Source organism: Devosia sp. YIM 151766, from assembly GCF_030285925.1.
Lineage (GTDB): Bacteria > Pseudomonadota > Alphaproteobacteria > Rhizobiales > Devosiaceae > Devosia.
This window is the reverse complement of sequence record NZ_CP127251.1, coordinates 1,529,421-1,585,528: the sequence shown is the minus strand read 5'-3', so window position 1 is coordinate 1,585,528 and position 56,108 is coordinate 1,529,421. Positions and strand designations below refer to the sequence as shown.

Sequence of the window (56,108 nt, the reverse complement as noted above, 5' to 3'; positions counted from 1 at the left end):
TGCCCGTTTCATAAAGCACATTGGCAAGCTGTGTCGGCATCATCAGGTGTCGGGCCCGGCTACGCAACCGAAATCCGGCGGTCTTGAGTTTCAGGGTCACTGTGTCGCCGACGACATTCCTGGATTTGAGGCGCTCGGACAGCCGCTCGCTGCATTTGAGCAATTCGGTGGACAGCTCGTCCAGCGTCGCCAGATCGCGGTTGAAGGTGGTTTCGGAGGAAATGGTCTTCATCTCGCCGTCGATGGAGACGCGACGGCTGTCATCGCCCTGGGCGAGGCGGGCCAGGCGGGCGCCCGATTCGCCATAAAGGCGCATAAGGCGGGACGGGTCCTCCCGCTGGAGCTGGCCGATGGTGTAATAGCCGTCCTTCTTGAGGGTCTCGTAGAAGACCTTGCCGACGCCGAAAATGAGGCTGATCGGCTGCGGCGCCAGGAAATCCAGGGTTTCCGCCTTGCCGATGACGGCGAAGCCGCGCGGTTTGTCGAGATCGGAGCCGACCTTGGCGAGAAACTTGTTGTGGCTGAGCCCCACCGAGATGGTGACGCCGATCTCCTGCTCGATGGTGCGGGCGAAGCGCGCCAGGGTCAGGGCAGGGGGCGCCTTGTGGACGCGCTCGGTGCCGGTGAGGTCGAGAAAGGCCTCGTCGATGGAAATGGGCTCCACCAGCGGGGTCAGCGCTTCCATGTGCTGCCTTATCCGGCGGCTGACCTCGACATATTTGGCCATGTCCGGCTTGATGATCACCGCATCGGGGCAGAGGTCGCGGGCCTTGAACATCGGCATGGCCGAGCGCACCCCGGACTGACGGGCAATGTAGCAGCAGGTGGAGACGACGCCGCGCACCCCGCCGCCGATGATCAGCGGCTTGTCGCGCAGGCTGGGATCGTCGCGCTTTTCCACCGAGGCGTAGAAGGCGTCGCAATCGACATGGGCGATGGAGAGGGCGAAAAGCTCGTCATGGCTCCGCAGGCGCGGCGAACCGCAAGCCGGGCAGCGGTCAGGCACCATGGCGCCGGCCCCGCTTTCAAGGCAATCGCGGCAGAGCCAGTCCTGGGCCATTCACTCTCCTCCGTTGAGCCTGTGCCAGACGCGCATGAAGGATTCGGGCGAAAAGCCCGCATTGGCGCAGAGGGCGAGCAGAATCGCTTCATTTGCGGCAAAATAGTCGATGAGGCCATGTTGCAACCGCAATGTGCCGACCGAAGCGCGCAGGTTCTGGGGATCGAAACCGGCATGCTGCATGAAGGCCAGAAGCTCCTCGGGATTGTCCGCGAGATAGCCAAGGCAGGCATCGGCAAGGGCGGAAACGTCCGGCGCGGCGCGGTCGGAAACGGGCAAGGCAGGCCTCATTGGATGTTTTGTAACGGTTTCAATGCTAGCTGAATTGGCGGACGATGCGAAGGATCGCAGTGGTGCCAACATAGCACCGAGTCGTTGCCGCGAAAGCGGCAAGTCCGTTGCGGAGAATGAAGGAAACGGAGGTTCCCGCTGTCGCGGGAACGGTCCGTGGCGGGCTGGATGCCCAGGGCGCATGCAGCGTCCAAGCGAGGAAAAATGCCCAAGACTGTGATGATCGTCGAAGACAACGAGCTCAATATGAAGCTCTTCAACGACCTGCTGGAATCACGCGGCTATGACATCATCCAGACCCGCAACGGCATGGAAGCGCTCGATCTGGCGCGCGCCCATATGCCGGACCTGATCCTGATGGATATCCAATTGCCCGAAGTCTCCGGCCTGGTGGTGACCAAATGGCTCAAGGATGACGAGCAACTGGCCCATATCCCGGTCATCGCCGTCACCGCCTTTGCCATGAAGGGCGACGAGGAGCGGATTTTGCAGGGCGGCTGCGAGGGCTATATATCCAAGCCCATCTCGGTGTCTCACTTTCTGGAAACCATTGCCCATTACATTGGTCCGGCCTGAATGACGCCATCGCGGAGCGCGATGGCTTTCGGGCGGGCTCGACGCCGGCAAGAGCGTGCCGGCGGGCCGGTGTTTTTCCCGGGGTAGCGGTGTGACTGCGCGCGTTCTGATCGTCGATGATATTCCAACGAATGTTCGTCTGCTGGAGGCGCGCCTTACCGCCGAATATTACGAGGTTGTGAGCGCCTGCTCCGGTGCGGAGGCGCTGGCCATCTGCCAGGAGCGGGAGATCGACATCGTCCTGCTCGACGTGATGATGCCGGAAATGGACGGCTTCGAGGTATGCCGCCGCCTGAAGGCCGATCCCAGGACCCACCATGTTCCGGTCTTGATGATCACCGCGCTCGACCAGCCTTCGGACCGGGTGCAGGGGCTGGATGCCGGCGCCGACGATTTCCTGACCAAGCCGGTGGACGACACCCAGCTGATGGCGCGGGTGAAAAGCCTGGTGCGGCTGAAATCGCTGACCGACGAATTGCGCGCCCGGGCCCTGACCGGCCAGCAGATCGCCGTCGAGGACGCCTTGCGGGCGATGGATTCGATTTCCGCCAGCGACGGTTCGATCCTGATCATCGACAGCGACGCGCGCCATGCCGAGCGCATCAAGAATTATCTGACGCCGGAACATCGGGTCGATATCCTGACCCAGCCGGCCGATGCGGTGTTCCAGGTGACGGGGGCGCAATACGACCTGGCGCTGGTCAGCATGAGCCTGGACGATTTCGACCCGCTGCGCGTCTGCTCGCAGGTGCGCACCGTCGAGCATACCCGCAACCTGCCGATCATCCTGATGGCCGATCCGGCCGACAAGCCGCTTGTGGTCAGGGCGCTCGACCTGGGAATCAATGATTTCATCCACCGCCCGGTGGAGCGCAACGAATTGCTGGCGCGGGTGCGCACGCAAATCCGCCGCCATCGCTACGCATTGGAACTGCGCCAAAGTGTCAGCAACACCATGGCCCTGGCGGTCACGGACGAACTGACCGGGCTCTACAACCGGCGCTATTTCGACCGCCATCTCAATGTGATGCTGGGCAAGGCGCTGGAGCAGGAGCGCGACCTGGCGCTGATGATCCTCGATATCGATTACTTCAAGGCGGTCAACGACGCGCATGGCCACGATGTCGGCGATCGCGTCTTGCGCGAATTTTCGGCGCGGCTGCGGCGCAATATCAGGGGCGTCGACCTGGCCTGCCGCTTCGGCGGCGAGGAATTCGTGGTGCTGATGCCCGATACTGACACGGTACAGGCCGAGGCCGTCGCCGAGCGGGTGCGCCAGTCCATCGCCGAAAAGCCCTTCGCGGTCGGTACGGCGCGGCCGCTGGTGGTGACGGTATCGGTGGGGGTGTCGCTGAACGAACATCTGGCCGATACGCCCGAAGGCATGATCAAGCGCGCCGATGTGGCGCTATATCGGGCCAAGCGCGAGGGGCGGAACCGCGTCATCTTCGACGCGGCCTGATCCGGCGCTCGGGCGGCGGGCATGGGGCAAGAATCCGGCGGGCGGGCTTGCACCGCCCAATAGGTCAAATGCCGCCCATTAGGGTTATCTGTTATAATTAACAAACACTTGTCGCGGCGAAGCGACTGGAAACGCTTGGTTTTTAGCCGGCCTGGGCATAGGTTTCCGAATGACGGCCTAAGGGTATTCCCCGATAGGCCCCCCGATCCCTACGGCCATTTCTCAGGTCCGCCGCAACTCCTGAGTCCCCGTAGGGCGGCTGGTCCGGCAGCGGACAGAGTGGCCTCTTCGACATGCCGCGCCGGACCAGCCCACCTTTTTCTTATCCCTTCGCCTATTCCTCACCCTCGCGCTTGACGCCAGGGGTTGCCGGCGCCGCAAGTGCCCTCGCGTCAAGCGCGAGGGTGACGAGCGGTGGGATGGCGGCAGGGTGACGAGCGGTGGGTTGGTGGGCAGCGTGATGAGCGTGGGAGGGGGGCGGCAGGGTGATGAGCGTGGGGTGGCGGGGCAGGGTGATGAGTAGTGGGGTAATCCACCGGGTCATTCCCGCGAAAGCGGGAATCTCTGTTTTGTTTGCGGCACCGTAACGGAGGTCCCCGCCTTCGCGGGGATGACAGATCGAACGCGGGAAGGACCGATCGGAAAAACAAAACCCCGCAATCGCTTGCGGGGTTTTGTTCATTCGACATTGGAAGGCAAGATTACTTGATCTTGGCTTCCTTGAACTCGACATGCTTGCGCACGACCGGGTCGTATTTGCGGAAGGCCAGCTTATCGGTCTGGGTACGGGCGTTTTTCTTCGTCACGTAGTAGAAGCCGGTATCGGCCGTCGAGACGAGCTTGATCTTGATGGTGGCGGCCTTGGCCATGATAGTGGTCCTTCAAAGAGCGAAAGGCGCCGCAGACGGGGCGGCGCTGAATTTGCGCGCAACCTACGGATTTGCGGCCCGTTGTCAAGTCGATAGCAGGGCGAGATGGAGACCGGAATGAGCGCGCCGACCGAATTGTTGCACAAATTGCAAATCCGCTCCGGCAGCAAGCTGTGGCTGATCAATGTGCCGCAGCGTATCGCCGAGGAATTGACCGCCGGCGCCGAGGTCGAGCCGGTCCATGAAAAAGACCCATATGAGGGAGCGCTGGCCTTTTTCGACTCGCCGGCCGAGGTGGCGGCGCTGGTGCCGCGCATCCTGGCGGAAATGCCGCCCGACGGGCTGTTCTGGGTCGGCTATCGCAAAGGCGAAGCGGGTCGGGTGGCGGGACTGAGCCGCGATAGCGGATGGGAGGCGCTGGCGGCAGCGGGATGGCGGCCGGTGCGCCAGGTCGCCATCGACGCTGAATGGTCGGGATTGCGGTTCCGGCCCAGGGAGATGGTCAAGGCCAGGGAGGGAAGCCGCTTCGGGTGAGGTTCACCGGCTGCCCTCGAATCGAGCATAGCTCTCGTAGTCTTGGACCTCGGATCAATCCGCCACCCGGGACGGTCCGAATCCATACATGCGATTGGCCCATTGCAGGCCGACAATGGAGCCCTTGATGGGCGGCAGCATGATCAGCGGGAGGATGATGGCCAGCGGGATCATGGTGATCAGATAGGTAAGCGGCTCGACCCGATAGGTCATGTCCATATGCAGCATCAGGAAGATGATGATGTGGCCGACGATGGTGATGGCGATATAGGGCGGGAAGTCGTCGGCGCGATGATGGTTGAGTTCTTCGCCGCAGACGCCGCACTGGTCGGCGACCTTGAGATAGGAGCGGAACATCTTGCCCTGGCCGCAATGGGGGCAGCGGCAGAGCGTGCCGCGCCACATGCCGCGTCCGAGACTGCGCTCGTCGTGCGTATTCGTCTGTTCGATCATCATTTATCGCTTTCCCCGGCCCTTGGAGCCAAGGCTCCTGAATGATGGCTTTCGCGGACGGCGACCAGATGGCGGATTGCCGCGCCTGCCTTCGGACAGGAGCTCGAACAGCAAGGCGCCGGCGATTGGCGCGGCCTCCAGCAGGCGCACCTCGACGCGGTCGCCCAGGGTGAAGGTTTCCCCGCTGCGTTCGCCGATCATGGCCTGGCGTTCCTCGACATAGCGGTAATAGTCCTGGCCGAGCGTCGAGGCGGGAATGAAGCCATCGGCTCCGGTTTCGCTGAGGCGGATGAAGAGGCCGGAGCGGGTGACCCCAGAAATGCGCCCGTCGAAGCGGGCCCCGATGCGGTCGGCGAGATATTGGGCCAGCAGCCGATCCGAGGTTTCGCGTTCGGCCAGCATGGCGCGGCGCTCGGTGGCCGAAATATGCTGGGCGATGCCGGGCAGCTTGGCCGCTTCCTCATCGGTGAGCCCATCCTTGCCCAGATCGAGGGCCCTGATCAGGGCGCGATGGGCGATGAGGTCGGCATAGCGGCGGATGGGCGAGGTGAAATGGGCGTAGCGGTCGAGATTGAGGCCGAAATGGCCGTAATTCTCGGCGGCATATTCGGCCTGCGCCTGGCTGCGCAGCACCATTTCGCTGACCTGCTCGATATTGCCGGCCTTGCGGGCCTGGCCGAGAATGCCGTTGAAATCGGCGGCACGGACGGAATCGGACTTTTTCACCGCGATATCTAGACTGCCGAGAAAGTCGCGCAGCGCCTGGAGCTTTTCCGCCGAAGGCTCGTCGTGAACGCGGTAGAGCAATTCGCTTTGCTTCCGCTCCAAAGTCTCCGCGGCCGCGACATTGGCGGCGATCATCATTTCCTCGATCAGGCGATGGGCGTCGAGCCGTTCGGGAATGCGGATGTCGCGCACCATGCCCTGATCGTCGAGCAGGATTTTCCGTTCGGGCAGATCGAGATCGAGCGGGGCGCGCTGGTCGCGGGCCTTGCCCATGGCCCGATAGGCGGCCCAGAGCGGCTTGAGGATCGGTTCGAGCAGCGGACCGGCCTGGTCGTCGGGATGGCCGTCAATGGCGGCCTGGGCCTGCTGATAGGACAATTTGGCCGCCGAGCGCATGAGGATGCGGTGGAAGGAATGGCTGCGCTTGCGGCCATCGGCGCCGAATACCATGCGGGCGGCCAAAGCCGGGCGGGCCTCGCCCTGTTTCAGCGAGCAGAGATCGTTAGAGATGCGTTCGGGCAGCATGGGCACGACGCGATCGGGGAAATAGACCGAATTGCCGCGCAGATAGGCTTCGCGGTCGAGCGCCGTGCCGGGGCGCACATAGGCGGCGACGTCGGCAATGGCGACGGTGACGACATGGCCGCCGGGATTGTTCTCGTCCTCGTCCTCTGCCGCATGCACGGCGTCGTCGTGGTCCTTGGCGTCGGCGGGGTCGATGGTGATCAGCGGCAGGTCGCGCCAGTCCTCGCGGCCCTTGAGACTGGCTTCCGGCGCCGCGTCGGCTTCGCGGATGACGCTGGCCGGGAAAATATGCGGGATTTCGAGATTGTGGATGGCGATGAGGGAAACCGCGCCTTCCGATTTCGGATTGCCGATGACGGCGGTGACGCGGGCGCGGGGAATCATCAGCCGGCCGGAAAGCCTGACCTCGACCTCGACCAGGTCGCCATCCTCTGCGGCGCCGAGATCGCCCAGCGGAATGCGCATTTCCTTCTGCTTGCGGTCGACCGGAAGCAGGCGCGCGCCTTCATTATCCATGCGGACGATGCCGATATGGGCGCGGCGCGGCTTGTCCAGCACCTTCATCGGCCGGGCGGAATAGTCCGGCACAATATCGTCGCCGGCATCGATGCGCGCCAGGATGCGGTCGCCGGGCGCGGGCACGACGCGGGATTTCGCATCGACCAGCACACGGATGCGCGGCATTTCGCCTTCTTCCGGATTCCATTGCGCCGGGAAGGCGTGCAGATCGTCCGGATCGGCATCGGCGGGAATGTCGAGCACGGTGACGGCGGGCAGGGCGGCGGTGCGGCGCAGCGTCTTGCGGGTACGGGTGATGACGCCTTCGGCTTCGAGTTCGGCCAGCATGGCCTTGAACGGCCGGCGCAGGTCGCCGCGAATGCCGAAGACTTTCGCCAGGTCGCGCTTGCCCTTGATGTCGTCCTGCTGCGCCAGGGCTTCGAGCAGCTGTTCGCGGCTCGGCAGGTCACCGGCAGCGGGCAGGCGCGGGCGTCTGGGGCCGGATGATTTTTTTGTTTTTGGTGTTTTGGCCATGAGCGGGGGCTTAGGGGAATTGACCTTTATGTAGGTGATCGTCGGCGCTTTGCCAAATTTCGTTTTCGCGGGAATTGACACGGCCCCGGGGGCAAAAGCGCCTGCCCCCTTGTGAGCGGACCGCCCAAGAGGCTAAATCTGCTGCAAAAGGGAGACGCCGTTTTCATGGCCGCCGACATTCTACCGCTGATCTATGCCGCCGCGCTGGGCTATCTGGCCGGGTCGATCCCCTTCGGATTGCTGCTGACCCGGGCGGCCGGGCTGGGCGATATCCGCACTATCGGCTCGGGCAATATCGGCGCCACCAATGTGCTGCGCACCGGCGATAGGCGGCTGGCGGCGGCGACCCTGGTGCTCGACGCGCTCAAGGCCGTGGTGCCTATCCTGATCGCGCGGCATTTCTGGGGCGAGGACGCGGCGCGGGTGGCGGCTTTGGGAGCTTTCCTCGGGCATTGCTTTCCGGCCTGGCTCGGCTTCAAGGGCGGCAAGGGCGTGGCGGTGATGATCGGTTCGCTGCTGGCGCTGAACTGGCCGGTGGGACTGATCTTCTGCGCCGTGTGGCTGCTGATCGCCCTGGCCCGCAAGATCTCGTCGCTGGCGGCGCTGACGGCGGCGGCCACGGCCCCGATCTTCGCCTATGTGCTGGGCAGCGAGCGGCTGGCCCTCGTGGTGCTGGCGCTGGCCCTGCTGCTGTTCTTCCAGCACCGGGACAATATCGGCCGGTTGCTCAGGGGAACCGAGTCCAGGATCGACGGCGGCAAGAAGGCCGGCTGATCTTGGCGGGGCGGGGGCATACGACACTCACGCCCGCCCAACGCATCGCCTGGCTGCGGCTGGTCCGCACCGACAATATTGGCCCGGTCACCTTCCGCCAATTGCTCAATCGCTTCGGCTCGGCCGAGGCGGCCATTGCCGCTCTGCCGGACCTGAGCAAGCGGGCAGGGCGACGGCTGGAGGTCATCGGCCAGAGCCGGGCCGAAGACGAGATCGCCGGGCTGTCGCGTTATGGCGCCCGGCTGGTGGCGCAGGGAGAGCCGGATTATCCGCGCCATCTCAATTACATTGCCGGGGCGCCGCCACTGCTGACCATGGCGGGCGGCGACAAGCTCGACTGGCAGCGCAGCGTGGGCATTGTCGGCGCCCGCAATGCCTCGGCCGCCGGGTTGAAGATGACGCGGCTGCTGGCGGGAGAATTGGGCGGGCAGGGCTATTGCGTGGTCTCGGGGCTGGCGCGCGGCATCGACAGCGCCGCCCATCGCGCCGCGCTCGACACCGGCACGATGGCGGTTCTGGCCGGCGGCTTCGACTGCATCTATCCGCAGGAAAACATTCCGCTGGCTCATGACATTCTCGATCATGGCGGAGCATTGCTGACCGAAATGCCGCTGGGCTGGGAGCCGCGGGCCCGCGACTTTCCGAGGCGTAACCGGCTGGTTTCCGGTCTGTCGTTGGGCGTGGTAGTGGTCGAGGCGGCGAAACGCTCCGGCTCGCTGATCACGGCGCGGCTGGCGCTTGAGCAGAATCGCGAGGTCTTCGCCGTGCCGGGCTCGCCGCTGGACCCGCGCGCCGAGGGCGGCAATGCGCTGATCCAGCAGGGGGCGCGGCTGGTGACCAATGCGCAGGATATCATCGAAGGGCTCGGCAATGCCGATCCAGCGCGGACGGCGCTGTTCGATCCCGAATGGCAGCCCGAGGGTGAATGCGTCGGCATGGCGCCGCCGGCGGAAAGCGAGCGGCTGCGATTGCTGGAGGCGCTGTCCACCACGCCGGTCGAGGTCGATGAACTGATCACCCAAACCGGGATTGCGCCCCACGCCATGCAGGTGCTGCTGCTGGAACTGGACCTGGCGGGACAGGTGGAATGGTCGAGCGGGCAATTGGTGGGGTTAAGGCATAGATAGAGGTGGTCTCCCCCTCACCTGTCTCGGCCTGCGGCCGATCCACCCTCTCCCCGAGGGGGAGGAATAAGGCGCGGCGCTGCCTATTCTTCTCGCTCTCGGGGAGAAGGTGTCGCGTAGCGCCGGATGGGGGGCTTAGAGGAAAATCGGCTCTTCGTGCAATTGCACGCCGAACCGCTGCTGCACCGTGGCTTTCACATGCGCGGACAAAGCGGCGACATCGCCCTGTTCGGCGCCGCCGTGATTGACCACGACCAGGGCGTGGCGATCCGACATGCCGACCGGGCCCAGGCGAAAACCCTTGAGGCCGGATTTTTCGATGAGCCAGCCGGCGGAGAGTTTCAGGCGGCCATCGGCCTGGGGGAAATTGGGGGCGCTGGGGAATTCGGCGAGGATCGGGGCGGCCTGGGCGGGCGGGACGATGGGGTTCTGGAAGAAGGAGCCGGCATTGGGATTGACCCGCCAATCGGGCAATTTGGCGCCGCGCAGCGCCAGAACCCGCGCCATGACCTGTTCGGGCGTCAGCGCGCCGCTATCGGCCAGATCGGCAAGGCCGGCGAAATTGAGATTGGGCGTCCAGTGCGCCGGCAGGAGCAGGCGGATGGAGAGGACGATATAGCGGTCCGGCTGGCGCTTGAAGATGCTGTCGCGATAGGCGAAGGCGCAATCGGCGCGGGAGAAGTCGCGCCGCTGCCCGGTATGGCGGTCATAGGCGCGGAGCGAGACGAAGTGATCGGCCAGTTCGGCGCCATAGGCCCCGATATTCTGCACCGGCGCCGCGCCCACCGTGCCGGGAATGCCGGCCAGGTTCTCGATGCCGCCCAGGCCCTGCCCGACGGTCCAGGCGACGAAATCGTGCCAGGTTTCGCCGGCCTGGGCTTCGACCAGGATGCCGGCGGCGTTTTGCTCGATGATATTGCGGCCGGCGAGCGCCATGATCGCGGTGATGCCGTCATAGGCCGGCGCGAGCACGACATTGCTGCCGCCGCCAAGAATGCGTACCGGCAGGGACAGGTCGGCGGCGCTGGCAAAAAGCTCCGGCAGCCATGCCGCATCGGTAATGCCGAGGCCGAAGCGCGAGCGGGCCTTGAGGGCAAGACTATTGCGGGCCGAAAGATCGAAATCGGGGGTCAGTCTGGCTTGGAAATCGGTCATATCGCTTTATTCGTCATCCCCGGATAGTCCGTTCAGGCGCGGCCGGTTCGCCTTAGCATGGATTGCCCGGATAAACCGGGCAATGACGATAGGCGAGGAATTTCTGGCTGCCACCGTAAAAACCCGCCCCGTTGACACCGGCAATCGCCTTCACCATGTTGCGCGCTCTTCGAATGCAGTTGCGGAACGGATCCCCTAATGAAGGTCGTCGTCGTTGAAAGTCCGGCCAAGGCCAAGACAATCAACAAGTATCTGGGCAAGGATTATGAAGTTCTCGCCAGCTTCGGCCATGTCCGCGATTTGCCGGCCAAGGACGGATCGGTGCGTCCCGATGAAGACTTCGCCATGTCCTGGGAAGTCGACACCGCCTCCAAAAAGCGCATTGCCGACATTGCCGGCGCGCTCAAGGGCGCCGATGGCCTGATCCTCGCCACCGACCCGGATCGCGAAGGCGAGGCGATTTCCTGGCATATCCTGGACGTGCTGCGGGCCAGGAAGGCGCTGAAGAAGGACGTGCCGGTGCAGCGGGTGGTGTTCAACGCCATCACCAAGGACGCGGTGCTGGCGGCCATGGCCAAGCCGCGCGATATCGACATGCCGCTGGTCGACGCCTATCTGGCGCGCCGGGCGCTCGATTATCTGGTGGGCTTCACCCTGTCGCCGATCCTGTGGCGCAAGCTGCCGGGCTCGCGCTCGGCGGGGCGGGTGCAATCGGTGGCCTTGCGGCTGGTTTCCGACCGTGAATCGGAGATCGAGAAATTCAAGGCGGACGAATATTGGTCGGTCGAGGCCAAGCTGGAGCAGGGCGGCAAGAGCTTCCTGGCACGGCTCTTTGCCGTCGACGGCAAGAAGACCGACAAGCTCGACATCAAGAATGGCGAGGATGCCGGCGCGCTCAAGGCGCTGATCGAAAGCGGCCAGTTCAATGTGGCCAATGTCGAAAAGAAGCCGACCAAGCGCCACCCCTATGCGCCGTTCACCACCTCGTCGCTGCAACAGGATGCCTCGTCGCGCCTGGGCCTGTCGCCCAGCCGGACCATGCAGATCGCCCAGCGGCTCTATGAGGACGGGCTGATCACTTATATGCGAACCGATGCCGTGCAGATGGCGCCGGAGGGCATCGCCATGGCGCGCTCGGTGATCGGAAAATATTTCGGCGAGCAATATCTGCCGGAAAAAGCCCGCATCTACCAGTCCAAGGCCAAAAATGCGCAGGAAGCGCACGAGGCCATCCGCCCCACCGACATGTTCAAGCGGCCCGAAAGCCTCAATCTCGATGCCGATCAGGCCAAGCTCTATGGGCTGATCTGGAAGCGTACGCTGGCCAGCCAGATGGCTTCCGCCGCCATCGACCGCACCAGCGTCGATGTCGCGGTCAATGTGCCGGGCCGCGCGGTCTCGCTGCGGGCCACCGGCTCGGTGGTGACCTTTCCCGGCTTCCTGACGCTATATGGCGTCGAGGCCAAGGGCGATGGCGACGAGGACGACGTGGACGGCCGCGAATTGCCGCCGCTGCAGGTGGGCGACAAGCCGAATCTCGAACAGGTCGAGATCGCCCAGCATTTCACCCAGCCGCCGGCGCGCTATACGGAAGCCAGCCTGATCAAGAAGATGGAAGAGCTGGGCATTGGCCGGCCGTCCACCTATGCGGCGACGTTGACCACGCTCAAGGACCGCGACTATGTCCGGCTCGAGGGCAAGGCGCTGCATCCGGAGGATCGCGGCCGCATCGTCACCGCCTTTCTCGAAAGTTTCTTCTCGCGCTATGTCGAATATGGCTTCACGGCGGGGCTGGAAGAGCAGCTCGACGAGATTTCCGCCGGCCAGCTCGATTACAAGCAGGTGCTGCGCGATTTCTGGCGCGATTTCACCGCCGCCACCGAGGAAATCAAGGATTTGCGCGTCTCCGAAGTGCTCGACGCGCTCAACGACCTGCTCGCGGATCACATCTTCCCGCCCCGGGAAGACGGGTCCGATCCGCGCCGCTGCCCCACCTGCGGCACCGGCACGCTGTCGCTGAAGCTGGGCAAGTTCGGCGCCTTTATCGGCTGCTCGAACTATCCCGAATGCAAGCATACGATGCAGCTTTCCGATGCGGCCAGCGGCCAGTCCTCGGAAGCCGCCGCCGGCGACGGCGTGCTCGGCACCGACCCGGAATCGGGTGAGGACGTGTTCCTCAAGACGGGCCGTTTCGGGCCCTATGTGCAGCTCGGCGAGGGCAAGGAGCCCAAGCGAAGCTCGCTGCCCAAAGGCTGGGAACCGGCCAGCCTGACGCTGGACAAGGCGCTGCAATTGCTGTCGCTGCCGCGCGAAGTGGGGCTGCATCCGGAAAGCGGGCTGCCGATTTCGGCGGGCCTCGGGCGCTATGGGCCCTTCCTGCTGCATGACGGCAAATATGCCAATCTGCCGGATGTTGAAGAAGTGTTCACGGTCGGGCTCAACCGCGCCGTTGATCTGATCGCGCAAAAGGCCGCCAGCGGCGGACGCGGCGGGCGCGGGGCGGCTGTCGCCGCGATCCAGACCTTCGAGCACGATGACGGCCCGATCACGGTGCGCGCCGGCCGCTACGGACCCTATGTCAATCAGGGCAAGATCAACGCCACCCTGCCCAAGGACCTCAAGCCCGAAGAGGTGACGCTGGACCAGGCCGTGGCCCTGATCGCCGCAAAGGCCGAAGCCGGCGGCGGCAAGAAGAAAGCACCGGCGCGAAAGGCCGCCGCCAAGAAACCGGCCGCGAAAAAGGCTCCGGCGAAGAAGGCTCCGGCGAAGAAGGCCAAGGCGGAATAGGCCGAAAAAACCGACGCGCCTTATTCCCACCGCTCGTCACCCTCGCGCTCGACGCGAGGGCTCTTGCGATGTCGGTAACGCCCTCGCGTCAAGCGCGAGGGTGACGATTTGGGGAAAGGGGACGAATTGGAGAAGGGCCGGCGGCGGTGCCGCGCCTTACCCGATCACCCGTTCCACCAGGTCCAGCCAGTTATCCAGCGCGATCTTGCGGACCAGCTTGTCGCCATAGCCCTTGTCGAGCAGGGCCTGGAGCAGTTTGGGAACGCCGGTGACGTCGGCGATGGCGTTGGGGATCATGGCGCCGTCGAAGTCGCTGCCCAGGGCCACGCCGTCCTCGCCGAGGGCTTCGACCAGGGCGTCGACATGGCGCACCATCAGTTCGATGGAGGTATTGGGGTCGAATTTTCCGTCTTCGCGCAGGAAGCCGGTGGCGAAGTTGAGGCCGACGACGCCGCCGCTTTCGCGGATGGCGGCCAATTGCCAGTCGACGAGGTTGCGGGTGCCGGGGCTGATGGCGTGGACATTGGAATGGGTGGCCACCAGCGGCTTGCTCGATATGGCGGCGACGTCGCGGAAGCCGGCGGCGTTGAGATGCGACAGGTCGATCATCACCCCGCGCTGGTCGCAGAGGCGAACCAGGGCCTTGCCGGCCTCGGTGAGGCCCGGACCGATATCGGGATCGGCATTATGGCGGAAGGGGACGCCGGTGCCGAAGGCATTGGCGCGGCTCCAGGTGATGCCGATGGAGCGCAGGCCCGCCGCGTAAAGCACTTCGAAGGCGTGGAAATCTTCGTCGAGGGCTTCGGCGCCTTCGATGTGGAAGATCGCCGCCAAGCGGTTCGCCGCGATGGCGGCGCGGATTTCGGCGGCTGAGCGGCAGATATCGAGGGCGCCGGCGCGCTGCAATTGCAGCAGCAGCGCGGCCATAGCGTTGGTGGAGTTCTGCGCATCGGTAAGCGCCAGCAGCGGCGGCAATTCGCCTTTGCCAGTGCCGGGACTGGCGGCGACGCTGGCCAGATCGCTCTTCACCGGTGGCGGGAACATGGCGAAGAAGCCGCCCACCATGCCGGCGCTCCTGGCGCGCGGCAGGTCGAGATGGCCTTCCCTCGTGCCTTCGACAAAGGCGTCGATCCGGGTATCGCGCGGCTTTTCCAGCAGGCGCAGCAGGGTGTCGTTATGGCCGTCGAAAAACGGAATGGTCATGAAAAGCCCTTGAGTCGAAAGCGACAGCCTAGCCGGAAGCGGGGCGGGGTTCGAGGGTGAGGTGACGGAGGGGCGCCATCGTCCGCTAAACCTCTTCGTGCCCGAACATTGTCTTGCCGCCGACAATGGTGCGCATGACCTTGCCTTGCAGGCGGGCATTTTCAAAACTGGTATTGCGCGACTTGGAGCGCAGTTCGCGCTCTCGCACCTGCCAGGGATGATCGAGGTCGAAGACGATGAGATCGGCCGGCGCGCCGCGGGCGATGCGGCCGGCTTCGAGGCCGAGGATTTCCGCCGGCCGGATGGTCATGGCCCGGAGCACGGTCAGCAGGTCCACTTCGCCGGAATGGACCAGGCGCAGGGCGGCGGCGAGCAGGGTTTCGAGGCCGATGGCGCCATCGGAGGCCTCGGCGAAGGGCTGGCGCTTGACCTCGCTGTCCTGCGGATCGTGGTCGGAATGGATGGTGTCGATGGCGCCGGAGCGCAGGCCCTCGATCATCGCCTGGCGGTCGTCCTCGCTGCGCAGTGGCGGGTTGAGCTTGAAATAGGTGCGATAGCGGCCGATGTCGTTTTCGTTGAGGCAGAGATTGTTGATCGACACGCCTGCGGTAACCCTGGAATTACCGGTTTTGGCGGCCTGCACCAGCGCCACCGATGCTGCCGTGGAAATCTGGGCGGCGTGGTAGCGGACCTGGGTGAGGGCGGCCAATTGCAGGTCGCGCGCCAGGGGAATGGTCTCGGCCTCGCGCGGAATGCCGCGCAAGCCGAGGATCGTGGCGAAAAAGCCTTCATTCATCACCCCGTCGCCCACCAGTTCCGCATCGGCGAGGTGGTGAACGAAAGCCATGTCGAAATTGGCGGCATAGGACATGGCGCTGCGCAGCAGGGCGCTCGACTGGATGGAGGAAGCGCCATCGGTCAGGCAGACGGCGCCGGCTTCCTTGAGCAGGCCGAATTCGGTGATTTCCTGACCGCCGAGCCCCTTGGTGATGGCGGCGGCGGGCAGAATGCGGGCCGGAGACTGGGCTTCGGCGCGGCGAATGAGGAAATCCACCAGCGCGCCATCGTCCACTACCGGCATGGTATCGGGCATCATCACGAAGGAGGTGACGCCGCCGGCCACCGCCGCCGCGCCGGCCGAGGCCAGGGTCTCGCGATATTCCTTGCCCGGCTCGCCGACAAAGACGCGCATGTCGATAAGGCCGGGCGCCAGCACCAGGCCTTGGGCGTCGATGACTTCGGCGCCATCGGGCACGCCGACCGGCCCGCCCAGGGCCAGGTCGATGATGCGGCCGTCCTCGACCAGCACCGCGCCTCCGTGATCGGTGTTGGAAGCCGGATCGACGATGCGGGCATTTTCAATGAGCAGGGGCCGGGTCATGCTTCGTTCCTCGGCGGCAGCAGGGCATCGAGCACCGCCATGCGCACCGCCACGCCCATCTCGACCTGATCGTTGATGACGCTGCGCTCGCTGTCGGCAATGGCGGGATCGATCTCGACGCCGCGATTCATCGGGCCGGGATGCATGACGATGGCGTCGGGTTTGGCCAGGGCGAGCTTGGCGGCGTCGAGCCCGTAAAAGCGGTAATATTCGCGCACGGAAGGGATCATCTTGCCATTGGCGCGCTCGTGCTGGAGGCGCAGCATCATCACCACGTCGACGCCCTTGAGGCCCTCCTCCATGTCGGTGAAGACCTCGGTGGCGAAGTTCTCGATGCCGGCGGGGAGCAGGGTGCGCGGAGCGATGACGCGGGTGCGCACATTGAGCGCGCCGAGCAGCAGCAGGTTCGAGCGGGCGACGCGGGAATTGGCGATATCGCCGCAAATGGCGATCGTGAGCCCGGCAAGCGTACCCTTGTGGTTACGGATGGTCAGCGCGTCGAGCAGCGCCTGAGTGGGGTGTTCATGGGCGCCGTCGCCGGCATTGATGACGGAACAGCCGACCTTTTGCGCCAGCAGCTCGACCGCGCCGGCCGCCGAATGGCGCACCACCAGCACGTCGGGGCGCATGGCGTTGAGCGTGGCGGCGGTGTCGACCAGCGTTTCGCCCTTGGAGACGGAGGAGGTCTTCACCGACATATTGACCACCAGCGCCCCGAGCCGCTTGCCGGCGATCTCGAAGGACGACTGGGTGCGGGTGGAAGGCTCGAAGAACAGATTGATCTGCGTCTTGCCCGACAGCGTGGCGAGGGATTTGCGCTCCTGGCGCGACACATCGATCATCCGCTCGGCGCGATCCAGCAGATCGACGATTTCGTGCTGCTGCAGATCGGCAATGGAAATGAGGTGGCGTTGTCGGAACGGGGGGAAGTCGCCGGCTTGCCCGGCGCGTGAACTCTGCTGCGGCATGTCGCATCCCTTGCGATTTGCTGCGGTCTATCCGAGCGGGGACGGCATCGGCAAGACCTTATGCGGATTTGTCGCACTTATCCCCGGCGCAGCCGGTCCAGGGCTCCTTGCAGGATGTAGCTGGCAGCGAGCTTGTCGACGATCTCGGCCCGGCGGTCGCGGCGCAGATCAGCGTCGATCATCATGCGGGTGACCGCGGAAGTGGAGAGGCGCTCGTCCCAGAAGGCGATGGGCAGGTCGATTTTCGCCGCGAGGTTACGGGCGAAGGCCCGGGTGGATTGCACCCGCGGCCCCTCGCTGCCATCCATATTGAGCGGCAGGCCGAGAATGATGGCGACGGCCTGGTTTTCGCCGATCAGCGCCAGGATGCGCTCGGCATCCTGGGTGAATTTCGTGCGCTTGATGGTTTCGAGCGGCGTCGCCGAATAGCGCATGCCATCCGAAATGGCGACGCCAATGGTCTTGGTGCCGAGGTCGAGGCCGAGAATCTTGCCGGAAGGCGGAATGGCGGCGAGGGGGTTGTCGGTGTCGGTCACGAGTGGCCTTGCCTTGTCAAACGGAACCAGAAGTGCTCGTTCGTAACCATAGATGCGGCGTCACGACCAGAATAATATTGCTCTTGTCAAATTAGTGCATATTACGCACTCTTTTGAAGAGTGACCGGGCCCGATGGCTTAGGAGCCAGATCGAAGGTGAGTGAAACCGACAGAATAGAGGATGACGACTTCGTCGAGGTTGGCGCGCCGATGCCGGTCATTCGCAGTGCCGAGGCGGTTGGGGGCTTTGTGCTGCGCATTGAATGGGTCGATGGACGGCAGGAGGACATCGATGTGGGGCCGGCTATCTTGAGCCATCGTGCTTTCGTGGCGCTGCGCAACGATCCGGCTGCGTTCGCCGCCTTCACGGTGTGGGATCGCGGAGATTGTCTGGTCTGGCCGGATGGCCAAGAGCTTTCCGCCGTTTGGATCGAGGAGCTTGCGCCCGGGAAATTGGACAATGCGGAATTCCGCGAGGCCATGGCGCAATTGCGGCTGAGCCTTGATGGGATGGCGGCCCGTTTAGGCATTGCCCGCCGGCTGGTGGCTGATTACCGCAAGGATCGGCCGATTCCAAAGACCGTGGCCCTGGCGACGCGCTATCTGCTTGAGCATCAGCAAAGGACCCATTCGGCCTCATGAAACTCACCTGGTTCGGCGCATCCACGTTTCGTATTCACATCGGCGGGCAGGTCGTGGTTATCGATGCCGAGATGGTCGCGGGGGGGATCGAGCCGGCGGAACTAGTGAGTGGCGCGGATCAGGTCATTGGTCCGGGTGACCGGCATGAGCCCGCCGATGGCGCGAGCTGGAAGCCGCGGGCGCGCGAGCGATTGCTGGATGCGGGCGACAATGTGCGGCCGGTCCGGGTCTGGTCTTTGGGCGCGGGCGCGCTGCTGCTCGACGGCGACGAGGACATGCCCTTGCTTGTGCTGAGCGGCGACGTGCCGGGACTGGGGCGCTGGGCGGAACGGGCCGTGATCGTGCTGGCGGGGCAGGGGCTGGCGCGGCGGGGCCGGGCGCTGGTCGAGGCGGCGATGCCCCGGCTTGTGGCGCTGGCGGGGAGTGACGCGGAACTGGATGAAGCCTTCGCCGCCTTGCCCGCCGTGCTGGAAGGCGCCGGCCTGATCGCGCTCGAACCGGGTCTTGCGGTGGAAGTCTGAGCAGCGCCTCGGCATTTTCATTGTCTTTTGCCCCGGCGCATTGCTAATAACGCGCCGACACGCATTATCTGCTGGAGTTTGCCATGTCTGTCGACGCCGCCACCGTCAAGCGCATCGCGCGTCTCGCGCGCATTCGCATCGAGGAAGACGAGGTTGCCGGCTACCAGGATGAGCTCAATGCCATTCTGGGTTTCGTCGAGCAATTGGCCGAGGTCGATGTCGAGGGCGTCGAGCCCATGACCTCGGTGACGCCGATGATCCTGCGCCGCCGCGAAGACGTGGTGAGCGATGGCGGCTATGCCGACAAGATCGTCAGCAACGCGCCGCTGACCGAGGACAATTTCTTCATGGTGCCGAAAGTGGTCGAGTAAATGGCATTGTCGATCGCCGGCGGCAAAGGCCGGCTGCATTTGAATTGACGCTATCGGCTCCGGCAGAGGCAGCCTGACCGCCGCCCGCCGGGATGAATGAGAGACATTATCTTGACTGATCTGACCAAGCTGAGCCTCGCCGCCGCCCGCAAGGGCCTCCAGGACAAGAGCTTTACCGCGCTTGAGTTGACCGATGCCTATATCGGCGCCATCGAGCAGGCCAATCCCAAGCTCAACGCCTATATCGTGACGACGCCGGAGCAGGCGCGCGACATGGCCCGGGCCAGCGACGGGAAGCTGGCGCAGGGCGAAGGCGGCGCGCTCGAAGGCATTCCGCTGGGCGTCAAGGACCTGTTCGGCACCAAGGGCGTGCACACGCAGGCCGCCAGCCACATTCTCGATGGCTTCAAGCCGGAATACGAATCCACCGTCACCGCCAATCTGTGGCGCGACGGCGCCGTCATGCTGGGCAAGCTCAATATGGACGAATTCGCCATGGGCTCGTCCAATGAAAGCTCTTATTACGGTCCGGCCCTCAATCCGTTCCGCGCCGCGGGCAGCGATGCCGATCTGGTGCCGGGCGGCTCGTCCGGCGGTTCGGCGGCGGCCGTGGCCGCCGGCCTCTGCGCCGGGGCCACCGCCACCGATACCGGCGGCTCGATCCGTCAGCCCGCCGCCTTCACCGGCACGGTGGGCATGAAGCCGACCTATGGCCGTTGTTCGCGCTGGGGCATCATCGCCTATGCTTCATCTCTTGATCAGGCCGGGCCGCTGGCCCGCACGGTCGAGGATGCGGCGATCCTGATGACCTCGATGGCCGGGTTCGACGCCAAGGATTCCACCAGCGCCGATCTGCCCGTTCCCGATTTTGCCGCTGCCGTGGAGCGGGGCGTCAAGGGCCTGGTGATCGGCGTGCCCAGGGAATACCGCATGGACGGCATGCCGGGCGAGATCGAAAAATTGTGGAGCGAAGGGCTGGAATGGCTCAAGGCCGAGGGCGCCACGGTCAAGGATATTTCGCTGCCGCATACCAAATATGCCCTGCCGGCCTATTATGTGGTGTCGCCGGCCGAAGCCTCGTCCAATCTCGCCCGCTATGACGGGGTGAAATACGGGCTGCGCGTCAGCGGCAAGGACATTACCGGCATGTACGAGCTGACCCGGGCCGCCGGGTTCGGGCGCGAAGTGAAGCGCCGGGTCATGATCGGCACCTATGTGCTGTCGGCCGGCTATTACGACGCCTATTACGTCAAGGCGCAGAAGGTGCGGACGCTGATCAAGAAGGATTTCGAGGACGCCTTCCATGGCGGCGTCGACGCCATCCTGACCCCGGCCACGCCCTCGGCGGCATTCGGCATCGGCGATGCGGCCCTGGCCGCCGATCCGGTGGCGATGTATCTCAACGACATCTTCACGGTGACGGTGAACATGGCCGGCCTGCCGGGCATCGCCGTTCCGGCCGGCAAGGATGGCAAGGGGCTGCCGCTCGGTCTCCAGCTCATCGGCAAGCCGTTCGACGAGGAAACCCTGTTCGCGGCGGCGCGGGTCATCGAGAAAAGCGCCGGCGGCGACTTCGCCCCCAAGCCCTGGTGGTAATTGTGTTTCAGGGGTGGTGCTTGATTGCGCCGCCGATCCGGCCTATTTGCCGCCCATGCACAAGTTGAAACTGGTAGCGACGCGTCCTTTGGCGGCGTCGGGGCCGACAGGAATTTCGCCGATGGCCGTGGATATATTTACAACGCTCGACTGGTCCGAGCCACCCAAGGACATGAGCAAGCCCTTGCAGGCGCTCTGGTGGCTGAAAAAGGGCGAATTGCGCGTCGGCGCCGAATGGGAGCGGGCGCATAATATTGTCCAGTCCATGGAAGGCGTGCAGGCTTTCGACTGGGTCCATGCGCTGATGCACTGGATCGAGGCCGATATGGGCAATGCCGATTACTGGTATCGCCGCGCCGGCAAGCGCCGCGCCACGGCCAGCGTCAGCGCCGAATGGGAACACATCGCCGCCGCCCTGAGCGACGTCACCCGGCATTAGCCGCGCGTCCCCCATGCCAAGCGCATTCCGAACCCTCGCGGCAGCCGCGAGGGTTCATTTTTGCGTTGATGCCTGGTCTAGCAGCGCAGGGCCTCGAGTCCCTGCCGCGTGATGCGATAGGGGCCGCCGCCGGTGGAGGCGATGAGCCGTTTGGCTCTTAGCCGCTTGAACAGGTCCAGGGTGCAGTCGCCGAGCACCCAGCCCTCGCGGGAATAGCAGTCGATTTCGATAATGCGCTGGGCGTCATCGCGCATCGGCACGATGCGGCCACCCAGGGCGAGCGCGTTGAGCACGCGCCGTTCCAGCTTTGATACATTCATGATTGATTGGTCTGGTGCCTGATGTCCCGCCATGGGCGGGAACGAGCAAAGTTGACCGCTTGCCGGCGTCGCGCGCGGCATTCGGCTGGTTTACTCCGCCCCGTCCCGATCGGACGGGGACTCAGACACTCTCAGACTGACTAGACATGGTTAGAGGATAGGCCGCGCCGCCCGCCTTGACCAGATTAGCACCGCCAGCGGGTTGAAATCGGCCCCGTCCCGGTGCAAACCAGCAACACGAGATTTGAGCCCAGGACCTTGCCGTGACCGCCAAACTGCCCGCCGAATGTGAGACCAAGGATGATGTGCGCGCCGAGATCGACCGGGTCGACCAGGCGCTGCTGGCGCTGTTCGCGGAACGACACCTCTATGTGACCCGCATGGCCGAGATCAAGACCGATCCGCATGAGGCCTATGACCCGGCGCGTATCGAAACCGTGATCACAAAGGTGCGGGAGCGGAGTTTGGAGCTTGAACTTGACGAGGATCAGGCCGAGCTTATCTGGCGGACCCTGATCGACTGGAACATCAATTTCGAAAAGGGCATCATCGCGGCGCGGCGCCGCGCCAAATAGGAGGCGAGATTGCCCGGCATCACGATACGCAAAGCCAGGATCAGCGATGCCCCGCGTCTTGCCGATATCGCCTATCGCGCCTGGGAAAGCGGCATCCTGCCCATTCTGATCGAACGCGACGGCATGCGCGAGAGGGAACGCCGCCGCCTGGTCCGCGCCGTCGGCGAGGCCTGGCGATACGCCATCGTGGCCGAGATCGACGACATGGTCGTCGGCTGGTGCTCACGGCAGCGCGGGCGAAACTATATCCCCTACCTCTTCGTCATGCCCGAAATTCAGGGCCATGGCATCGGAACGCTGCTGCTGGAGCGCATGGAAATCATGCTGGAGCTGGAAGGCGCCGCCCATATCCATCTCGAAACCCCCGCCGATCACGTCCGGGCGGTGCATTTCTACGAAAAGCAGGGCTATCGCATCTTGGCGCTGAAGCCCAACGGCCGATCCGGCCACGATCCCTTTGCCAGCGTGCATCTGGAAAAGCGCCTGCAGCCCTATAGCGGGATCGTCGATGAGCATTGAGCCATCCCGGGCGAGGCGGTATTCGCGTGGCTGAAATCGTCAATCTGCGCAATTTCCGCAAGCAGAAGGCGCGCGCCGAGAAAGCGGCCGGCGCCGAAGCCAATCGGCTTAAATTCGGCCGCAGCAAGGCGGAAAAGCAGAACGAGGCGCTGGAGAAGGCCCGGGCGGACCAGCATATCGAGGGACATAAGCGGGAGGAATAGTTGCCTCGCGCTCCACTGGTCGATAGCTCCGGTGGCCGCGACCTCATGGTTCGACAAGCTCACCATGAGGTCTAAGGGGCGTTGCAGGAATGCCCCGTCCTACCAATCCACCTGACAAACCGCCCCATCCGGGCCGAATTGCATGCTGTCGGCGGTGTACTGGAAAATTTCCAGCTTCACTCCGCTGGGATCGGCCAGCCAGCATTGCCAGGTCTGGTCGACGCCGAGCTTCTTGTCGGTCACCGCGACGCCCTGGCCGCGGGCATGGGCCATGAAGGCGTCGATATCGTCGGTTTCGAAGCACAGATGATTGATCTGGTTGTTTTCCTCGAAGCGCGATTCGCCCTTGAGAAACACTTCGACAAAGGTGCGATTGCCGAAATCGAGATAGAAGCCGATCCGGTCCTCGCCGCGCTTGAAATCGAATTTGGGGGCCACGCCGATGACGTCGCGATAGAAGGCCTCGACTTCGGTCAGGTCGCGGGCGAAAATGCAGGTATGGGCCACCTGTTTCACGAGGGGTCTGGTCACGTCTGTCGTCCTCCGAAATATGCCAGCCGGGCGGTTGGCAGCGACATGTTAGGCCCCGTTAATCCTGAATGGCAACGTTTCAGCCGGGAGAGTGCGGCTTTTTTGTCGCTGCCCTCTTTCATCTGCCACACGGCGCGTCTAGACAGGCTGTTACACCCCATACAATGACCGGGAAGGGCAATTATGTCTTCAATCATCCACGTCCATGGCCGCCAGATCTATGACAGCCGTGGCAATCCCACCGTCGAAGTCGATGTGGTGTTGGACGATGGCAGCTTCGGCCGCGCCGCCGTTCCCTCGGGCGCCTCGACCGGCGCCCATGAAGCTGTGGAACTGCGCGATGGCGGCAAGCTCTATAGCGGCAAGGGCGTGACCGAGGCGGTCGAGAACGTCAATGGCGCCATTGCCGACGAAATCCAGGGCATGGACGCTCTCGATCAACTGGGCGTCGACAAGGCGATGATCGAACTGGACGGCACCGCCAACAAGGGCAAGCTGGGCGCCAATGCCATTCTCGGCGTGTCGCTGGCCGTGGCCAAGGCCGCCGCCGAATCGAGCGAATTGCCGCTTTACCGCTATGTCGGCGGCCCCAATGCCCATGTGCTGCCGGTGCCGATGATGAACATCATCAATGGCGGCGAGCATGCGGACAACCCGATCGACATGCAGGAATTCATGATCATGCCCGCCGGCGCCAAGTCGCTCGCCGACGCCGTCCGCATCGGTTCGGAAATCTTCCACACCCTCAAGAAGGGGCTGTCCGCTGAAGGCCACAATACCAATGTGGGCGACGAAGGCGGCTTCGCGCCGGACCTGAAATCGGCGGACGACGCGCTGGGCTTCATCATGAGCTCCATCGAGAAGGCCGGTTACAAGCCGGGCGAGGACGTGTTCCTCGGCCTCGATTGCGCCGCCACCGAATATTACAAGAACGGCAAATACGAGATGGTGGGCGAGGGCAAGTCGCTGTCCTCCGACGAAAATGTGCGCTTCCTCGCGGACCTGGTCTCCCGCTATCCGATCATCTCCATCGAAGACGGCATGGCCGAGGACGATTGGGATGGCTGGAAGGCGCTGACCGAGGCCATCGGCGACAAGGTGCAACTGGTCGGCGACGATCTTTTCGTCACCAATACCAAGCGCCTGGTATCCGGCATCAAGATGGGCGTCGCCAACTCGATCCTGGTCAAGGTCAACCAGATCGGCTCGCTCTCCGAAACGCTCGACGCCGTCGATAGCGCCCACCGGGCCGGCTATACTTCGGTGATGTCGCACCGGTCCGGCGAAACCGAGGATTCCACCATTGCCGACCTCGCCGTCGCGCTCAATTGCGGTCAGATCAAGACCGGCTCGCTAAGTCGTTCGGATCGCATGGCCAAGTACAACCAGCTGATCCGCATCGAGGAACAGCTGGGTTCCTCGGCCAAATATGCCGGCTATTCGGTGGTCAAGGGCCGCTGAGCCCGAGACCGTCCAGGCGGGGCCTGATCGGCATGGCCCGCCGAAAAACGCTGCGGCTGGAGCAGGTGCCCCAGCCGCGTCCTGCCTGACTATTACTGCGCCGCCCGGCGCGTAATTCTCGCTCCAATACATCTCCGCTAGGCGAAAATTTTCCGCTCGCTACAATATTCGCGCGAGAATCATTCGCTTGGGGAATTTTTGACATGATCAAACGCCTGTCGGCCGAAGCATTCGGCACGTTCTGGTTGGTATTCGGCGGCTGCGGGGCAGCCGTTCTTGCCGCCGGCATTCCTGAACTGGGTATCGGCTATGCCGGCGTCGCCTTGGCCTTCGGCCTCACCGTGCTCACCATGGCCTATGCCGTGGGGCATATTTCGGGCGGCCATTTCAATCCGGCCGTTTCGCTCGGCATGGCGATTGCCGGGCGGTTTGCGTACAAGGATCTGTTGCCCTATTGGGCAGCGCAGGTCGTCGGGGGCATTCTGGGGGCCGCCGTGCTCTTCGTCATCGCCTCGGGCGTTGCCGACTTCACCGCCGGCGGCTTCGCCTCCAACGGCTATGACGCGCTCTCGCCGCAGGGCTATGGGCTGGTTTCGGTGCTGGTGGCCGAAGTGGTGCTCACCGCCTTTTTCCTGCTGATCATTCTGGGGTCGACCCATGGCAATGCGCCGACCGGCTTCGCGCCGATCGCCATCGGCCTCGGCCTGACGCTGATCCACCTGATCTCGATCCCGGTCAGCAATACTTCGGTCAATCCGGCCCGCTCCATCGCCGCCGCCATCTTCGCGGATAATGGCGCCCTGGGTCAGGTCTGGCTGTTCATCCTCGCCCCGCTGGCCGGCGCCGCTTTGGGCGCCATCATCTGGCGGACGCTGCTCGACCGCGATTGAGCGAAAAAGTGGAGGCCGGCTCCGGCCTCCACTGCTTTATCGGGGCCACGACGACGCGAGCACAACAAGGCTGCCGCCCACTTTCGGGACCGCATCCTTGCCCCACAGACCTCATCCTGAGCGTGTCGAAGGACGAGGTCGCGGCCCCGGTGTCATCCGACCTCGTGGTTCGACAAGTTCACCATGAGGTCTAGGAGGCGCCGGAGTTTTCCAGCATCAAGGCCCTTAGCTCTCTCCCTCTTGAGAGGAGGGCCCGTCCAATCGGCGAAACGACCGCCATCGCCTCCGCCTACTGAAACGCCGTCTCCGCGAAGCTGCGCAATTTGCGCGAATGCAGGCGTTCCGCCGGCTCGTCGCGCAGGATTTCCATTGCCCGCAATCCCACCTGCAAATGCCGGTTCACCTGAGTGCGATAGAAGTCCGAGGCCATGCCCGGCAGCTTCAACTCGCCATGCAGCGGCTTGTCGGACACGCAGAGCAGGGTGCCATAGGGCACGCGGAAGCGGAAGCCGTTGGCGGCGATGGTGGCGCTTTCCATGTCCAGCGCCACGGCGCGCGACTGGCTCAATTGCCGGACGATTTCCGCTTGGTCCCACAATTCCCAATTGCGGTTGTCGAAGGTCGCCACCGTGCCGGTGCGCATGATCTTCTTGGTTTCGACCCCGGCGGTCTGGGTGATTTCCTCGACCGCCTGTTCCAGCGCCACCTGCACTTCGGCGAGAGCCGGAATGGGCACCGAGAGCGGCAGGTCGGCGTCGAGCACGTGATCCTCGCGCACATAGGCATGGGCCAGCACGTAATCGCCCAGTTCCTGGCTGTTTCGAAGGCCGGCGCAATGGCCGAGCATGATCCAGGCATGCGGCCGCAGCACCGCGATATGGTCGGTGATGGTCTTGGCGTTGGAAGGACCGACGCCGATATTGACCATGGTGATGCCCCGGCCCCGCTCGCCGACCAGGTGATAGGCGGGCATTTGCGGCGTCCGGGGCGGCGGGGTGCCGGTGACGCCGCCGCCGATCAGCATATTGTCGGTCGCCACATTGCCTGGCTCGATGAAGCGCTGGTAATGCGGATGCTTCTCGCTCATCCAGCCTTTGGCGATGCGGCAGAATTCGTCGATATAGAATTGGTAATTGGTGAAGATGACGAAGTTCTGGAAATGCTCGGCATCGGTGCCGGTGTAATGGGCCAGCCGGAACAGCGAATAATCGACGCGCGGCCCCGTGAAAGCGGATAGCGGATAGGGCCCGCCGCGCGGCGGCACATAGGTGCCATTGGCGATCTCGTCGTCGGTATTGGCCAGGTCCGGCACGTCGAACAGGTCGCGCAGCGGAATATCCAGCGCGTTGATGGTCTCCCCATCCAGATTCTCGCGTGGGCCCAGTGCGAAATGCAGCGGGATCGGGGTTTCCGACTCGCCGACATCGATGGTGCCGCCATGGTTCTTGAGGATGACCGCGAACTGTTCCTGCAAATAGCCCTTGAACAGGTCCGGGGCGGTCACCGTGGTGCGATAGAGCCCCGGCGTATGCAGATAGCCATAGGGCAGGGTGCTCTCATGCTTGGAATAGCTGGTCGAGCGCACTTCCACCTGCGGATAGAAGGCCCGCACCCTTCCCTCGGGCACCCGGCCGGCGGTCAGCCCTTCGAGATGCTGGCGGATGAAGCCGCAATTGCGGTGATAGATATCGGCGATATGGGCCCAGGCCGCAGCCGGATCGGTGAAGGATTGCTTGTCGAGGCGCGGCGGTGTGAGGGTGGTCATCGTGTCCCCTGGCGCGGTCCCGCGGGTCGGGCCGCTATGGCTGGAATCGTCTCTGCTCTACGCCCCTATTATAGAGGCCGCATGTCGCCTTCTCAACGCGGGCTGTGACCGGCCCGGTGGCTTTCACAACTCGGTGACCCGCTCTTTTATTGCCGCAATTGACCGCCATCTTCGGGTCAGTTCATCGGCAAGGCAAGCGACCCATGCATCCGGTGAGCGGGAGGCGGTTCGCCGCTTGTCCCCCAAGCCCTCAACAGCGCGGTGGATCGCTCCCATAGAGGCCGCCCGGCAGTAATGCCGTGGCGGCCTTCACTTTGCCGGATAGCGCCGTTCCATGAAGCGCCAGGCTTCGTCCACCAGCGCCCGCAAGACCGCCGGATCGATATCGGCCAGCTTGCGCACATAGAGGCAGGATTTTCCCCGCCGGTGCTTGCCCAGCCGAGCGAGCAGTTCAGTTTCGCGCGCCTGTTCGGCGCCGGCATAGGCGGTCAGCACATAAAGGCTGAATTCGCCCTTGCGCGGCGCGAAGCCGATGCGGAAGGCCTCGCCCGCATGGCCCGATTCATATTGGTAATGATAGTGCCCAAAGCCGATCATCGTGCCCCAGAGCACCGGCTGTTCGCCGGAAATGTCCTGCATCAGGCCGATCAGCGTGTCGCTGTCGGCCCGCTTGGCCGCGTCGAGGCCGGCAAGGAATTCGCCCACATCGCCGCTATGGGGCCGGGTCTTCTGTTCCGCCAAGATCGCCTCCTATGGCGCCTCATAGACAAGTTCGGGATTGACCTCGCCGTCATAGCTGGCATCCACCTCGTAACGCACCAGCACGAAATCGCCGTCCTTGAATTGCCAGATGCCGGTCGAGCTGGCATCACCGATGCCGCGCCACAGCGCATGGGCGGTGATGGTGCGCGTTTCGGGATCGAACTCGGAATTGACCAGGATCAGGTCGGCTTTCATCCCGGTGACGGCGAGGCTTTCCAGGCCGCTGTCGATATCGTCGCCCTCCGCATAATGCGCCTCGACGCTCGGCGCGGCGAAGGGCAGGGGCGTCAGCCCCTCATATTGCCGCTGGATGTAATAGGCGTGTTGCAGATTATATGCGCCGGCGCCGCAGAAGATGCGGATCAGCGTCACCTCTACCTCCGGCGCATCGTCGCCCCAGTCCGGCTGGTAGCTGAAGGTCCATTCGGAATAGGCGTCGTCCGGCACATATCCGCCTTCGACCGGCGCGCAATATTCCCCGCCGGCCAGCGCATGGAGTTTTTGCGCCTGTTTTTGCAGCGAGCTCTCCTGCGCCAGGGCCGGGCTCAGTGAAAGCGCTGCCAGCGGCAGCCATAACCATGGACGGATCATCGCGCATCCCTTATGTCGAAGCCGAAACGCGGGAAGGCTCTCCCGCGCCTCCATTCAAGCAGAACGAGGCCGATATGACCGCAAAAATCATCGACGGAAAGCTATTTGCCGAAAGTCTGCGCGGTCGCATCGCCGGCCATGTCGAGCGGTTGCAGCGCGAGCACGGCATCACCCCCGGCCTCGCCGTGATCATTGTCGGCGAGGACCCGGCCAGCCAGGTCTATGTCTCGAACAAGGCGAAGCAAACCGCCGAAGTCGGCATGAATTCGTACAAGCACGAATTGCCGGCCGATATCCAGGAGGCCGAGCTGCTAGCGCTGATCCGGCAGCTCAATGCCGACCTGCAAGTGCATGGCATTCTCGTGCAATTGCCGCTTCCCCGCCATATCGACCCCAACAAGGTCATCGAAGCCATCGATCCGGCCAAGGACGTGGATTGCTTCACCCCCGCCAATGTCGGCAAGGTGCAGATCGGCCTGCCGGGCCCGGTTTCGTGCACGCCGCTGGGTTGCCTGATGCTGCTGCGCGACCAATTGGGGAGCTTGGAAGGCAAGAGCGCGGTGATCGTCGGCCGCTCCAATCTCGTCGGCAAGCCGATGATGCAATTGCTGCTGCGCGATAATTGCACCGTCACCGTCGCCCATTCCCGTACCCGCGACCTCGCCGCTGTCGTGCGCCAGGCCGATATCGTCGTCGCCGCCGTCGGCCGCCCGCAAATGATCAAGGGCGACTGGATCAAGCCGGGCGCCGTGGTCATCGATGTGGGCATCAATCGCGTGCCGGCCCCCGAAAGGGGCGAAGGCAAGACCCGGCTGGTCGGCGATGTGGACACGGCCGCCGCCGCCGCAATCGCCGCTGCCATCACCCCGGTGCCGGGCGGGGTCGGGCCGATGACCATTGCCTGCCTGCTGGCCAATACGATCACCACCGCCAGCCTGATCAATGGCCTGGCCCCGCCGGACGATCTCACGGCATGAATTCGGCGTTTCACGATCCCGGCGGCAAGGTGCGCCTGCGCCTGGCCGAGGGCGTTCACGGCGATGTGGTGATGAGCGAGGATGGCCGCTATCGCCAGGTCATGCGCCGCTGGCTGGGCGATGCCTTCCCCGAACGCTACATCCTCTTCATCGGCATGAACCCCTCCACCGCCGACGCCAATGTCGATGATCCCACCTGCGCCCGCGAATGGACCTTTGCCCGGCGCGAGGGCTTTTCCGGCATGGTCAAATGCAATGTCGGCGATTACCGCGCCACCATGCCCAAAATGCTGGTGCAGCCCGGCATCGTGGCGGTGTCGCCAGCCAATATCCCGGCCATCCGCGACGCGGCGGCGGGCGCGGCCAAGGTGGTGTTGTGCCATGGCCGGCTCAACAAGGCGCTGGCGCCGGCGGGGCGCGAAATCGTCAATGCCCTGCGCGCCGATGGACATGACCTCTGGTGCTTCGGCACCAATGCCGACGGCTCCCCCAGGCATCCGCTCTATCTGCGCGCCGATACGCCATTGGTGCGGTTTTTGGAATAGCCCCTTCTTTCCTCTCCCTTGGGGGAGAGGTAAGGGAGATTATCCCGCCAGATAGAACCTCCGAGCCACGCTGTGATCCCGCAGCGCCTGTGCCGGGAGTTTTCCGGTCAGCGCCGCCACCACCCTGTCCTGATCCGTCACGGCGCTGGCATCCACCACGACCCGCCTGAATGCCGGCCGCATGCCGCGCTTTTGCTCTTCCAGCAGATTATGGAGCAGCGCCCGTATATCGGTCTGCGCCGCGCAGGCCATGCAGACCTCGCCATCGGCATGGCCATGGCCGGAATTGGCCGGCAGCCGGATCAGCGCGGTGTCGCCGTCCACAGGCGTGAGATGGCCTTTCGCGGTGATGAGGGTGACGGGAATGGGATCGAGACGGGTCATGCCCTCACCGTGTCGCGCTGCGACGCCGGCCCGGCCTTCTCCCCTTATGGGCGAAGGCGCCCGAAGAGCGGATGAGGGGGATTTCGGCAAGCGCGGCGCTCACGCCGCCGCCACCTTGCCCGGAATGTAATTCAGGATCGGGCCCAGCCAGCGCTCGACGTCCTCCACCGCCATGTTCTTGCGCTGCGCATAATCCAGCACCTGGTCGCGCTCCACCTTGGCCACGCCGAAATAATAGGAATCGGGATGGCTTAAATAGAGGCCGGACACCGATGATCCGGGCCACATGGCATAGCTTTCCGTCAGGGCGACGCCCACGGAGTTTTCGGCGTCCAGCAGCCGGAACAGCGTGGTTTTCTCGGTATGGTCCGGCTGCGCCGGATAGCCCGGCGCCGGGCGGATGCCGCGATATTTTTCCAGGATGACGTCTTCGGGCGTCAGGTCCTCGTCGGGGGCATAGCCCCAGAATTCCCGGCGGACCCGCAAATGCATGAATTCGGCCAGCGTTTCCGCATAGCGGTCGGCCAGCGCCTTGACCAGAATGGACGAATAATCGTCATTGGCCCGCTCGAACCGCTCGGCAATGGCCACTTCCTCGATGCCCGCCGTCACCACGAAGCCGCCGAGATAATCGGGCTTGCCGCTGTCGAGAGGGGCGACGAAATCGCTCAAGGCCATGTTCGGCTTGCCTTCGCGCCGCGAAAGCTGCTGGCGCAGGGTGTAGAGCGTCGCCAGTTCCTCGCTCCGGTCCTCGCCGGTGAACAGGCGCACATCGTCGCCCACCGCATTGGCCGGCCAGAAGCCGATCACCGCCTTGGGCACGAACCATTTTTCGGCAATGACCTGCTCCAGCATTTTCTGGGCATCGGCCCAAAGCGCCCGCGCCGCCTCGCCCTGCTTCTCGTCCTCGAGAATGGCGGGGTAACGGCCCCGGAGCTCCCAGGTCTGGAAGAATGGCGTCCAGTCGATATAGGGGGCCAGTTCGCCAAGATCGAAATCGGTGAAGGTGCGGGTGCCCAGAAAGCTCGGGACCGGCGGCGTATAGCTGGCCCAGTCCGGCCGGAAGGCATTCTGGCGCGCAGCCTCCAGCGGCAGGCGCTTTTTCTCCCGCTCGGCCCGCTCATGCGCGGCGGTGGCCTTGGCATATTCGGCCCGCACCTGCTCGATGAAAGTCACCTTGGTGTCGTCCGAGAGCAGGTTCGACACCACGCCGACAGCGCGGCTGGCATCGTTGACGTGCACGGCCTGGCCGCGCTCATAGCGCGGATGGATTTTCACCGCCGTGTGGACGCGGCTGGTCGTGGCGCCGCCGATCAGCAGCGGAATGTCGAAACCTTCGCGCTCCATTTCCGCGGCGACATGCGCCATCTCGTCCAGCGAGGGGGTAATCAGCCCGGACAGGCCGATAATGTCGACATTCTCGGCCCTGGCTGTCTCCAGAATCTTCTGGCTCGGCACCATGACGCCCAGATCGACGATTTCGTAATTGTTGCAGGCGAGCACGACGCCCACGATATTCTTGCCGATATCGTGCACGTCGCCCTTGACCGTCGCCATCAGCACCTTGCCGGCGCTCTGGCGGCCGCTGGTATCGCCGCCGGCGAGCTTTTCTGCTTCCATGAACGGCATCAGATAGGCCACGGCCTGCTTCATTACCCGGGCGGATTTCACCACCTGGGGCAGGAACATCTTGCCCGCGCCGAACAGGTCGCCGACAATATTCATGCCGGCCATCAGCGGACCTTCGATCACGTGCAGCGGCCGCTCGGCGCTCTGGCGCGCCTCTTCGGTATCGGCCTCGATATATTCGGTAATGCCGTTGACCAGCGCATGACTGATGCGCTCGCCGACCGGCAATTCGCGCCAGGACAGGTCTTTGACCTTGCCGCCACCGCCGCCCTGGCCCTTGTAGCGTTCGGCCAGCTCCAGCATGCGGTCCGTCGAATCGGTACGGCGGTTGAGGATCACGTCCTCGCAGGCGTCGCGCAGTTCCGGGTCGATGCTTTCATAGACCGCCAATTGCCCGGCATTGACGATGCCCATGTCCATGCCGTTCTGGATGGCATAATAGAGGAACACGGCATGCATGGCCTCGCGCACCGGCTCGTTGCCCCGGAACGAGAAGGAGAGGTTGGAGATGCCGCCCGAAATATGCACATGCGGCAAGGTCTCGGTGATCTCCTTGGTGGCCTCGATGAAATCGACGCCGTAATTATTGTGCTCGTCGATGCCGGTGGCGATGGCAAACACATTGGGATCGAAAATGATATCCTCGGGCGGCAGGCCGACCACTTCGGTCAGGATCTTGTAGGCCCGCGCGCAGATTTCCACCTTGCGCTGCTTGGTGTCGGCCTGGCCGGTCTCGTCGAAGGCCATCACCACCACGGCGGCGCCATAGGCCTTGACCAGCTTGGCCTGCTCGATGAATTGCGCCTCGCCTTCCTTGAGCGAGATGGAATTGACCAGCGCCTTGCCCTGCACGCATTTTAGCCCGGCCTCGATCACCTCCCATTTGGAGCTGTCGATCATCAGCGGCACCTTGGCGATGTCGGGTTCGGCCGCCACCAGGTTGAGGTAGTCCACCATTACCTGCTTGGAGTCGATCAGGCCCTCGTCCATGTTGATGTCGATGACCTGGGCGCCATTGGCCACCTGGTCCCGCGCCACGTCGAGCGCGGCGGTGTAATCGCCGGCGGTGATCAGTTTCTTGAAGCGGGCCGAGCCGGTGACATTGGTGCGCTCGCCGATATTGACGAAGGGAATTTCGCTGGTCAGCGTGAACGGCTCCAGCCCGGCCAGCCGCAGCAGCCTTTCGGCATGGGGCACTTGGCGCGGCCGATATTGCGCCGCCATTTCGGCAATGGCGCGGATATGGTCCGGCGTCGAGCCGCAGCAGCCGCCGACGATATTGAGCAGCCCGTCGCTGGCAAAGGCGCGCAACTGGCTGGTCATCTGCTCGGGCGTTTCGTCATAGCCGCCCATTTCATTGGGCAGGCCGGCATTGGGATAGGCGCAGACGAAAGTGTCGGCCACCCCGGACAATTCGGCGATATGGTCGCGCATCAGGTCGGCGCCCAGAGCGCAGTTCAGCCCGATGGTCAGCGGCTTGGCGTGGCGTATGGAATACCAGAACGCCGTCGGGGTCTGCCCGGACAGGGTGCGGCCCGACAGGTCGGTAATGGTGCCCGAAATCATCACCGGCACGTCGATGCCGCGGCTCTCGAACAGCCGCTGCGCCGCGAAAATACCGGCCTTGAGGTTCAGCGTATCGGTGACGGTTTCGAATAGCAGCAGGTCGGCGCCGGCATCGACCAGCCCGCGAATGGCCTCGCCATAGGCGGTCACCAATTGGTCGAAGGTGATCGAGCGATGGCCGGGATTGTTGACGTCCGTGGACATGGACGAGGTCTTGGTGGTAGGGCCGATGGCGCCGGCAACGAAGCGGCGGCGGCCATCCGCCTCCTCGGCACGCCGGGCGGCGCGGCGGGCGACGAGGACACCCTGGTAATTGATGTCGTAGACGGCGCTTTCGCAGCCATAGTCCGCCTGAGCCACCGAGGTGGCCGAAAAGGTGTTGGTTTCGACGATATCGGCGCCCGCCATGTAGTAGGCGTAGTGGATATCCTCGATCATCTGCGGTTCGGTGATGACCAGCAGGTCGTTATTGCCCTTGAGCGGATGGCTCCAGTCCTTGAACCGTTCGCCGCGGAAATTATCCTCGTCCAGGCCGAGCCGCTGGATCATGGTGCCCATGGCGCCGTCCAGGATCAGGATGCGGTCCCGCATGGCTTTCGCCAGGGCGGCGCGCACCTCCTTCCAGTCGGGCTGAACGGGGATTTCCGAAATCGGGGCGGGGGAGGGGCTCATCGCCATCCTCACTTTCATAACTGGCCGGCGCAATCAGGCGCTTCGCATCACATAAAGATATCTTTATATCAGTCAAGTGCCAAGGCAAAGGCTAACGTTCCGCTAGCCAAATGATGCAAATGCCATTCCAGAGGCTAACGCCCTGTTGGCCTTAACCTCCTCTAAACCGTAAAATTGTTCCTTTCTGTGAACGCCGGGGCGGGCGGGTTATCCTTTCGAGCGAAAATTTCCGGTTTTGTAGAGTATTGCGTACCGTGACGACCTCCTGGCGCAGCGCCGTCCGTGTCATTGCCCTTTCGGCCCTTCTTCTCCCCATGATCGCCGCCTGCGCCACGGGCGGCGGGCTGGGCGCCACGGTGAAGCGCGGCGCCTTCACCTCCAGCGAATATGGCGTCGCCGTGTCTCCCCGCGTGACCTCCAATCCCAATCCGCCACGGGGCGGGGGGCGCCAGCAGATCGGCAAGCCCTATACGGTGCGCGGCAAGACCTATGTGCCGCAACACGATCCGAACTATTCGGCGTCCGGCACCGCTTCCTGGTATGGCGCCGATTTCCACGGCCGCCGCACCGCCAATGGCGAGATCTTCTCGGCCAACCACATCACCGCCGCTCATCCGACGCTGCCGCTGCCTTCCTATGTGCGCGTCACCAATACCGATAATGGCCGCTCGCTGGTGGTCCGCGTCAACGATCGTGGCCCCTATGTATCCGGCCGCATCATCGATTTGTCCCACCGCGCCGCCTCGATGCTGGGCTATGTCAATAAGGGCTCGGCCAATGTGCAGGTCGCCTATGTCGGCGAGGCCCCGCTCAACGGCGACGATACCCGCACGCTGGTCGCCAGCTATTCCGGCCCGGCCGATTACGATAACGGACCGATCCGGGTGGCCAGTTCCGGTGGCGAAAGCAATCGCAGCCTTGTCGGCATGACCACAAGCTTTTTCAATGGTTTGTTCTCCTATGCTGACACAACGCCGCAACAGGCCGACGCCGCAATCGGCTCCGCCCATGCGGCGGCCAATGCCATGGCGTCGGGGAATGGCGGCCTGGCGGACTGGGCCGCTTCCGTCGATGCCGATAATCGTCGGGTCGCCATCGGCCTCGGCGTCTATGCCGAGCCGGGCAATGCGGCGCGGCTGGCCCAGGAATTCGCCCTGCTGGGCGCCGTCTCCGAAGAGGCCGTCACCAGCAATGGCCGCGCCGCGACGCGGCTGACGCTCACTTATCTCAAGCCCGGCGTGATCGAGCAGGATGCGCTGGATCTGGCCCGGGAACTTGGCCTCAACGATATAGTTCTCTATTGATGAAATGCCCGTCCGCCGCAGGCTTTCGGCGCATATGGGCATGAAGGGAGCGCCTTGGTGAGATTGTCGATCCTCATCGCCACCGCATTTCTGGCGCTGGTCGTGCCGGTCTCGGCGCAGGTCGAGTTCGACACCAAGGCCAGGTTCGCGGTGCTGATGGATTATGAATCCGGCACGGTGATCTTCCAGAAGGACGCGGATGCGGCGCTCGAGCCGGCCAGCATGACCAAGCTCATGACCTTGGCGGTGGTTTTCAACGAAATCCGCGCCGGCCGCGTCAGCCTCGACGATGAATTCTTCGTGTCCGAAAATGCCTGGCGCACCGGCGGTGCCGCCTCGGGGGGCTCGACCATGTTCGCCGAGCTCAATTCGCAGATCCGGGTCGAGGACCTGATCCGCTCGGTCGTCATCCAGTCGGGCAATGACGCCGCCATTGTCCTGGCCGAGGGCATTGCCGGCTCGGAAGCCACTTTTGCCGCGATGATGAACGAGATGGGCCGCGAATTGGGGTTGGTCGGCTCCCATTTCACCAATTCGACCGGCCTGCCGGACCCGAACGAATATTCGACCGCCCGCGACCTGGCCGAGCTTGGCCGCTACCTGATCCGCGAATTCCCCGAATTCTACCATTACTTCTCCGAGCCGGAGATGGAGTGGAACAAGATCAAGCAGGCCAATCGCAATTCGCTGATCGAGGTCGGCATCGGGGTCGACGGCCTCAAGACCGGCCATACCCAGGCTGCCGGCTATGGTTCGGTGATTTCGACCGCCCAGGGCGATCGCCGGCTGATCGCGGTGGTGCACGGCCTCACCTCGATGCGCGAGCGCGCCGAAGAGGGCCGCAAGCTGCTGACCTGGGGACAGCGGGCCTTCGAGCGGCTCACGCCCTATGCGGCGGGAACGATCGTCGGCCATGCCGATGTCTATGGCGGCGAAAGCCCCAATGTCGGCCTGGTCGGCAATGGCGAAATCGCCCTCTATCTGCCACGCGGCTCGCGGCAATGCCTCTCGGCCACGCTCAACTATAACGGCCCGCTCCTGCCGCCGGTGCATCAGGGCGACCGGATTGCCGAGCTGCGCGTCTATTGCAACGACCAGTTGGTGCAAGCCGCACCGCTTTATGCCGCCGAGGATGTCGGCCAGGGCGACCTGGTGCGCCGCGCCACCGACGCCCTAAAACACCTCGCCCTTGGCTGGCTTTGAGCCGTGCCGCAGGCAAATTCGCTCCAGTGGAGCGAATTTAGGCGAAAAGGCCATGAGAGCTACGCTCGAATGGCGGGCAGGGCCGTGCCGCAGGCAAATTCGCTCCAGTGGAGCGAATTTAGGCGAAAAGACCATGAGAGCTGCGCTCGAATGGCGGGCAGGCTAAGGTTTCCTCCGTCCCACCATAAACCTCGTCCATCAGGTCAGGGCCACCGTCGGCAGCAGGCCAACGACCACCGCAATTGTCGGCCCCATCGCTCCCTCCCCCTTGAGGAGAGGGAAGGGGGTGCTGCGGCCCTTACAATTTCGACAATCTCGCCCTAGCTCCGACCCCCACCCTCAAGGAGAGGCGAAGGAACCGCTATTCCGAGCACTTCCAACCCCGATCTCCCAACATCGAAAGCCCTCCCGTCTTTTCCCTTCCGATCAGGTGACCTAAAAGGAGGGCGGATCAAGGAATCAGTCTGACCATGCTCGAAGCGCCCAATCGACGCCCAGCCCGCTTCATCACCTTTGAGGGTGGCGAAGGCGTGGGCAAGTCGACGCAGGTGCGCCGCCTGCTCAACAATCTGGGCCGCCATGGCGTGGATGTGATCCGCACCCGCGAGCCGGGCGGTACGCCCAAGGCCGAGGCCATCCGCTCCTTCATTCTGCAGGGACGCTCGGAAGCCTGGGGCGCCGGCGCGGAGGCGGTGCTGTTCGCGGCCGCGCGGCTCGATCACGTCAATCAGCTCATCGCTCCCAATCTCGCCAAGGGCACCTGGGTGATTTCCGACCGCTTTTGCGATTCCACCCGCGCCTATCAGGGCCTGACCGGCGGGGTGGACGATGGATTGATCAATGCCCTGGAAGACCTGGCGCTCGATGGCCATGTGCCGGATTTGACGATCGTGCTCGACATGGACCCGGAAACCGCCTTCCGGCGCGTCGAGCAGCGCACCATCGAGGATGGATTGCAACTTACCGGCGACCGCTTCGAGAAGGAGGAATTGGAATGGCACCAGGTCCTGCGCAAGAACTTTCTCGACATTGCCCGGCACAATCCGGACCGCTGCATCGTCATTTCGGCTGAGCAGGGGGAAGAGGCGCTGGAAAACGCCATCTGGGCAATCGTCAGCGAGCGCTTCCCCGAGCTGCAAGGCAGGCCGGTGGCGTGACCGATCCATCCGCAATCGACGGCCTGCCGCTGCCGGAGCACAGGCAGTCGGCCATCGGCCACGACTTGGCCCGTACCGCCATTCTGGGGCAATTGGCCGAAAACCGCCTGCCCGGCGCCATCATGCTGCATGGACCGCAGGGGATCGGCAAGGCGACGCTGGCTTTCGAATTGGCGGCGGCCATTCTCACGGCAACGGGCGACGAGGACCCGCTGCGCGTCCGCGAGCAGATAGCCGCCATGTCACATCCGAACCTGTCGGTGCTGCGCCGCCGGCCCAAGGACAGCAAGAGCTTTTATTCGGTCATTCGCGTCGAGGATGTGCGCGAATTACGCGAAGGACTGCACCATACGCGGGGCAGGGCGGGGCACCGTATCGCCATTCTCGACAGCATCGACGACTGCAATCCCTCTGCCGCCAATGCGCTGCTCAAGACGCTGGAAGAGCCGCCGGCCGATACGACATTCTTCCTGATTTCGCACCGGCCGGGACAATTGCTGCCCACGATACGCTCGCGCTGCCACAATCTGGCGCTGCGGGCGCTGCCGGATGAATTGCTGGTCCAGGTCGTCTCGACCAGCTTGCCGGACCTTGACGCGGCGTCGCTGGACCGCGCCGTGCAATTGGCCGGCGGCCGTCCCCGGCGGGCGTTCGAGACCCTGTCGCTGGCCGAGGATTCGCCGGTCGGGGCGCTGATCCTGTGGTTGCGACAGCCGGAAGCGGCGCCCATTGCCGCCGCACTGAAGCTGGCCGATGCGCTGGGCAGCGATCCGCAGGGGCCGGACATGTCGTTTGCGCGCGAGATAATCAATGACTGGCTGGCCAATGAAATGCGCGATGCCGCGATGCGCTCGGGGCGAAGCAGGCGGCTTGCCTCGGCAACCGAGCTATGGGAGAAGGCAAACGCACTTCTGGCCGAAGCCGACAGCGTCAATCTCGACATGAAACAGACGCTGGCGGTGATCTTCGATTCCATCCGGAAGCATAGTGCCCTATCCGCCAGCCCCGCAGAGCCAGCATGACCAAGCCTTTCTACGTCACGACCGCGATTTCCTATCCCAATGGCGCCCCCCATATCGGCCATGCCTATGAGATGATCGCCACCGACGCCATTGCCCGCTGGAAACGGCTGGAGGGCAGGGAGGTCTATTTCCTCACCGGCACCGATGAGCACGGCATCAAGATGGTGCAGACCGCCGACAAGGAAGGCATTCCGGTGCGCGAGCTGGCGGATCGCAATGCCGGCGAATTCCGCCGGCTGGCCGAGACATTGAACCTGTCCAACGACGATTTCATCCGCACCACCGAGCCGCGGCACCACGACGCTTCGCAGGCCATCTGGAAGAAGATGGCGGCGAGCCAGAACGGCGACATTTTCCAGTCGGTCTATAAAGGCTGGTATTCGGTGCGCGACGAAGCCTATTTCGACGAGGACGAATTGACCGAACAGGACGGCAAGCGCTTTGCCCCGTCCGGCGCGGAAGTGGAATGGGTGGAGGAGCCGACCTATTTCTTCCGCCTCTCGGCCTATCAGCAGAAGCTGCTCGATCTGTACGAGGCCAATCCCGATTTCATCGCGCCCAAGGAACGGCGCAACGAGATCATCTCCTTCGTCAAGAGCGGGCTGCAGGACCTGTCCATCTCCCGCACTACTTTCGACTGGGGCATTCCGGTTCCGGATGCGCCGGGCCATGTGATGTATGTGTGGGTCGACGCGCTCACCAATTACATTACCGGCGTCGGCTATCCCGACGAGAACAGCGAATTGTTCAAGAAGTTCTGGCCGGCCGACCTGCATGTCATCGGCAAGGACATCATCCGCTTCCACACCGTCTATTGGCCCGCCTTCCTGATGAGCGCCGGCCTGGAGGTGCAGCATCGCGTCTTCGCCCATGGCTTCCTGACCGTCGACGGCCAGAAGATGAGCAAGTCGCTGGGCAATGTCATCGACCCGTTTCATCTGGTCGACACTTTCGGCGCCGATGCGGTCCGCTATTTCTTCCTGCGCGAAGTCTCCTTCGGCCATGACGGCGATTACAGCAATGAAAAGCTGATCAATCGCGTCAATGCCGATCTCGCCAACAATCTCGGCAATCTGGCGCAGCGCTCGCTGTCGATGATCAACAAGAATTGCGACGCCAGGGTGCCGGAGCTGGGTCCGCTGACCGAGGCCGACCAGGCGATCATTGCCGAAGTCGCCGGCGCCCTGGACGCAGCCCAGAAGGCCATGGACCAGCAATTGGTCCACGAGGCCACCGGCGCCATCATCGCGGCCCTGAGTTCGGCCAATAATTATTTCGCCGCCCAGGAACCCTGGTCGCTGAAAAAGACCGATCCGGCGCGCATGGCCACCGTGCTCTACATCACTGCCGACACCGTCCGCCGGCTCGCCATCCCCATGCTGGCCTTCGTTCCGGCTTCGGCGTCGCGTCTGCTTGACCAACTGGCCGTGCCGGAGGATCAACGCATGCTTGCTGCGGCGCTTGACGCTAACAGTCTGCTAACCGGAACTGAGCTGCCGCTACCGCAGGGCGTCTTCGCCCGCCTGGAAAAACCGGCCGAATAACATGCTGATCGACAGCCATTGCCATCTCGACTTCGAGGCTCTTTCCGCCGATCTGGACGGGGTCCTGGCGCGCGCCGAAGCGGCGGGCGTCACCGGCATGGTGACGATTTCCACAAGGGTGGATAACTTTTCCACCTATGCCGCCCTGGCGGAGCGTTTTGCGAATGTCTGGTGCTCGGTCGGCACGCATCCGCACAATGCCGACCAGGAATTGCATATACAAACCGAGGACTTGGTCCGTCTAAGTGCCCATGAACGCTGCGTTGCCATCGGCGAGGCAGGCCTCGATTATTTCTATGACAATGCCCCCCGCGACGCTCAGGCCACCGGCCTTCGCCGCCATATCGCGGCTGCGCGGATCACCAATCTTCCACTGATTATCCACAGCCGGCAAGCCGATGAAGACATGGCCGCCATCCTCGAAGAAGAAGCCGGGCAGGGGGCCTTCCCCTTCGTCCTGCATTGCTTCACCGCCGGCATGGAATTGGCGCAGCGAGCCCTTGCCCTGGGCGGCTATATTTCGTTTTCCGGCATCGTCACCTTCAAAAATGCGCAGGAAATACAAGAGGTTGCGCGTATCGTTCCTGCCGATCGCTACCTCGTCGAAACCGATGCGCCATATCTCGCCCCGATACCGCATCGCGGCCAGTCCAACGAACCCAGTTTCGTGCGTCACACCGCGGAAAAAGTCGCGGAAATCCGGGGACTTAGCCTCGAACAGGTGGGCCGCGAAACGACCGCGAATTTCGGTCGGCTGTTCGCCAAAACCGGCGTGAGCTGAGCATGGCCGCGCCGGAGCGTATCATCGCCACCATTCTGGGCTGCGGCTCATCTGGCGGAGTGCCGCGGATCGGCAATGATTGGGGAATTTGCGATCCTCATGAACCGCGCAATCGCCGCCGCCGCTGCTCGTTGCTGATCGAGGCGTGGCGCCAGGGAAACGACCAGCCCACCAGGGTTTTGATCGATACCGGCGCCGATCTGCGCGAGCAATTGCTCGATGCACATGTCGATCGCGTCGATGCCGTTTTCTACACTCATGAGCATGCCGACCATACCCATGGCATCGACGATCTGCGGGTGCTGGCCTTGCATAATCGCCGGCGCGTCGACGTTTATTTCACCCGCGAATGCGGCGAGCGGCTGCGCGAAGCCTTCGGCTATTGTTTTTCAACGCCGCTGGGCGGCAATTATCCGCCGATCCTGAATGGCCATGAGATCGCACCCGGCGACACGATCGCCGTCGACGGTCCAGGTGGAACACTGGAAATACAGGCCTTCCGGCAATTGCATGGCGACATCGACTCGCTGGGTTTCCGGGTGCGCAATCTGGCCTATAGCTGCGATCTGTCCGGCATTCCCGACAGCGCGCACACGGCGATCAGCGGGCTCGATATCTGGATCATCGACGCGCTGCGGCCGACACCACATCCCAGCCATCTCAGCCTGCCGGAAACCTTGGAACTGATCGAGCGCTTCCAGCCGCGCCAGGCGGTGCTGACGGATATGCATATCGATCTCGACTACGCCACGCTCGAGGAGGAGACGCCAGACAATGTCACGCCAGCCTTCGATGGCATGCAGATCGACATACTGACCGGACGCATTCTCAACCGATAGATCCCAACTTATCCACGGTCCGCACTGGATGATATAAGCTGAAGGCCCTGCAATTTCTGGATTTCAAACAGATAAAAGTTCCATAATATATATTATGCGAAAACAGGATATGCGTATTGGCGCCCTGCAAAGCCGCCTTCGGCATCTCCCCCGAGCTTTGCTAAGCTGCGATTCAATCGATTCTCAGGATTTCCGCCATGCAGCCATCTCGCGACATTTCTCGCCTCATCGACATCATGGCGGCGCTTCGAAACCCGGATGGCGGTTGCGCCTGGGACCTGGAGCAGGACTTTCGCTCGATCCGGCATTATACGATCGAGGAAGCCTATGAGGTCGCCGACGCGATCGAGCGCGAGGATTTTGCCGATCTTCGCGAGGAATTGGGCGACCTGCTGCTGCAACCGATCTACCACGCGCAAATGGCCAAGGAGGCCGGCCATTTCGACATTGGCGACGTGGTCTATGCCATCACCGAAAAACTGGTTCGCCGCCATCCGCACGTATTCGGCGATGTGGTAGCCGACGGTGCGGACGATGCGCAAAATCGCTGGGAGGCGATCAAGGCCAAGGAACGCGCTGCCAAGGCCGAGCGCAAGGGCGAAGCCGAGCCCTCCCTGCTCGATGATGTGCCACAAGTGCTCCCTGCCCTGGCTCGAGCCGAGAAGCTCACCAAGCGCGCGGCCAAGGTCGGGTTCGACTGGCCGGATATGGCGGCAGTGCGCGCCAAGGTAGCGGAGGAATTGGCGGAAGTGGCGCAGGCCGAAGCGTCGGGTGACCATGCGGCTTTACGCGAGGAAATCGGCGATCTGCTGTTTGCCGTCGCCAATCTGGCGCGCAAGGCCAATATCGATCCCGAGGCGGCATTGCGCGATGCCAACAGCAAGTTCACCCGTCGCTTCCACTATGTCGAAAAGCGCTGCCGCGAGGACGGGATCGCGCCGGACGCGGCTGGGCTGGACCGCCTCGACAGCTATTGGAACGAGGTCCGGGCTGCCGATAAAGGCTAAAGCTCGGGCGCGGAAATCCGTCCGTTGAAGCGTTCGAGGAATTCCGAGCGATGGCGCGGATCGACACGGACCACGAAATCGGAGCCCTGCTCCGTGGGCTCCTCGCGTGAAATCACTTCGACATGGCTGTGGAGCCAGCCGATATCGCTGCCGGCGGCATGCGGGACATGGACCTGATAGGTGCGCCCCTGCTCGCCCAGCGTCTTTTCGATCTCGAGCAGCAGCGCATCGAGCCCCTGCCCCGTATGCGCCGAAACCGGCATGGCGGCGATCACCTTGCCGGCGGGCGCCGCTGTGGCCAATGCCAGGTTGCCGGCTTCGAGCAGATCGATTTTATTCCAGAGCTCGATAATCGGCGTGGTTTCCGAGGAAACCCCCAGTTCCTCAAGCACGGCCAGCACGTCTTGCGCCTGCGCCGCATGGTCGGGATTGGCGATGTCGCGGACATGCAGGATGATATCCGCGTCCGTCACCTCTTCGAGCGTCGCCCGGAAAGCGGCGACCAGATCATGCGGCAGATCGGCGACGAAACCCACCGTATCGCTCAGCATCACCTCACGGCCATGCGGCAATTCGATCTTGCGCACCGTGGTGTCGAGCGTGGCGAAGAGCAGGTTTTCGGCGAACACCCCTGCCCCGGTCAACCTGTTGAAAATACTCGATTTTCCAGCATTGGTGTAACCGACGAGGGCTATAACCGGAAGCTGGGCGCGCGTGCGCTGCCGGCGCTGCTGCGTCCGGGTCCTTTTTACCTTTTCGAGCCGATCTTCGAGCAGTGCGATACGGTCGCCGATCTGGCGGCGGTCGCTTTCGATCTGGGTTTCTCCCGGACCGCCCATGAATCCCATGCCGCCACTGCCACGCTGGCGCTCAAGGTGGGTCCAGGAGCGCACCAGGCGGCTTTTCTGGTAATTGAGATGCGCGAGCTCGACCTGCAATACGCCTTCGCGTGTCGCCGCCCGCTCGCCAAAAATTTCGAGGATCAGCGCGGTACGGTCGAGCACCTTGGCGCCGGTTTCACGCTCGAGGTTGCGCTGCTGGATCGGCGAAAGCGCCGCGTCGACAAGCAGTAATTCTATGTCGTCGGCCTTGACGCGTTCCGCCAGTGTCTGCACATGCCCGGCGCCCAGATATGTGGCCGGCCGGACTTCCCGCACCCGCATCACTTCGGAAAAAACGATGTCGAGTCGGATGGCACCGGCCAGCCCTTCGAACTCGGCCTGCCGCGCATTTATGTCGTGATAAGCGGCTTTCCCGCGTATATCGGGGCAGACAAGGCCCGCCCGCGTCGGCATTTCCTGCCGATCGATATAGGGCTGAGGGCCGCCGGCAATGGCGTTCCCGTCCTCGTCAAATTCGCCCATGTAAATCCGTCAGTCGTTGTCGGTGCTTTGCTCGGGGTCGAATAACTGGATCGGCGCGCCCGGCATGATCGTGGAAATGGCGTGCTTATAGACCAGTTGCGACTGTGCGTCTCGGCGCAGCAGCAGACAGAAATTATCGAACCAGGTGATTACGCCCTGCAGCTTGACCCCGTTGACCAGAAAGATGGTGACCGGGACCTTCTGCTTTCTGACGTGATTGAGGAAGGAATCCTGCAGGTTTTGCTGCTTTTCGCTAGCCATTGGTGGCCTCTTTTGCCGCGGCATTGATTGTCGCTGTTGTCGTCGCAATCGCTTGCGCCCGGACTCGAAGAACTGCCGCCCAGTTCTTAACGTCCAGATTTATCATATGTCGGCCATTATGGCACAGAAGCTTGTACCTGCCTACCCGCCGCAAATGCATGGCATCCAGTCATTTTCTGCCTTGCTATAGCCCCAGCGACTTGATCTTGCGGTGCAGCGCGCTGCGTTCCATGCCGACGAATTCGGCGGTCTTGGAGATATTGCCGCCAAATCGTTCGATCTGCGCCAGCAGGTATTGCCGTTCGAAGACTTCGCGCGCATCGCGGAGCGGCAGGCTCATGAGATGCGCCGAGGCATCGGCGTCGCCCACTGTCGGCAGCACCTCGCCGATATCGGACGGCAGCATGGTGGCGGTGATGATTCCATCGTCGGGCTGCTGGTCCTTCATCAGGATGAGCAGGCGCTCGATGGAATTGCGCAATTGCCGCGCATTGCCCGGCCATTCCTGGGCCTGCAAGACCGCCATGGCGTCGCCGCCGATGGTCAGGCGCTGAAGATTATGCATGCGACAGACCTGGTCGATGAAGACCGAAACCAGTGGCGGCACGTCTTCGCGGCGGTCGCGCAGCGGCGTCAATGGCAAGGGCACGATGGAGAGACGATGGAACAGATCGGAGCGGAATTCGCCGGTTTCGATCTGGGCGGCGACATTCTGCGAACTCGACGAAATAATGCGGACGTCGATCGGCACCGCCTGCGAGCCACCGACGCGATTGAAGCGGTTTTCCACCAAGGTGCGCAACAGCGTGGTCTGCACTTGCTGCGGCAGCGTGGTCACCTCCGACAGGTAGAGCGTGCCGCCATGGGCGCGCTCCAGCGCCCCCACCTCCACTTTGAGAAGGCCATTCTTTTCCCGCGCCTCGCGGCCGAACAGGACGACGGGCACCTCGTCAGGGGCGTAAAGCGAGGCATTGATCTCGACAAAGGGGGCGTTGATGCGCGGGCTGCGCTGATGGATCAGGCGGGCCACCAGGCCTTTGCCGGCGCCGGAGGGGCCGGAGATGAAGATGCGCGAATTGGTGGGCGCCGATTTCTCGATTATGCCCTTCACCTGCTGGAGGGCCGGAGACGAGCCTACCATGTCCACGCTTTTGCTCGCCGAGCGCTCCTTGAGTTCGGCAACCTCGCTGCGCAGGCGCGTGGCTTCCATGGCCCGCTGGGTGATGTGCAGCAGCCGGTCGATCTTGAAAGGCTTCTCGATATAGTCGTAGGCGCCGCGGCGGATCGCAGATACGGCGGTTTCGACATTGCCGTGACCGGAGATCATCACGACGGGCATGTCCGGATGCTGGGTCTGGAACACATCGAGCAATTGCAGCCCGTCGAGGCGCGACCCTTGCATCCAGATGTCCAGAAACACCAGGCTGGGCCGGCGGCGCGCAATTTCGTTGAGGCCGCTATCGGCGTCATGCGCCTGCCGCGCCTCGAAGCCTTCGTCTTCCAGGATGCCGGCGATCAGATCGCGGATGTCATCCTCGTCGTCTATAATCAAAATATCCAAAGCCATTTACTTCTGAACAACCGCGGAAAGCGGCGGCTCCTCCTGTTGGGATGAAGTGATGTCCGCCGCTGCGGCTTCGTCTTCGCTGGTGGCCTTCGCAGGTGAATGCAAAGGAAGGGTAAAGGTTACGCAGGCCCCGGTCCGGCCCTGCGGATCGGGTTCGGCGTCGATCAACTCGACAATGCCGCCATGCTGCTCGATGATCCTGGCGACGATGGCCAGGCCGAGCCCGGTGCCCTTTTCCCGGGTGGTCATATAGGGCTCGAGCAGGCGCTGGCGATTGTCGCCGGGCCAGCCCTTGCCGTTATCGGACACCGCAACGCGGGCATGATTATCCTCGATATGCGCTTCGACGATAATGGTGGGCTGCCACTCTTCGGACAGCGGAATGCCTTCGAAGGCCTCGACCGCGTTCTTGATGAGATTGGTGAGGACCTGCGACACCAGCCGGTTGTCGAACCAGGCATGGATGGCGTCATCGGGCAGCAAGGTGACGATATTGACCTCGGGCAGGCGCACGCTTTCCAGAAACACGGCCTGACGGACGGTATCGCTGAGATCGGCCATTTCGGGCGCGGATTCCGGCATGCGGGCAAAGGCGGAGAATTCATCGACCATGCGGCCGATATCGCCCACCTGACGGACGATCGTATTGATGCACTTGTCGAAGACCTCCCTGTCGTCCTCGAGCTTATTGCCATAGCGGCGACGCAGCCGCTCGGCGGAGAGCTGGATGGGGGTCAGGGGATTTTTGATTTCATGGGCGATACGGCGCGCCACATCGGCCCAGGCGCTGGTGCGCTGGGCCGATTCGAGATCGGTGATGTCATCGAAGGTCAGCACATAACCCTTGGATTCGGTGATCGAGCCTTCCCGCGTCAGCTGCACCTGATAGATGCGGCGATCGGTTTCGTTGCCGAGTTGGATCTGGTCGCGCACCTGTCCGCGCCGGGCCGAACGGGCCTTTTCCATGGTCGGCGCGATTTCGGGCAGAATGGCCTCCATGCGCTCGCCCATCAGTTCGATTTCGGTCTTGCCGAGCATTTCGCAGGCGCGGGCATTGACCAGGGTGACGGCGCCAAAAGGGTCGAGACCAATAATGCCGGCCGACACGCCTTCCACCACCGCCTCGGTGAATTGCCGGCGTTTTTCATTCACCTCATTGGCCTTGAGCAGTTCCTCGCGCTGCGTCTTGAGCTGCTGGATCATGCGATTGAAGCCGTTGGAGAGATCGCGCAGATCGCCCCTGCCCTCCTGCACCGGCACCTGCACGTCGAGATCGCCGGAGCTGACCCTTCGCGAGGCAATCATCAGATTACGGATCGGATCCACGAAGCGGTTGGCCAGCGCGATCCCGATCCAGAGCGCCGCCAGAAGCAGCACCACGGCCAGGCCGACATACATGATGGTGAACGTGATCTGGAACACGAGCCGATTGGACGCATATTCCCGATATTCCGTTATATTCTCGTCGGTTAGGCGCATATATTGAAGCACTTCCGCATCAACCGGACGCGCCACGAACAGATAGGTTTCGTCATAGCCGCGCAGCTTGATGACCGAGCCGACCAGATTGGTCGTACCCGGCGCAATGGCCGTGGGAATGCCTTCCACCACGCCTTGGGTGATGCCGTCCGGCAGCCGCGGATAGGCGCCGGCAACGTTGATCTGCGCCCGGATGAAAGTGCCGCCATTGCGGTCGATCAGGGAGGTGAACGGCAATGAGCGCGTCACGGCCAGCGCGGTCAGAATCCGCTCGAAGCGTTCCGGATCATTTTCGAAGGTGCTATGCGCCTGTTCCAGTTCGGTGGCGACCCAGATGATATCGTCGCGCAGCACCTGAGCGTGTTCGAGCATATAGGAACGCGCGACCAACCGTGAGCTTTCCACCATGGCGCGGGTGCGTTCGGAGAACCATTGATCGAGACCCTGGTTGAGGGCGATGGTGGCAACCACGGCGACCAGCGCCGCCGGAACCGCGGCGACGAAGGCGAACATGGTCACCATGCGCACCTGCAATCCCGATCCGGGCGCGCGGCGCATACGCGCCTGCAGCAATAGCACGGCCTCGGTCACGACCAGCGCGATCACCAATAGCACCAATATGCCGGTAACGATCCAGATGATCGTCCATACGCCGGGCGACGGCTCTATTCCCGTGGTGTCGGACAGGATCAGGAACGACATCGTCGACATCAGCACCGAGGCGAACACCACCCCGAAGCCGAGTACGCGCAGCGCACGGTCCTGTTGCATGCCCATGAACGGCCGGCGCCACGGCCGCGCCTCAGCCGGGCGAGCAATCGCCTGTTTATCCGTGGCTGAGACCAGATCGGCCATGAACCCCTAACAACCTCCGCTCAGCCATGTGCCGACCCAGCACCTAAATCCCGCCATCGGCAGCCCCGAACGGGGCGCATTTTCGATGGAGGGCGAAGCCTGACTCAATTCGCCAGACCCTTCAAGACAATTGTTGCCAAAATGTGACACCAGCTCGCGTCCCACTCCGATGCGGGACTTTGCCCACTAATTGTCGGCTCGCCAGCCGCTCTTGCCCTGCTGCAATCGCATAACGAAGCCGATCACTTCGGCGACCGCTTTGAAGTGTTCGGCCGGGATAACGTCATCCACCTCGACGGAGGCAAAGAGGGCGCGGGCCAAAGGCGGGTTCTCGACGATGGGCACGTCATGCTCATTGGCCAGTTCACGGATGCGCAGGGCGATCGCATCGGCGCCTTTGGCGACGCATTTCGGTGCGGCCATGGCCTTGTCGTATTTGAGCGCCACGGCAAAGTGGGTCGGGTTGGTAATGACCACCGTGGCGTCGGGGACGGCCGCCATCATGCGCTTGCGGGCGCGCTCCTGGCGCAATTGGCGGATGCGGCCCTTGACGTGCGGATCGCCTTCCATCTGCTTGTATTCGTCGCGGGTTTCCTGGACCGTCATCATCTGCCGCTTCCACCATTTCTGACGAACGTAGAAATAGTCGGCGGCGGCAATGGCGGTGACGATGGCCAGCGTCGCCGCGAAGACCTTGATGCCGATCTCCTGAAAATTGAACAGGATCAGCAGCGGATCGGCGGTCATCATCGTGTCGAGCCGGTCCCGTTCGGGCCAGCAGACGACGATCACCACCGTGCCCACCACGGCGATCTTGAACAGGCCCTTGCCGAAATTGACCAGCGCCTCGGTGGAGAACAGGCGCTTGGCGCCGGAGAGCGGCGAGATTTTGGATAATTTGGGGGTGATCGGCTCCGCCGACCAGACCGGCCGGTGCTGGATCAGATTGGCCAGGATGCCGCAGACATAGAGCACTGAAAGCGGCGCGAAGACGACCAGCAGCATGACGAGCGCCAGGCCGTTGAAGAATTGCGAGAAGCCGGCGCCGGTCACGTCGAACTGATCGGCATTCATGATGATGAGGCCGAGCGAACCGGTGAGATTGGATCCGACCCAGGGCGCCATCATCGTGAAGATTATGGCCGATCCCAGCAGCATGAACCAGGTGGTCACTTCCTGACTCTTGGCGACATCGCCTTTCTTGTGGGCGTCTTCGAGCTTCTTTTGGGAAGGGTCTTCTGTTTTGGAGTCCTTTTCGGGGGCTTCAGTCGACATGGTCTAGCCCCTCCACATCGCCAGGTGGTTCTCGAATGCGGTGAGATACCAGCCCATCATCATCGACAGAAGAACGGCGAAAAGCAGCAGACCGACAATAATATTGGCCGGCATGAGGATGAAATAGACCTGCAATTGCGGCATCAGCCGCGCCAGGATGCCGGCGCCGAGGTTGAAAACCAGGCCAAAGACGATGAACGGCGCCGCCATTTGCACGCCGACAGAAAAAGCGCCGGCCACGGTACGGATGGCCAATTGCATCGCATCCTCGACCATCAGCGGATCGGCCGGCGAGAACACCATGTAGCTGTCATAGATCGCCGCCAGCGCCACATGATGCAGATCGGTGGCGAAGATCAGCGTGATGCCGAGAAAGGACAGGAAGCTGGCAAAGACCGCGCCCTGCATGCCGCTCATGGTCGGGTCGGCGGTCAGGGCGCCGGACAGCCCGGTCTGGAACGCGACGATAGCTCCCGCCACCTGCGTCGCCATGACGGTGATGCGGACGATGGCGCCGATCATCAATCCGACCGCCAGTTCGTGGCCCAGGATCGCTACCATGCCGCCAAGATCGGCGGGCATGGCGGGGATGACCCCGCTCAGAAGCGGAAAGACCACGAGCGTGAAGGCCAGGGCGAAGCTCAGGCGCAGCCGCATGGGGATCATCTGTTCGCCCAGAGCCGGCATCAGCATCATCACGGCGCCGATGCGCGCAAAGAGAATGATGTAGGTAAAGGCAGTGGCCGGGAGCCAGTCGAGGCTGACCGTCACCTCAGAAGCCCACGATGATCATGTCGATCACCCGGTCCATATAGGCGGCCATGGTCGCGCCGAGAAACGGCAGGGCGATCAGCATGGTGACGAAGATGGCGATGATCTTGGGCACGAAGACCAGGGTCATTTCCTGAATCTGCGTCAGCGCCTGAAACAGGGCGATGACCACGCCGACCGTCAGACCCACGAGCATCATCGGCAGGGAGACGATGAGCAGGGTCCATATGCCCTGCGTGGCGATGTCGAGCACTTCGGCGCCGGTCATGGCGAGGGTTCCAATGGAATCACAGCGTCCAGCCTAGCACGATCTGCCCCGCGCCTCGGAGACAGTGCTAGATCGGCATTCGCAGGATTTCTTCATAGGCCGAAATGACGCGGTCACGAATGGTGACCATGCTTTCGATGGCCATTTCGGTTTCGGACAGGGCCGTGACCATGTCGACGACATTGGCCTTGCCGCTGATCATGTCCATGGCCATCTGGTCGGAGGTCTTGCCCTGATCAATGATCCCCTGCACGTTCTGGGCCAGAAGGTCGGCGAAATTATTGCCGCCGGCAGCGGCATTGGCCGTGAGGTCGGTGGCCGGCTTGGCGGCCTGGTTGATCAGGCGGCTGGCATTGCCATAGGCGGCAGCGGCGGCGTTGAATGGTGTGTTGATGGCCATGGCTGGCGCCCTTTAAGAAAAATCAGCCGCGCAGGATGTCGAGCGTGCGCCCGAGCATCTGGCGGGTTACGGTGACGACGTTGAGATTGGCCTCGTAGCTGCGCTGGGCCTCGCGCATGTCCACGGTTTCGATCAGCGTGTTGACGTTGGGATATTGCACATAGCCGCTGGCGTCGGCGGCCGGATGGCCGGGCTCGAACCGCGAGGTGAAATCGCTCATGTCATAGGCCAGCCGCCCGACCTCGACGACGCGGCCGCCCACTTCGTGGTCGAGCACGGCCTGGAAGGTCGGGATGCGCCGGCGATAGGGTTCGTCGCCCGGAGCCTTGCCGGCGGAATCGGCATTGGCGATGTTTTCCGCGATGACGCGCATGCGGGCCGTCTGGGCCTGCAATCCGGTAGCGGCGATGCGGAGGGACGAATTAAAGTCCATAGATCAAAGCCTTATGCGTTCTTGCCCAGCGCGACGCGCAGGATGCGGATGGATTTCTGGTAGAGGGAGGTCGCGGCCTGATAGTCCATCATATTGGTCGTGACCTTCATCATTTCTTCTTCCAGGGTGACGCCGTTGCCCTTGGGGGTGATCTCGAAATTGGCCATGCGCTGAGCGTCGAAGCCCGCTACCCCAGACGATGCCGAAAAGTGCATCGGCTGGGTGATGGCGGTGGAAATCGTGGCCGAACTCATTGCCGTGAGCCGGTTATCGGTGTCGAATTGCTTGAGGTCGCGGCCCCGGTATCCGGGAGTTTCGGCATTGGCGACGTTCTCCGCCAGCAGGCCCTGGCGGGTCTGGTGCCAGCGCATTTTGTCGGTCAGCGCCGAGAAAACCGGCATATCCATAAGGCCCATGGGCCGGCCTCCAAACGAGTCCTGATGGGCAAATTCTGCCCAGCCATGGTTAAGTATTGGTTAACAGACTGCTAACGCTGACCGTGACAGGCCTCGCAATTTGCCTAACCTGTCGGCTAACTAGGCAGGAAGTGCCGGCCAGATTCGATTGCGGTGGTGGCCATGGCCGTTATCGGCCTATATGACAGCGCGCTCGCGAGCGGACGCAATGGGAGTTTTATTCGTGCAATTCATAACCGGCCTGTTCGGCGGCAGCGGCAATACCATCCTGACCATGCTCTTTGCGCTCGGCGCGGTAATCGTGCTGATCGTGCTGGCGGTGTGGCTGATGAAGGTCGTGTTCAAGGTGTCCAGCAATGGCGTGCGCGGCCGCAGCCGGCGCCTGGGCGTGGTGGAGACGCTGGCGCTGGACCAGAAGCGGCAATTGATGATCGTGCGGCGCGACAATGTCGAGCATGTCATCCTGACCGGCGGGCCGCAGGACCTGGTGGTGGAAACCGGCATCGCGGTGGAGGAAGCGCCGGTGGCGCAGCCAGCACGGCGGCCATTGCCGCAACCCCCGATGCGGCGCCCGACGCCCGGCCCGGCTCCCGCGCCCGTTCCGGTGGTGGAAACGGTCCGGCCTGCCGCAGCGGTGCCCAAGGGCGAGCCGGACACCTTGCTGGAGCATTTGCAGAAAGCGGGCCATGCCGGCGACCGCAAGACGCGGGTATCGTTGCGGCGGACGGGCCTGATGCGCCAGACGGAGGGGCAGGAAGGCGCCGAAACCGGGCAAAACCCGGACATTTCGGCCGTAAGCGGGCCCGACTCAGCTAATGAAACCCGTAGTGGCGAGATCACCGAAGGCGCGGCGCTTGAACACGACGGCAGAGACGAAGCCAAACAGGGCTGATCCGGCACGCCGGGGCTGGTTGCGCTGGCTGCCATTGCTCGTGGGTGGAGGGCTGCTGCTGGCCCTCACCGCGCCGGTCCAGGCGCAGGACCTTTCCATCGATTTCGGCGACGACACGACGCTGACCGAGCGGGCGATCCAGCTGATCGGGCTGATCACGCTGCTGTCGCTGGCGCCGTCAATCCTGGTGATGGTGACCAGCTTCACCCGCATCGTCGTGGTGCTGTCGCTGCTGCGCACCGCGATCGGTCTGCAAACGGCCCCGCCCAATTCGGTGATGATCTCGCTGGCGCTGTTCCTGACGCTGTTCATCATGCAGCCGGTCTTGCAGCAAAGCTACGATCAGGGCATTGCGCCGCTGATGGCCGGTGAGATCGAATTTGCCGAAGCCTTCGAGGCCGGCGTGGTTCCGGTCCACGAATTCATGCGCAGCAATGTGCGCGACAAGGATTTGGCGCTGTTCTACGACCTGACCGAGGCGCAGCCGCCGGATCAACCGGAAGCCATTCCGCTGCAATTGCTGATCCCCGCCTTCATGATCTCCGAGTTGCGCCGGGCCTTCGAAATCGGCTTCCTGCTGTTCCTGCCCTTCGTCATCATCGACATGGTGGTGGCCTCGGTGCTTATGAGCATGGGCATGATGATGCTGCCGCCGGTGGTCATCTCGCTGCCGTTTAAGCTGATCTTCTTCGTGCTGGTCGATGGCTGGTATCTGGTGGCCGGCTCGCTGGTGCGCAGTTTTACCGGATAGGGTGATGGCGCGTCCTGCTCGGACAGTCACCCCCGCGAAAGCGGGGGCCTCGGTTTGGTACCGGAGATTCCCGCTTTCGCGGGAATGACGTCGGGTGAGGCGTGACAGCCTTGCTTTGCCTTGCTCGGTCTCAATTGCGGCGGCTGTGCTTGACGATCTCGATATTGTGCATGCGTATCTTCTTGCGCAGCGTGTTGCGATTGAGGCCGAGCAGATCGGCGGCCTTGATCTGGTTGCCGCCGCAGGCATTGAGCGCCATGGCGATCAGCGGGCCCTCCACCTTGTCGATGACCCGCTGATAGAGGCCGGGCGGCGGCAGGTCGGGTTCATATTCCCGCAGCATCTGGCTTATATGGGTCTCGACGGCCATGGCGATGTCCATGGGAAGGCCGGTCGCCGCCGGACGGTCGCCGACATGGAGTTCGTTCTGCACGATCTCAAGGGAAATCTGCTCGTCGGCATGGAGCGCCGACAGGCGGCGGACGAGATTTTCCAGTTCACGAATATTGCCGGGCCAGGCATAGGCCTGCATCAGCCGCAGGGCATCGGGCGCGATGGTCTTGGGCGCTTCTCCGTCCCGCTGCGCCAGGCGCAGGAAATGTTGCGCCAGATCGGGAACGTCATCCAATCGCTCGCGCAGCGGCGGCAACCGGATCGGCACGACATTGAGACGATAATAGAGATCTTCGCGGAACAATCCCTGCCGGATCATCTGGCTGAGATCGCGGTGGGTCGCGGCGACGATGCGCACATTGGTCTTGATGGGGCTGCGGCCGCCCACCATGGTATATTCGCCCTCCTGCAAGACGCGCAGCAGGCGGGTCTGGGCGTCCATCGGCATGTCGCCGATTTCATCGAGAAACAGGGTGCCGCCCTCGGCCTGTTCGAAGCGGCCGGAAGACCTGGTATTGGCGCCGGTGAAAGCGCCCTTCTCGTGTCCGAACAATTCCGCTTCGATCAGGTCACGGGGAATGGCGGCCATGTTGATGGCGACGAAAGGGCCGTTGCGGCGCTTGCCGAAGTCGTGCAGGGCCCGCGCCACCAATTCCTTGCCGGTGCCGCTCTCGCCGGCGATCATCACCGTGAGATCGGTCTGCATCAGGCGCGCCAGGGCCCGATAGATGTCCTGCATGGCGGCGGAGCGCCCCACCAGCGGCATGGACTCGCCCGCTTCCTCGGTCTTGTCCGCATCGCTGCCGGGCTTGCTGGCATCCGCGAGGCCCCGGGAGACCACCGACAGCACTTCGGTGATATCGAACGGCTTGGGCAGATATTCATAAGCGCCGACTTCCGAGGCGCGGATAGCGGTCATGAAGGTGTTCTGCGCGCTCATCACGATCATCGGCAGGTCGGGCCGCAGCTTCTTGATCTTGGGCATCACCTCAAAGGCATTGCCATCGGGTAGGGCCACATCGGTGATCAATATGTCCCCCTCCCCGCGGCTGATCCAGTTCCACATGGTGGAGATATTGCCGGTCGGGCGCACCTCGTAGCCGGCGCGGGTCAGCGCCTGGTTGAGCACCATGCGGATGGCGGCATCGTCATCGGCAAGCAGGACAACATGGCTCATCGAGGCGAACTCCCGGCTGGTTTCTGAAAGGCGCCGCTGGCGACCGGCAGCAGGATGCGAAATCTCGTCCGGCCCGGCCGGCTTTCACAATCGATCACGCCGCCATGGTCGCCGACGAGCTTGGCCACCAGAGCCAGGCCAAGTCCCGAACCATTGGTCTTGGTGGTGACAAAGGGATCGAACAGGAAGGGCAGCATATCCGCGGGCACGCCGGCGCCATTATCCTCGATGGCGATCTCGAGCGGCAGGGAGACGCGTTCGGCCGCGCCGGCGACGCTGACACGAATGCCGGGACGAAAGGCCGTTGAAATTCGGATTTCCGGTTTCTGAACCTTTTCAAGGGCTTCAGCGGCGTTCTTGAACAGGTTCAGGAATATCTGAATGAGCTGATCGCGATTGCCGAATACCGGTGGCAATGAGGGGTCGTAGTCCTCGGAAAAACTGATGCCGCGGGCCACGCCGCTGCGCGCCAGCAATTTCACCCGGTCCAGAATGACATGGATATTGATGGGTTCCCGATCCAGCGGCCGCTCG

57 protein-coding genes (2 of these 57 cut by a window edge) are annotated in these 56,108 nt (G+C 63.3%); 28 read left to right on the top strand and 29 right to left on the bottom strand.

Annotated elements, in window-relative coordinates:
- Both O9Z70_RS07735 and O9Z70_RS07730 read right to left on the bottom strand, forming a co-directional pair.
- A protein-coding gene (locus tag O9Z70_RS07735) for a DNA polymerase IV (protein ID WP_286021888.1) crosses the window boundary here: on the bottom strand, window positions 1-1,060 show its 5' portion. 275 nt of this gene lie to the left of the window's left edge; the window shows 1,060 of its 1,335 coding nt (coding positions 1-1,060); its start codon is at window positions 1,058-1,060; its stop codon lies off the left edge, out of view.
- Window positions 1,061-1,423 (bottom strand): DUF3572 family protein, encoded by a 363-nt coding sequence (locus tag O9Z70_RS07730; RefSeq protein WP_286021887.1) that lies wholly within the window; start codon window positions 1,421-1,423, stop codon window positions 1,061-1,063.
- Window positions 1,424-1,555: 132 nt separating this feature from the next.
- On the opposite strand from O9Z70_RS07730, the gene O9Z70_RS07725 reads away from it, so the two are divergent.
- Together O9Z70_RS07725 and O9Z70_RS07720 are read left to right on the top strand one after the other, a co-directional pair.
- On the top strand, window positions 1,556-1,927 hold the full coding sequence (locus O9Z70_RS07725; protein ID WP_286021886.1) for a response regulator: 372 nt from the start codon (window positions 1,556-1,558) through the stop codon (window positions 1,925-1,927).
- 91 nt (window positions 1,928-2,018) lie between these two features.
- A complete protein-coding gene (locus O9Z70_RS07720) occupies window positions 2,019-3,389 on the top strand; it encodes a PleD family two-component system response regulator (RefSeq protein WP_286021885.1) in 1,371 nt (456 codons plus the stop codon).
- A gap of 701 nt (window positions 3,390-4,090) precedes the next feature.
- Here the strand turns inward: O9Z70_RS07720 and rpmG are convergent.
- Window positions 4,091-4,258 (bottom strand): 50S ribosomal protein L33, encoded by a 168-nt coding sequence (gene rpmG / locus O9Z70_RS07715; RefSeq protein WP_286021884.1) that lies wholly within the window; start codon window positions 4,256-4,258, stop codon window positions 4,091-4,093.
- A 117-nt stretch (window positions 4,259-4,375) separates the two neighbouring features.
- Here rpmG and O9Z70_RS07710 point away from each other — a divergent pair, with 117 nt between their 5' ends.
- On the top strand, window positions 4,376-4,792 hold the full coding sequence (locus O9Z70_RS07710; RefSeq protein ID WP_286021883.1) for a hypothetical protein: 417 nt from the start codon (window positions 4,376-4,378) through the stop codon (window positions 4,790-4,792).
- A 54-nt stretch (window positions 4,793-4,846) separates the two neighbouring features.
- On the opposite strand, the gene O9Z70_RS07705 is transcribed toward O9Z70_RS07710, so the two are convergent.
- Window positions 4,847-5,248, bottom strand: a complete 402-nt coding sequence (locus tag O9Z70_RS07705; protein ID WP_286021882.1) for a DUF983 domain-containing protein — start codon at window positions 5,246-5,248, stop codon at window positions 4,847-4,849.
- The gene (gene rnr / locus O9Z70_RS07700; RefSeq protein ID WP_286021881.1) at window positions 5,249-7,528 is read right to left on the bottom strand and encodes a ribonuclease R; all 2,280 of its coding nucleotides are present in this window, start codon (window positions 7,526-7,528) and stop codon (window positions 5,249-5,251) included.
- A gap of 165 nt (window positions 7,529-7,693) precedes the next feature.
- Between rnr and plsY the strand changes: the two genes are divergently transcribed.
- Window positions 7,694-8,302 carry a glycerol-3-phosphate 1-O-acyltransferase PlsY gene (gene plsY / locus O9Z70_RS07695; protein WP_286021880.1) on the top strand — a complete coding sequence of 203 codons (609 nt, stop codon included), beginning with the start codon at window positions 7,694-7,696 and terminating at the stop codon, window positions 8,300-8,302.
- Window positions 8,302-9,429 (top strand): DNA-processing protein DprA, encoded by a 1,128-nt coding sequence (dprA, locus tag O9Z70_RS07690; RefSeq protein WP_502870188.1) that lies wholly within the window; start codon window positions 8,302-8,304, stop codon window positions 9,427-9,429. The genes plsY and dprA overlap by 1 nt, the downstream gene beginning before the upstream one ends.
- A gap of 132 nt (window positions 9,430-9,561) precedes the next feature.
- Here dprA and murB read toward each other — a convergent pair whose 3' ends face one another.
- Window positions 9,562-10,581, bottom strand: a complete 1,020-nt coding sequence (murB, locus tag O9Z70_RS07685; RefSeq protein WP_286021878.1) for a UDP-N-acetylmuramate dehydrogenase — start codon at window positions 10,579-10,581, stop codon at window positions 9,562-9,564.
- Between the two features lie 198 nt (window positions 10,582-10,779).
- Here murB and topA point away from each other — a divergent pair, with 198 nt between their 5' ends.
- Window positions 10,780-13,368 (top strand): type I DNA topoisomerase, encoded by a 2,589-nt coding sequence (topA, locus tag O9Z70_RS07680; protein WP_286021877.1) that lies wholly within the window; start codon window positions 10,780-10,782, stop codon window positions 13,366-13,368.
- Between the two features lie 156 nt (window positions 13,369-13,524).
- Here topA and O9Z70_RS07675 read toward each other — a convergent pair whose 3' ends face one another.
- From O9Z70_RS07675 to ruvX, 4 genes are all read right to left on the bottom strand, one after another.
- Window positions 13,525-14,571, bottom strand: a complete 1,047-nt coding sequence (locus O9Z70_RS07675; RefSeq protein WP_286021876.1) for a dipeptidase — start codon at window positions 14,569-14,571, stop codon at window positions 13,525-13,527.
- Between the two features lie 85 nt (window positions 14,572-14,656).
- Window positions 14,657-15,952: a dihydroorotase gene (gene pyrC, locus O9Z70_RS07670; protein ID WP_286021875.1), complete on the bottom strand. Its 1,296-nt coding sequence runs from the start codon at window positions 15,950-15,952 to the stop codon at window positions 14,657-14,659.
- Window positions 15,949-16,920 carry an aspartate carbamoyltransferase catalytic subunit gene (locus tag O9Z70_RS07665; RefSeq protein ID WP_286021874.1) on the bottom strand — a complete coding sequence of 324 codons (972 nt, stop codon included), beginning with the start codon at window positions 16,918-16,920 and terminating at the stop codon, window positions 15,949-15,951. Before O9Z70_RS07665 ends, pyrC begins: the two co-directional genes overlap by 4 nt.
- 77 nt (window positions 16,921-16,997) lie before the next feature.
- Entirely contained in the window at window positions 16,998-17,456 is a 459-nt protein-coding gene (ruvX, locus tag O9Z70_RS07660) for a Holliday junction resolvase RuvX (protein ID WP_286021873.1), read from the bottom strand.
- Between the two features lie 120 nt (window positions 17,457-17,576).
- Between ruvX and O9Z70_RS07655 the strand changes: the two genes are divergently transcribed.
- The 5 genes from O9Z70_RS07655 (at window position 17,577) to O9Z70_RS07635 (ending at window position 21,025) form a co-directional block, all read left to right on the top strand.
- Window positions 17,577-18,098: a DUF2442 domain-containing protein gene (locus O9Z70_RS07655; protein WP_286021872.1), complete on the top strand. Its 522-nt coding sequence runs from the start codon at window positions 17,577-17,579 to the stop codon at window positions 18,096-18,098.
- On the top strand, window positions 18,095-18,619 hold the full coding sequence (locus O9Z70_RS07650; protein ID WP_286021871.1) for a hypothetical protein: 525 nt from the start codon (window positions 18,095-18,097) through the stop codon (window positions 18,617-18,619). The genes O9Z70_RS07655 and O9Z70_RS07650 overlap by 4 nt, the downstream gene beginning before the upstream one ends.
- 83 nt (window positions 18,620-18,702) lie before the next feature.
- Window positions 18,703-18,990 carry an Asp-tRNA(Asn)/Glu-tRNA(Gln) amidotransferase subunit GatC gene (gene gatC, locus O9Z70_RS07645; RefSeq protein WP_286021870.1) on the top strand — a complete coding sequence of 96 codons (288 nt, stop codon included), beginning with the start codon at window positions 18,703-18,705 and terminating at the stop codon, window positions 18,988-18,990.
- Between the two features lie 111 nt (window positions 18,991-19,101).
- Window positions 19,102-20,586, top strand: a complete 1,485-nt coding sequence (gene gatA / locus O9Z70_RS07640) for an Asp-tRNA(Asn)/Glu-tRNA(Gln) amidotransferase subunit GatA (RefSeq protein WP_286021869.1) — start codon at window positions 19,102-19,104, stop codon at window positions 20,584-20,586.
- Between the two features lie 121 nt (window positions 20,587-20,707).
- Window positions 20,708-21,025 (top strand): hypothetical protein, encoded by a 318-nt coding sequence (locus tag O9Z70_RS07635; protein ID WP_286021868.1) that lies wholly within the window; start codon window positions 20,708-20,710, stop codon window positions 21,023-21,025.
- A 77-nt stretch (window positions 21,026-21,102) separates the two neighbouring features.
- Here O9Z70_RS07635 and O9Z70_RS07630 read toward each other — a convergent pair whose 3' ends face one another.
- Window positions 21,103-21,345, bottom strand: coding sequence for a YjhX family toxin (locus O9Z70_RS07630; protein WP_286021867.1), 243 nt, complete (start codon window positions 21,343-21,345; stop codon window positions 21,103-21,105).
- Window positions 21,346-21,608: 263 nt separating this feature from the next.
- On the opposite strand from O9Z70_RS07630, the gene O9Z70_RS07625 reads away from it, so the two are divergent.
- From O9Z70_RS07625 to O9Z70_RS07615, 3 genes are read left to right on the top strand one after another with little or no spacing between them, the layout of a single operon-like run.
- A complete protein-coding gene (locus O9Z70_RS07625; RefSeq protein WP_286021866.1) occupies window positions 21,609-21,920 on the top strand; it encodes a chorismate mutase in 312 nt (103 codons plus the stop codon).
- A gap of 9 nt (window positions 21,921-21,929) precedes the next feature.
- Window positions 21,930-22,439 (top strand): GNAT family N-acetyltransferase, encoded by a 510-nt coding sequence (locus tag O9Z70_RS07620; protein ID WP_286021865.1) that lies wholly within the window; start codon window positions 21,930-21,932, stop codon window positions 22,437-22,439.
- 26 nt (window positions 22,440-22,465) lie between these two features.
- Window positions 22,466-22,642: a DUF4169 family protein gene (locus O9Z70_RS07615; protein ID WP_286021864.1), complete on the top strand. Its 177-nt coding sequence runs from the start codon at window positions 22,466-22,468 to the stop codon at window positions 22,640-22,642.
- A gap of 99 nt (window positions 22,643-22,741) precedes the next feature.
- Here the strand turns inward: O9Z70_RS07615 and O9Z70_RS07610 are convergent, their stop codons facing one another.
- Complete coding sequence (locus O9Z70_RS07610) at window positions 22,742-23,173, bottom strand: VOC family protein (RefSeq protein ID WP_286021863.1); 432 nt, start codon at window positions 23,171-23,173, stop codon at window positions 22,742-22,744.
- A gap of 183 nt (window positions 23,174-23,356) precedes the next feature.
- On the opposite strand from O9Z70_RS07610, the gene eno reads away from it, so the two are divergent.
- Together eno and aqpZ are read left to right on the top strand one after the other, a co-directional pair.
- Complete coding sequence (gene eno, locus O9Z70_RS07605; RefSeq protein ID WP_286021862.1) at window positions 23,357-24,634, top strand: phosphopyruvate hydratase; 1,278 nt, start codon at window positions 23,357-23,359, stop codon at window positions 24,632-24,634.
- 203 nt (window positions 24,635-24,837) lie between these two features.
- Window positions 24,838-25,524 (top strand): aquaporin Z, encoded by a 687-nt coding sequence (gene aqpZ / locus O9Z70_RS07600; protein WP_286021861.1) that lies wholly within the window; start codon window positions 24,838-24,840, stop codon window positions 25,522-25,524.
- Between the two features lie 289 nt (window positions 25,525-25,813).
- On the opposite strand, the gene O9Z70_RS07595 is transcribed toward aqpZ, so the two are convergent.
- From O9Z70_RS07595 to O9Z70_RS07585, 3 genes are all read right to left on the bottom strand, one after another.
- The gene (locus O9Z70_RS07595) at window positions 25,814-27,289 is read right to left on the bottom strand and encodes an AMP nucleosidase (RefSeq protein ID WP_286021860.1); all 1,476 of its coding nucleotides are present in this window, start codon (window positions 27,287-27,289) and stop codon (window positions 25,814-25,816) included.
- A 309-nt stretch (window positions 27,290-27,598) separates the two neighbouring features.
- The gene (locus tag O9Z70_RS07590; protein WP_286021859.1) at window positions 27,599-28,030 is read right to left on the bottom strand and encodes a DUF1801 domain-containing protein; all 432 of its coding nucleotides are present in this window, start codon (window positions 28,028-28,030) and stop codon (window positions 27,599-27,601) included.
- Window positions 28,031-28,039: 9 nt separating this feature from the next.
- Complete coding sequence (locus tag O9Z70_RS07585) at window positions 28,040-28,642, bottom strand: DUF1176 domain-containing protein (RefSeq protein ID WP_286021858.1); 603 nt, start codon at window positions 28,640-28,642, stop codon at window positions 28,040-28,042.
- A gap of 74 nt (window positions 28,643-28,716) precedes the next feature.
- Here O9Z70_RS07585 and folD point away from each other — a divergent pair, with 74 nt between their 5' ends.
- Window positions 28,717-29,619, top strand: a complete 903-nt coding sequence (gene folD / locus O9Z70_RS07580; RefSeq protein WP_286021857.1) for a bifunctional methylenetetrahydrofolate dehydrogenase/methenyltetrahydrofolate cyclohydrolase FolD — start codon at window positions 28,717-28,719, stop codon at window positions 29,617-29,619.
- Window positions 29,616-30,164, top strand: coding sequence for a DUF1643 domain-containing protein (locus tag O9Z70_RS07575; RefSeq protein ID WP_286021856.1), 549 nt, complete (start codon window positions 29,616-29,618; stop codon window positions 30,162-30,164). Before folD ends, O9Z70_RS07575 begins: the two co-directional genes overlap by 4 nt.
- Window positions 30,165-30,203: 39 nt before the next feature.
- Here the strand turns inward: O9Z70_RS07575 and O9Z70_RS07570 are convergent, their stop codons facing one another.
- On the bottom strand, window positions 30,204-30,548 hold the full coding sequence (locus O9Z70_RS07570) for a hypothetical protein (RefSeq protein WP_286021855.1): 345 nt from the start codon (window positions 30,546-30,548) through the stop codon (window positions 30,204-30,206).
- Window positions 30,549-30,647: 99 nt separating this feature from the next.
- Window positions 30,648-34,415 carry a methionine synthase gene (metH, locus tag O9Z70_RS07565; protein ID WP_286021854.1) on the bottom strand — a complete coding sequence of 1,256 codons (3,768 nt, stop codon included), beginning with the start codon at window positions 34,413-34,415 and terminating at the stop codon, window positions 30,648-30,650.
- A gap of 254 nt (window positions 34,416-34,669) precedes the next feature.
- On the opposite strand from metH, the gene O9Z70_RS07560 reads away from it, so the two are divergent.
- From O9Z70_RS07560 to mazG, 8 genes are all read left to right on the top strand, one after another.
- The gene (locus O9Z70_RS07560) at window positions 34,670-35,719 is read left to right on the top strand and encodes a septal ring lytic transglycosylase RlpA family protein (protein WP_286021853.1); all 1,050 of its coding nucleotides are present in this window, start codon (window positions 34,670-34,672) and stop codon (window positions 35,717-35,719) included.
- Window positions 35,720-35,776: 57 nt separating this feature from the next.
- Window positions 35,777-36,922: a D-alanyl-D-alanine carboxypeptidase family protein gene (locus O9Z70_RS07555; protein ID WP_286021852.1), complete on the top strand. Its 1,146-nt coding sequence runs from the start codon at window positions 35,777-35,779 to the stop codon at window positions 36,920-36,922.
- Window positions 36,923-37,392: 470 nt separating this feature from the next.
- Entirely contained in the window at window positions 37,393-38,079 is a 687-nt protein-coding gene (gene tmk, locus O9Z70_RS07550) for a dTMP kinase (RefSeq protein ID WP_286021851.1), read from the top strand.
- Window positions 38,076-39,101, top strand: coding sequence for a DNA polymerase III delta subunit-related protein (locus tag O9Z70_RS07545; protein ID WP_286021850.1), 1,026 nt, complete (start codon window positions 38,076-38,078; stop codon window positions 39,099-39,101). Before tmk ends, O9Z70_RS07545 begins: the two co-directional genes overlap by 4 nt.
- Entirely contained in the window at window positions 39,098-40,645 is a 1,548-nt protein-coding gene (gene metG, locus O9Z70_RS07540) for a methionine--tRNA ligase (protein ID WP_286021849.1), read from the top strand. The genes O9Z70_RS07545 and metG overlap by 4 nt, the downstream gene beginning before the upstream one ends.
- A gap of 1 nt (window position 40,646) precedes the next feature.
- A complete protein-coding gene (locus O9Z70_RS07535; protein ID WP_286021848.1) occupies window positions 40,647-41,426 on the top strand; it encodes a TatD family hydrolase in 780 nt (259 codons plus the stop codon).
- A 2-nt stretch (window positions 41,427-41,428) separates the two neighbouring features.
- A complete protein-coding gene (locus O9Z70_RS07530; protein ID WP_286021847.1) occupies window positions 41,429-42,265 on the top strand; it encodes an MBL fold metallo-hydrolase in 837 nt (278 codons plus the stop codon).
- A 197-nt stretch (window positions 42,266-42,462) separates the two neighbouring features.
- Window positions 42,463-43,272: a nucleoside triphosphate pyrophosphohydrolase gene (gene mazG, locus O9Z70_RS07525; protein ID WP_286021846.1), complete on the top strand. Its 810-nt coding sequence runs from the start codon at window positions 42,463-42,465 to the stop codon at window positions 43,270-43,272.
- Here mazG and hflX read toward each other — a convergent pair.
- The 10 genes from hflX to flgB form a co-directional block, all read right to left on the bottom strand.
- Window positions 43,269-44,636 (bottom strand): GTPase HflX, encoded by a 1,368-nt coding sequence (gene hflX, locus O9Z70_RS07520; protein WP_286021845.1) that lies wholly within the window; start codon window positions 44,634-44,636, stop codon window positions 43,269-43,271. The two genes, mazG and hflX, sit on opposite strands and share 4 nt — an antisense overlap.
- A 9-nt stretch (window positions 44,637-44,645) precedes the next feature.
- Entirely contained in the window at window positions 44,646-44,897 is a 252-nt protein-coding gene (gene hfq / locus O9Z70_RS07515; protein ID WP_286021844.1) for an RNA chaperone Hfq, read from the bottom strand.
- 184 nt (window positions 44,898-45,081) lie between these two features.
- Window positions 45,082-46,464 carry a nitrogen assimilation response regulator NtrX gene (ntrX, locus tag O9Z70_RS07510; protein WP_286021843.1) on the bottom strand — a complete coding sequence of 461 codons (1,383 nt, stop codon included), beginning with the start codon at window positions 46,462-46,464 and terminating at the stop codon, window positions 45,082-45,084.
- Window positions 46,465-48,798, bottom strand: coding sequence for a sensor histidine kinase NtrY-like (locus O9Z70_RS07505; RefSeq protein WP_286021842.1), 2,334 nt, complete (start codon window positions 48,796-48,798; stop codon window positions 46,465-46,467).
- A 186-nt stretch (window positions 48,799-48,984) separates the two neighbouring features.
- Window positions 48,985-50,073 (bottom strand): flagellar biosynthesis protein FlhB, encoded by a 1,089-nt coding sequence (gene flhB, locus O9Z70_RS07500; protein WP_286021841.1) that lies wholly within the window; start codon window positions 50,071-50,073, stop codon window positions 48,985-48,987.
- 3 nt (window positions 50,074-50,076) lie between these two features.
- On the bottom strand, window positions 50,077-50,844 hold the full coding sequence (fliR, locus tag O9Z70_RS07495; RefSeq protein WP_286021840.1) for a flagellar biosynthetic protein FliR: 768 nt from the start codon (window positions 50,842-50,844) through the stop codon (window positions 50,077-50,079).
- 1 nt (window position 50,845) lies between these two features.
- Window positions 50,846-51,112, bottom strand: a complete 267-nt coding sequence (fliQ, locus tag O9Z70_RS07490) for a flagellar biosynthesis protein FliQ (RefSeq protein ID WP_286021839.1) — start codon at window positions 51,110-51,112, stop codon at window positions 50,846-50,848.
- Between the two features lie 67 nt (window positions 51,113-51,179).
- Entirely contained in the window at window positions 51,180-51,512 is a 333-nt protein-coding gene (fliE, locus tag O9Z70_RS07485) for a flagellar hook-basal body complex protein FliE (protein ID WP_286021838.1), read from the bottom strand.
- A 22-nt stretch (window positions 51,513-51,534) separates the two neighbouring features.
- Complete coding sequence (flgC, locus tag O9Z70_RS07480) at window positions 51,535-51,945, bottom strand: flagellar basal body rod protein FlgC (RefSeq protein ID WP_286021837.1); 411 nt, start codon at window positions 51,943-51,945, stop codon at window positions 51,535-51,537.
- A gap of 11 nt (window positions 51,946-51,956) precedes the next feature.
- Window positions 51,957-52,361 carry a flagellar basal body rod protein FlgB gene (gene flgB / locus O9Z70_RS07475; RefSeq protein ID WP_286021836.1) on the bottom strand — a complete coding sequence of 135 codons (405 nt, stop codon included), beginning with the start codon at window positions 52,359-52,361 and terminating at the stop codon, window positions 51,957-51,959.
- 223 nt (window positions 52,362-52,584) lie between these two features.
- Here flgB and O9Z70_RS07470 point away from each other — a divergent pair, with 223 nt between their 5' ends.
- Both O9Z70_RS07470 and fliP read left to right on the top strand, forming a co-directional pair.
- Window positions 52,585-53,253, top strand: coding sequence for a flagellar biosynthetic protein FliO (locus O9Z70_RS07470; RefSeq protein ID WP_286021835.1), 669 nt, complete (start codon window positions 52,585-52,587; stop codon window positions 53,251-53,253).
- Window positions 53,216-54,004 carry a flagellar type III secretion system pore protein FliP gene (gene fliP, locus O9Z70_RS07465; RefSeq protein WP_502870172.1) on the top strand — a complete coding sequence of 263 codons (789 nt, stop codon included), beginning with the start codon at window positions 53,216-53,218 and terminating at the stop codon, window positions 54,002-54,004. Before O9Z70_RS07470 ends, fliP begins: the two co-directional genes overlap by 38 nt.
- Window positions 54,005-54,134: 130 nt before the next feature.
- On the opposite strand, the gene ntrC is transcribed toward fliP, so the two are convergent.
- Together ntrC and O9Z70_RS07455 are read right to left on the bottom strand one after the other, a co-directional pair.
- Window positions 54,135-55,574, bottom strand: a complete 1,440-nt coding sequence (gene ntrC, locus O9Z70_RS07460) for a nitrogen regulation protein NR(I) (protein WP_286021834.1) — start codon at window positions 55,572-55,574, stop codon at window positions 54,135-54,137.
- A protein-coding gene (locus O9Z70_RS07455) for a two-component system sensor histidine kinase NtrB (protein ID WP_286021833.1) crosses the window boundary here: on the bottom strand, window positions 55,571-56,108 show its final stretch. It continues 587 nt past the right edge of the window; 538 of the gene's 1,125 nt are visible here — the last part of the coding sequence; its start codon lies beyond the right edge, outside the window; the stop codon is at window positions 55,571-55,573. Before O9Z70_RS07455 ends, ntrC begins: the two co-directional genes overlap by 4 nt.

Bases quoted from the DNA above. Each gene is read 5' to 3' on its own strand.
- O9Z70_RS07665 (WP_286021874.1), bottom strand. From the start codon at position 16,920: ATGCCGCAGCAGAGTTCACGCGCCGGGCAAGCCGGCGACTTCCCCCCG.
- O9Z70_RS07675 (WP_286021876.1), bottom strand. From the start codon at position 14,571: ATGACCATTCCGTTTTTCGACGGCCATAACGACACCCTGCTGCGCCTG.
- O9Z70_RS07710 (WP_286021883.1), top strand. From the start codon at position 4,376: ATGAGCGCGCCGACCGAATTGTTGCACAAATTGCAAATCCGCTCCGGC.
- flhB (WP_286021841.1), bottom strand. From the start codon at position 50,073: ATGTCGACTGAAGCCCCCGAAAAGGACTCCAAAACAGAAGACCCTTCC.
- mazG (WP_286021846.1), top strand. From the start codon at position 42,463: ATGCAGCCATCTCGCGACATTTCTCGCCTCATCGACATCATGGCGGCG.
- metG (WP_286021849.1), top strand. From the start codon at position 39,098: ATGACCAAGCCTTTCTACGTCACGACCGCGATTTCCTATCCCAATGGC.
- fliQ (WP_286021839.1), bottom strand. From the start codon at position 51,112: ATGACCGGCGCCGAAGTGCTCGACATCGCCACGCAGGGCATATGGACC.
- fliE (WP_286021838.1), bottom strand. From the start codon at position 51,512: ATGGCCATCAACACACCATTCAACGCCGCCGCTGCCGCCTATGGCAAT.
- tmk (WP_286021851.1), top strand. From the start codon at position 37,393: ATGCTCGAAGCGCCCAATCGACGCCCAGCCCGCTTCATCACCTTTGAG.
- aqpZ (WP_286021861.1), top strand. From the start codon at position 24,838: ATGATCAAACGCCTGTCGGCCGAAGCATTCGGCACGTTCTGGTTGGTA.
- O9Z70_RS07535 (WP_286021848.1), top strand. From the start codon at position 40,647: ATGCTGATCGACAGCCATTGCCATCTCGACTTCGAGGCTCTTTCCGCC.
- O9Z70_RS07650 (WP_286021871.1), top strand. From the start codon at position 18,095: ATGAAACTCACCTGGTTCGGCGCATCCACGTTTCGTATTCACATCGGC.
- hflX (WP_286021845.1), bottom strand. From the start codon at position 44,636: ATGGGCGAATTTGACGAGGACGGGAACGCCATTGCCGGCGGCCCTCAG.
- eno (WP_286021862.1), top strand. From the start codon at position 23,357: ATGTCTTCAATCATCCACGTCCATGGCCGCCAGATCTATGACAGCCGT.
- rnr (WP_286021881.1), bottom strand. From the start codon at position 7,528: ATGGCCAAAACACCAAAAACAAAAAAATCATCCGGCCCCAGACGCCCG.
- folD (WP_286021857.1), top strand. From the start codon at position 28,717: ATGACCGCAAAAATCATCGACGGAAAGCTATTTGCCGAAAGTCTGCGC.
- O9Z70_RS07505 (WP_286021842.1), bottom strand. From the start codon at position 48,798: ATGGCCGATCTGGTCTCAGCCACGGATAAACAGGCGATTGCTCGCCCG.
- hfq (WP_286021844.1), bottom strand. From the start codon at position 44,897: ATGGCTAGCGAAAAGCAGCAAAACCTGCAGGATTCCTTCCTCAATCAC.
- ntrC (WP_286021834.1), bottom strand. From the start codon at position 55,574: ATGAGCCATGTTGTCCTGCTTGCCGATGACGATGCCGCCATCCGCATG.
- O9Z70_RS07575 (WP_286021856.1), top strand. From the start codon at position 29,616: ATGAATTCGGCGTTTCACGATCCCGGCGGCAAGGTGCGCCTGCGCCTG.
- O9Z70_RS07635 (WP_286021868.1), top strand. From the start codon at position 20,708: ATGGCCGTGGATATATTTACAACGCTCGACTGGTCCGAGCCACCCAAG.
- flgB (WP_286021836.1), bottom strand. From the start codon at position 52,361: ATGGGCCTTATGGATATGCCGGTTTTCTCGGCGCTGACCGACAAAATG.
- rpmG (WP_286021884.1), bottom strand. From the start codon at position 4,258: ATGGCCAAGGCCGCCACCATCAAGATCAAGCTCGTCTCGACGGCCGAT.
- topA (WP_286021877.1), top strand. From the start codon at position 10,780: ATGAAGGTCGTCGTCGTTGAAAGTCCGGCCAAGGCCAAGACAATCAAC.
- O9Z70_RS07595 (WP_286021860.1), bottom strand. From the start codon at position 27,289: ATGACCACCCTCACACCGCCGCGCCTCGACAAGCAATCCTTCACCGAT.
- murB (WP_286021878.1), bottom strand. From the start codon at position 10,581: ATGACCGATTTCCAAGCCAGACTGACCCCCGATTTCGATCTTTCGGCC.
- gatC (WP_286021870.1), top strand. From the start codon at position 18,703: ATGTCTGTCGACGCCGCCACCGTCAAGCGCATCGCGCGTCTCGCGCGC.
- O9Z70_RS07530 (WP_286021847.1), top strand. From the start codon at position 41,429: ATGGCCGCGCCGGAGCGTATCATCGCCACCATTCTGGGCTGCGGCTCA.
- O9Z70_RS07585 (WP_286021858.1), bottom strand. From the start codon at position 28,642: ATGATCCGTCCATGGTTATGGCTGCCGCTGGCAGCGCTTTCACTGAGC.
- ntrX (WP_286021843.1), bottom strand. From the start codon at position 46,464: ATGGCTTTGGATATTTTGATTATAGACGACGAGGATGACATCCGCGAT.
- O9Z70_RS07725 (WP_286021886.1), top strand. From the start codon at position 1,556: ATGCCCAAGACTGTGATGATCGTCGAAGACAACGAGCTCAATATGAAG.
- O9Z70_RS07705 (WP_286021882.1), bottom strand. From the start codon at position 5,248: ATGATGATCGAACAGACGAATACGCACGACGAGCGCAGTCTCGGACGC.
- O9Z70_RS07570 (WP_286021855.1), bottom strand. From the start codon at position 30,548: ATGACCCGTCTCGATCCCATTCCCGTCACCCTCATCACCGCGAAAGGC.
- pyrC (WP_286021875.1), bottom strand. From the start codon at position 15,952: ATGACCCGGCCCCTGCTCATTGAAAATGCCCGCATCGTCGATCCGGCT.
- flgC (WP_286021837.1), bottom strand. From the start codon at position 51,945: ATGGACTTTAATTCGTCCCTCCGCATCGCCGCTACCGGATTGCAGGCC.
- metH (WP_286021854.1), bottom strand. From the start codon at position 34,415: ATGAGCCCCTCCCCCGCCCCGATTTCGGAAATCCCCGTTCAGCCCGAC.
- plsY (WP_286021880.1), top strand. From the start codon at position 7,694: ATGGCCGCCGACATTCTACCGCTGATCTATGCCGCCGCGCTGGGCTAT.
- O9Z70_RS07630 (WP_286021867.1), bottom strand. From the start codon at position 21,345: ATGAATGTATCAAAGCTGGAACGGCGCGTGCTCAACGCGCTCGCCCTG.
- O9Z70_RS07730 (WP_286021887.1), bottom strand. From the start codon at position 1,423: ATGTTGGCACCACTGCGATCCTTCGCATCGTCCGCCAATTCAGCTAGC.